The 44685-nt window shown below is 60.4% G+C and carries 35 protein-coding genes, 1 tRNA gene and 3 pseudogenes; 24 read left to right on the top strand and 15 right to left on the bottom strand.

From position 1 onward, the window contains the following. Nucleotides 1–258 (bottom strand): annotated as a pseudogene (locus E4Q08_RS20795) (hypothetical protein); the annotation flags it as partial. Nucleotides 259–521: 263 nt separating this feature from the next. On the opposite strand from E4Q08_RS20795, the gene E4Q08_RS20790 reads away from it, so the two are divergent. Beyond that, complete coding sequence (locus E4Q08_RS20790) at nucleotides 522–4412, top strand: Ig-like domain-containing protein (RefSeq protein ID WP_169071779.1); 3891 nt, start codon at nucleotides 522–524, stop codon at nucleotides 4410–4412. 8 nt (nucleotides 4413–4420) lie between these two features. Here the strand turns inward: E4Q08_RS20790 and E4Q08_RS20785 are convergent, their stop codons facing one another. After that, complete coding sequence (locus E4Q08_RS20785) at nucleotides 4421–6043, bottom strand: DNA recombination protein RmuC (protein WP_169071778.1); 1623 nt, start codon at nucleotides 6041–6043, stop codon at nucleotides 4421–4423. Nucleotides 6044–6240: 197 nt separating this feature from the next. Here E4Q08_RS20785 and E4Q08_RS20780 point away from each other — a divergent pair, with 197 nt between their 5' ends. Then, the gene (locus tag E4Q08_RS20780; protein ID WP_211203517.1) at nucleotides 6241–6453 is read left to right on the top strand and encodes a hypothetical protein; all 213 of its coding nucleotides are present in this window, start codon (nucleotides 6241–6243) and stop codon (nucleotides 6451–6453) included. Nucleotides 6454–6574: 121 nt separating this feature from the next. Here E4Q08_RS20780 and E4Q08_RS20775 read toward each other — a convergent pair whose 3' ends face one another. After that, nucleotides 6575–7129 (bottom strand): cache domain-containing protein, encoded by a 555-nt coding sequence (locus tag E4Q08_RS20775; RefSeq protein ID WP_169071777.1) that lies wholly within the window; start codon nucleotides 7127–7129, stop codon nucleotides 6575–6577. Nucleotides 7130–7215: 86 nt separating this feature from the next. Next, entirely contained in the window at nucleotides 7216–7776 is a 561-nt protein-coding gene (locus E4Q08_RS20770; protein ID WP_034917732.1) for an acetate uptake transporter, read from the bottom strand. Nucleotides 7777–7995: 219 nt separating this feature from the next. On the opposite strand from E4Q08_RS20770, the pseudogene E4Q08_RS20765 reads away from it, so the two are divergent. Further along, nucleotides 7996–10000: pseudogene (locus E4Q08_RS20765) on the top strand (UvrD-helicase domain-containing protein). 50 nt (nucleotides 10001–10050) lie between these two features. Here E4Q08_RS20765 and E4Q08_RS20760 read toward each other — a convergent pair. Continuing rightward, complete coding sequence (locus E4Q08_RS20760) at nucleotides 10051–10497, bottom strand: c-type cytochrome (RefSeq protein ID WP_169071776.1); 447 nt, start codon at nucleotides 10495–10497, stop codon at nucleotides 10051–10053. Nucleotides 10498–10612: 115 nt separating this feature from the next. Between E4Q08_RS20760 and E4Q08_RS20755 the strand changes: the two genes are divergently transcribed. From E4Q08_RS20755 to rpiA, 3 genes are all read left to right on the top strand, one after another. After that, nucleotides 10613–10689 (top strand) — tRNA-Arg (locus E4Q08_RS20755). A gap of 76 nt (nucleotides 10690–10765) precedes the next feature. Continuing rightward, on the top strand, nucleotides 10766–12736 hold the full coding sequence (locus E4Q08_RS20750; protein ID WP_169071775.1) for an acyltransferase family protein: 1971 nt from the start codon (nucleotides 10766–10768) through the stop codon (nucleotides 12734–12736). 144 nt (nucleotides 12737–12880) lie between these two features. Next, nucleotides 12881–13543: a ribose-5-phosphate isomerase RpiA gene (rpiA, locus tag E4Q08_RS20745; RefSeq protein WP_169071774.1), complete on the top strand. Its 663-nt coding sequence runs from the start codon at nucleotides 12881–12883 to the stop codon at nucleotides 13541–13543. A 193-nt stretch (nucleotides 13544–13736) separates the two neighbouring features. Here the strand turns inward: rpiA and E4Q08_RS20740 are convergent, their stop codons facing one another. The 4 genes from E4Q08_RS20740 to E4Q08_RS20725 form a co-directional block, all read right to left on the bottom strand. Further along, entirely contained in the window at nucleotides 13737–14009 is a 273-nt protein-coding gene (locus E4Q08_RS20740) for an oxidative damage protection protein (protein ID WP_169071773.1), read from the bottom strand. 87 nt (nucleotides 14010–14096) lie between these two features. After that, complete coding sequence (gene argA, locus E4Q08_RS20735) at nucleotides 14097–15416, bottom strand: amino-acid N-acetyltransferase (RefSeq protein ID WP_169071772.1); 1320 nt, start codon at nucleotides 15414–15416, stop codon at nucleotides 14097–14099. Nucleotide 15417: 1 nt separating this feature from the next. Beyond that, complete coding sequence (pap, locus tag E4Q08_RS20730; RefSeq protein WP_169071771.1) at nucleotides 15418–17127, bottom strand: polyphosphate:AMP phosphotransferase; 1710 nt, start codon at nucleotides 17125–17127, stop codon at nucleotides 15418–15420. Continuing rightward, the gene (locus tag E4Q08_RS20725) at nucleotides 17120–17881 is read right to left on the bottom strand and encodes a 16S rRNA (uracil(1498)-N(3))-methyltransferase (protein ID WP_034909941.1); all 762 of its coding nucleotides are present in this window, start codon (nucleotides 17879–17881) and stop codon (nucleotides 17120–17122) included. The genes pap and E4Q08_RS20725 overlap by 8 nt, the downstream gene beginning before the upstream one ends. 56 nt (nucleotides 17882–17937) lie before the next feature. On the opposite strand from E4Q08_RS20725, the gene E4Q08_RS20720 reads away from it, so the two are divergent. The 5 genes and pseudogenes from E4Q08_RS20720 (at nucleotide 17938) to E4Q08_RS20700 (ending at nucleotide 23858) form a co-directional block, all read left to right on the top strand. Continuing rightward, nucleotides 17938–18489, top strand: a complete 552-nt coding sequence (locus E4Q08_RS20720) for a thioredoxin family protein (RefSeq protein ID WP_169071770.1) — start codon at nucleotides 17938–17940, stop codon at nucleotides 18487–18489. Nucleotides 18490–18552: 63 nt separating this feature from the next. Further along, entirely contained in the window at nucleotides 18553–19362 is an 810-nt protein-coding gene (locus E4Q08_RS20715; RefSeq protein WP_034917593.1) for an inositol monophosphatase family protein, read from the top strand. A 166-nt stretch (nucleotides 19363–19528) separates the two neighbouring features. Continuing rightward, nucleotides 19529–20621, top strand: a pseudogene (gene apbC, locus E4Q08_RS20710) (iron-sulfur cluster carrier protein ApbC). A 323-nt stretch (nucleotides 20622–20944) separates the two neighbouring features. After that, nucleotides 20945–21511 carry a dCTP deaminase gene (gene dcd, locus E4Q08_RS20705; protein WP_169071769.1) on the top strand — a complete coding sequence of 189 codons (567 nt, stop codon included), beginning with the start codon at nucleotides 20945–20947 and terminating at the stop codon, nucleotides 21509–21511. Between the two features lie 109 nt (nucleotides 21512–21620). Continuing rightward, nucleotides 21621–23858 (top strand): arginine/lysine/ornithine decarboxylase, encoded by a 2238-nt coding sequence (locus E4Q08_RS20700; RefSeq protein WP_169071768.1) that lies wholly within the window; start codon nucleotides 21621–21623, stop codon nucleotides 23856–23858. Between the two features lie 47 nt (nucleotides 23859–23905). On the opposite strand, the gene E4Q08_RS20695 is transcribed toward E4Q08_RS20700, so the two are convergent. Continuing rightward, nucleotides 23906–25357 carry a hemolysin family protein gene (locus E4Q08_RS20695; RefSeq protein WP_034916285.1) on the bottom strand — a complete coding sequence of 484 codons (1452 nt, stop codon included), beginning with the start codon at nucleotides 25355–25357 and terminating at the stop codon, nucleotides 23906–23908. A gap of 330 nt (nucleotides 25358–25687) precedes the next feature. Between E4Q08_RS20695 and hisG the strand changes: the two genes are divergently transcribed. From hisG to E4Q08_RS20635, 12 genes are all read left to right on the top strand, one after another. Continuing rightward, nucleotides 25688–26344, top strand: coding sequence for an ATP phosphoribosyltransferase (hisG, locus tag E4Q08_RS20690; RefSeq protein ID WP_034916291.1), 657 nt, complete (start codon nucleotides 25688–25690; stop codon nucleotides 26342–26344). Then, complete coding sequence (gene hisD, locus E4Q08_RS20685; protein ID WP_169071767.1) at nucleotides 26337–27650, top strand: histidinol dehydrogenase; 1314 nt, start codon at nucleotides 26337–26339, stop codon at nucleotides 27648–27650. The genes hisG and hisD overlap by 8 nt, the downstream gene beginning before the upstream one ends. Nucleotides 27651–27861: 211 nt before the next feature. Then, complete coding sequence (locus E4Q08_RS25510; protein WP_256436019.1) at nucleotides 27862–27996, top strand: hypothetical protein; 135 nt, start codon at nucleotides 27862–27864, stop codon at nucleotides 27994–27996. A gap of 84 nt (nucleotides 27997–28080) precedes the next feature. Further along, entirely contained in the window at nucleotides 28081–28413 is a 333-nt protein-coding gene (locus E4Q08_RS20680) for a DUF3024 domain-containing protein (protein WP_169071766.1), read from the top strand. Between the two features lie 197 nt (nucleotides 28414–28610). Beyond that, nucleotides 28611–30143 carry a mechanosensitive ion channel family protein gene (locus E4Q08_RS20675; RefSeq protein ID WP_169071765.1) on the top strand — a complete coding sequence of 511 codons (1533 nt, stop codon included), beginning with the start codon at nucleotides 28611–28613 and terminating at the stop codon, nucleotides 30141–30143. 423 nt (nucleotides 30144–30566) lie between these two features. Beyond that, nucleotides 30567–32186, top strand: coding sequence for a carboxyl transferase domain-containing protein (locus tag E4Q08_RS20665; protein ID WP_169071764.1), 1620 nt, complete (start codon nucleotides 30567–30569; stop codon nucleotides 32184–32186). A 9-nt stretch (nucleotides 32187–32195) separates the two neighbouring features. Further along, nucleotides 32196–32990 (top strand): enoyl-CoA hydratase/isomerase family protein, encoded by a 795-nt coding sequence (locus tag E4Q08_RS20660; protein WP_169071781.1) that lies wholly within the window; start codon nucleotides 32196–32198, stop codon nucleotides 32988–32990. A gap of 57 nt (nucleotides 32991–33047) precedes the next feature. Further along, nucleotides 33048–35078, top strand: a complete 2031-nt coding sequence (locus E4Q08_RS20655; RefSeq protein ID WP_169071763.1) for an acetyl/propionyl/methylcrotonyl-CoA carboxylase subunit alpha — start codon at nucleotides 33048–33050, stop codon at nucleotides 35076–35078. Then, nucleotides 35075–35998, top strand: a complete 924-nt coding sequence (locus E4Q08_RS20650; protein WP_169071762.1) for a hydroxymethylglutaryl-CoA lyase — start codon at nucleotides 35075–35077, stop codon at nucleotides 35996–35998. Before E4Q08_RS20655 ends, E4Q08_RS20650 begins: the two co-directional genes overlap by 4 nt. Further along, nucleotides 35995–36243, top strand: a complete 249-nt coding sequence (locus tag E4Q08_RS20645) for a DUF1289 domain-containing protein (protein WP_169071761.1) — start codon at nucleotides 35995–35997, stop codon at nucleotides 36241–36243. Before E4Q08_RS20650 ends, E4Q08_RS20645 begins: the two co-directional genes overlap by 4 nt. A 2-nt stretch (nucleotides 36244–36245) precedes the next feature. Further along, a complete protein-coding gene (locus E4Q08_RS20640; RefSeq protein WP_169071760.1) occupies nucleotides 36246–36437 on the top strand; it encodes a DUF1289 domain-containing protein in 192 nt (63 codons plus the stop codon). After that, nucleotides 36437–37351 carry an MBL fold metallo-hydrolase gene (locus E4Q08_RS20635; protein WP_169071759.1) on the top strand — a complete coding sequence of 305 codons (915 nt, stop codon included), beginning with the start codon at nucleotides 36437–36439 and terminating at the stop codon, nucleotides 37349–37351. The genes E4Q08_RS20640 and E4Q08_RS20635 overlap by 1 nt, the downstream gene beginning before the upstream one ends. Before the next feature lie 493 nt (nucleotides 37352–37844). Here E4Q08_RS20635 and E4Q08_RS20630 read toward each other — a convergent pair whose 3' ends face one another. The 5 genes from E4Q08_RS20630 to E4Q08_RS20610 form a co-directional block, all read right to left on the bottom strand. Next, nucleotides 37845–38312 carry a hypothetical protein gene (locus tag E4Q08_RS20630; RefSeq protein ID WP_169071758.1) on the bottom strand — a complete coding sequence of 156 codons (468 nt, stop codon included), beginning with the start codon at nucleotides 38310–38312 and terminating at the stop codon, nucleotides 37845–37847. 20 nt (nucleotides 38313–38332) lie between these two features. After that, a complete protein-coding gene (locus E4Q08_RS20625) occupies nucleotides 38333–39145 on the bottom strand; it encodes a DUF2092 domain-containing protein (protein WP_169071757.1) in 813 nt (270 codons plus the stop codon). A gap of 182 nt (nucleotides 39146–39327) precedes the next feature. Next, the gene (locus tag E4Q08_RS20620; RefSeq protein WP_169071756.1) at nucleotides 39328–39951 is read right to left on the bottom strand and encodes a lipid-binding SYLF domain-containing protein; all 624 of its coding nucleotides are present in this window, start codon (nucleotides 39949–39951) and stop codon (nucleotides 39328–39330) included. Between the two features lie 179 nt (nucleotides 39952–40130). Further along, a complete protein-coding gene (locus E4Q08_RS20615) occupies nucleotides 40131–40457 on the bottom strand; it encodes a hypothetical protein (RefSeq protein ID WP_169071780.1) in 327 nt (108 codons plus the stop codon). Nucleotides 40458–40520: 63 nt separating this feature from the next. Further along, nucleotides 40521–42968, bottom strand: a complete 2448-nt coding sequence (locus tag E4Q08_RS20610) for an arylsulfatase (RefSeq protein ID WP_248595045.1) — start codon at nucleotides 42966–42968, stop codon at nucleotides 40521–40523. Nucleotides 42969–43157: 189 nt separating this feature from the next. Between E4Q08_RS20610 and E4Q08_RS20605 the strand changes: the two genes are divergently transcribed. Continuing rightward, complete coding sequence (locus E4Q08_RS20605; RefSeq protein WP_169071754.1) at nucleotides 43158–44204, top strand: AraC family transcriptional regulator; 1047 nt, start codon at nucleotides 43158–43160, stop codon at nucleotides 44202–44204. Nucleotides 44205–44685 lie beyond the last annotated feature (481 nt).

The following is a 44685-nucleotide window of genomic DNA, read 5'->3' as shown; positions in this document are numbered from 1 at the left end:
GACCGGCTCAGCGGCCCGCACCTCGGCTGTCACCGCCTCAGCAACCTGCTCGGCCCATCCCGTCAGAATCTCCTGGCCCGTCCCGCGGAGAATTTCTATCACGCGGCGCTCGGCTTCATCGGCCCGACGCAGATCCCCTTCGGCGTTCTCCACCAACTCCAGCATCTCTAGCACTTTCGCCAGTATCTTTGGATTAGCCTCCAAACGGGCCACCAAGTCTCTGGAATCGCAAGGTTCGATGTGGGAAATCTTAGGCATGGCTTCTCTCCGTGGATGGGTTCCCTACTCTATCGCAACTCTCCGCTAATTTCCTTACGTTTGCTCACGTCGCTGACAATTATCAGAGCGGGACTCGCCCAACACTTTCGTTCGCACCCCGTAATGATTGTCATCATGACAACTCCCCAACGGGTCAGTAAAATGGAATAGCGCGACCCGGACTGGATGTCGCGCCTCACCAGAAGAGCAGGCGGAGAAGGCGCTGCTTGTTGGTTTTCCATAACTCAGCAAAGGGGCTCATCATGGCCACTGCGAACTGGACCCTGACCGAGGTACTGAACCAGCTCAACTCGGGCCAGAAGTGGGCTGGCAGCAGCATCAGCTACGCATTCCCGGCTACCGCCACGGGCATGTACTCGCAGGGGGAGGCGGCCGCTTTCCGCTCATTCAACGGTAGCCAGCAGTCGATGATGACCCTGGCGCTGCTTACCTGGGATGATCTGATCACCCCGAATTTCGTGCAGGGTACGCCGGGCGCCACCCACATCGAGTTTGGCTACACCACCGCCAACATCGGCTTCGCCCACGCCTACTACCCAACAACCGGCAGCGCCTGGTTCAACAGCACCGAAGCGGACCTGATCACGCCGGTGATCGGCGGCTATGGCTTCGATACCTTCATCCACGAACTCGGGCATGCCCTGGGTCTGAACCACATGGGTGACTACAACGGCGATGGCAACTGGGCGCCCTCGTCGTACCAGGACAGCGTGGTACTGTCGGTGATGTCCTACTTCGGCCCGCGCTACGCGGCGCCCTACTACTCGTCCGAGGTGATGCAGGCTGACTGGACGGGCAGCGATGGACAGACCTACTCGGCACAGACGCCGATGCTCAACGACATCATGGCGATCCAGACGATCTATGGTGTCTCCAGCAGCACGCGCCTGGACAATACCATCTACGGCTTCGGCAGCACCATCATCGACAGCACCAGTGCGATCTATGATTTCGCGCGCAATGCGCACCCGATCCTGAGCATCTACGACTCGGGTGGCCTGGACACGCTGAACCTGAGCGGCTGGTCCACGCCCAGCCGCATCGACCTGCACGCGGGCGCCTTCTCGTCAAGCAACGACATGAGCAACAACATTGCGATCGCGTACAACACGACGATCGAGAACGCCGAGGGGGGTGGCGGCAACGATGTGATCACCGGCAATGACGTAGCCAACCTGTTGCGAGGCGATGCCGGCAATGACGAACTGTATGGCGGTACCGAAGACGACACGCTGGTTGGCGGCACCGGCAACGACCAGCTCTATGGCGGCGACGGTACCGACACCGCGGTGTTCGAGGGCAGCTTCGCCAGCTACACCATCAGCAGCGGCGGCGGCGTGCTGACCATCAGCGGCACGGCCAGTGGCAGCGACCGGATCAGCGAAGTAGAACGTTTCCAGTTCGCCGATAGCACGCGTACGCTCGACCAGTTGTCACCCGACAGCGACACCACCGCGCCACAACTCGTGGGCCTGAATCCGTCGGACAACGGCAACAATGTCGCCGTCGGTACGAATCTGGTGCTCAGCTTCAACGAGGCCATCAAGGCCGGCAACGGCACGATCAGTATCTACAACAGCGACGGCAGCCTGGCGCGCAGCATCAACGCCGGGGATACTGCGCAAGTGCGCATCAACGGCAGCAGTGTCACCGTCGATCCTGGCAGCGATCTGCTGGCCAGTCACGCTTACTACATCACCCTGTCGGCCGGCGCGTTCACCGACCTCGCGGACAACGCTTTTGCCGGCATCAGCGGATCGACCCGCTGGAACTTCAGCACCGGCAGTACCGATACCTCCGCCCCGCAGATCGTATCGCTCACACCGGCTGACGACAGCGGCAACGTGTCTCGCGGCGCCAACCTGGTGATCGTGTTCAATGAAACCGTGCGCACCGGCAGCGGCAACCTCCACATCCGCGATGCACAAGGCCAACTGCGAACGATCGCAGTAACCGACACCAGCCAGGTCACGATCGACAACAGCACGGTGACGATCAATCCAACGGCCGACCTGGCCGTCGGCGCCAACTACACCGTCACCATCGAGGCAGGCGCCTTCCGCGACCTGGCCGGGAACAACCACCCTGGCATGCTGGCGGCCACCGCCTGGAACTTCAGCACCGGCACCACCACGGTGACCGACGACTATCCCTACAGCACCGACACGCCAGGTCTGGTCGTCGTCAATGGCGCAAGTGCATCGGGGGTGATCGAAGTGCCTGACGACCAGGACCTGTTCCGGGTGGAGTTGCTGGCTGGCGTCAATTACACTTTCGAGCTGCAGCGCAGAGCTGGGGGACTGGCCGATCCATTCCTCGCGCTGTTCAGCCCGGCCATCACGCAGGTGGCCTTCGACGACGACAGCGGCGGCTCCGGCAACGCGCGCATCAGCTACACCGCGTTGACGACCGGCTCGTACTATCTGGCAGTTCTCGACTACGAGATCGGTACCGGCGGCTACACCCTGCGGGCCACGACCGCTGATTCGGTGGCGCCCACCCTGGTCAACCGGACGCCGGCGGACGATACGCAGGCTGTCAGCATCAGTGCCGATCTCGTGCTCGACTTCAGCGAAACAGTGCTGGCCGATAGCGGCAGCATCCGGATCTACAACAGCAACGGCACCTTGGTACGCGAGATCCATGCCGACGACAGTGCGGCAGTCCGTATTTCGGGCAATCGCGTCACCATCAACCCGGGCGAGAACCTGCCAGCAGGCAGCAGCTTCTACGTCAATGTCGATGTCAACGCCTTCCACGATGCCTCGGGCAACCCCTACGCCGGCCTTCGCGACACAAGTTCATGGAACTTCTCTACCGCAGCTGCGCCATCGACCGACGATTATCCATTGAGCGTGAATACCACGGGGGTAGTCACGATCGACGGTTCGGCACTGAATGCCTACATCGACAACAGCAGCGACGGCGATCTGTTCAAGGTGAATCTGAGCGCCGGGGTCACCTACCGCTTCGACATGGTCAGCCCGCTCACCAGTGCGGTTGATCCGTATCTGCTGCTCTACGGCCTACTGCCCGACGCGACACTGATCACCTACGATGACGACGGTGGTCCGCTGCCGCTGGATTCACGAATCTACTACACCCCATCCGTCCCGGGCACCTACTATCTGGCGGCCTATGACTATGCCGAGGCCACCGGCACCTACAGCATTTCCGCCACCGTGCCGGCCGACGATTACCTGGGCTCGACGGCAAGCGCCGGCCGCCTGGTGAGCGGTGGCGCAGGGGTCAGCGGCAGCATCGGCGTACCCAGCGACATCGACCTATTTGGTCTGTCCACGGTTGCTGGCGTGCAGTATTCGGTAGACCTGAAGAGCACCGGTCTGGCCGATCCCTACCTCGTGCTGCTTGACGCGAATGGCACGGCAATAGCCTACGACGACGACAGCCTGGGCTCCCTCAATTCCGAAATCACCTTTACCGCGCAGAGCAGCGGCATGGTCTACCTCGCCGTGTCCGATTTTGATTCCGGCACGGGCGCCTACAGTATCAACGCCTTCCCGCGGATCGTGAGCAGCGGCACCTCCGGCGACGACAAGTTTGCCAGTGGTTCAGGCAACGATTCGTTCGATGGCCGCGACGGCATCGACACTGCCTTCTACAGCGGCTCTGCCAAGCGCTATGACCTGGGCGTGGTGAACGGTGGCTGGGCGGTACGCGACACTTCCGGCAGCGATGGCAGTGACCTCCTGTACAACGTCGAACGTCTGCATTTTGCCGACCACAACGTGGCTCTCGATATCGCTGGACATGCCGGCACCACTGCCAAGATCCTGGGGGCGGTATTCGGCGCAGCCGCGGTCAATAACCAGGCCTATGTCGGCATCGGGCTCGGCCTGCTCGATCGTGGCATGTCCTACCAAGACCTGATGCAGCTGGCGCTGGACGTCCGGCTCGGCGCAGGCGCCAGCCACCAGGCGGTGGTGCAGTTGCTCTATACCAATGTGGTCGGCAGCGCACCTCCTGCCGATGCCTTGGCATCCCTTACCGGCCTGCTCGACAGCGGTGCCTATACACCGTCCAGCCTGGGTGTGCTGGCTGCCGAAACCTCGCTAAACGCGACCAAAATCAATCTCGTGGGTTTGTACCAATCGGGTATCGAGTTTGTCTGATCTCGCTGCTAGCTCGCAATCGCCACTACCGCCGCTGCTTCGCCGGGGACTTCCCCGGCGATTTCGACCAATCCCGCCGGCAGCGTCTTGCTCGGCTTGACGCCCAACTGCTTGAGCATTTCGGCCTGACGGATGAGGTTGCCGCGTCCGCCGGTGAGTTTGCCGTGCGCTGCGTCATAATCCCTTTGCGCCTGCTTGAGGCGATTTCCGAGAGATTCCAGGTCTTCGACAAAACCGACCAGTTTGTCATAAAGCTCCGCACCGCGCTTGGCGATTTCCTGTGCGTTGCGGCTTTGCGCTTCCTGCCGCCAGAGGTGCGCAACCGTGCGAACGACGAACAACAGCGTCGAAGGACTGACCAGCAGCACGTTTTTCTGCCAGGCATCCATGAACAACTCGCGATCATGAGTGATGGCGAGCATGAAAGCGGGCTCGATGGGGACGAACATCAATACGAAGTCGAGCGATTTCAGGCCGTAGAGCACTTGGTAGTTCCTGTCCGAGAGGCCTTTGATATGCGCGCGGACGGAATCGAGGTGACGCTTGATGGCGGCCTGGCGCTCGCTCTCGTCTTCGGCTGTGGCGTAGTCTTCGTAGGCGGTCAGCGATGCCTTGGCATCGACCACGAGGTGGCGATCCTCGGGCAGATGCACGACGACGTCAGGCTGCGCGCGCGTGCCGTCGTCGCGCTGATGGCTCTCCTGTACGTCGTATTCCTCGCCCTTGCGCAAGCCGGAGGCTTCGAGGACACGCTCGAGCACCAGTTCGCCCCAGTTGCCCTGCACCTTTCCTGAACCCTTGAGCGCCCGCGTCAGGTTTCTGGCATCCTGACTCAGCGAGTGATTGAGTTCCATGAGTTGCCGCACCTGCTCGGCGAGGGCGGTACGGTCCTTGCCTTCCTGCACGTAGACCTCTTCGACCTTGCCCTGGAACTCCTGCAATTTTGTTTTCAGCGGCTCCAGCAACTGGCCGATGTTGAGCTGGTTCTGCTCGGTGAAGCGCTTGGCCTTTTCTTCGAGGATGTCGTTGGCCAGGCTCTTGAACTGGTTGGCAAGGGCTTCCCTGGCCTGCAGGAGCAGGTTGAGTTTTTCTTCGCCCTGACTGCGCTCGGTGTCGAGGCGGGTAGTAAGTTCGGCAAGTTCGCTCGCAAGACGACTGGCGCGCAGCTCAGCCGCTGCACGTTGTGTCTTTTCGCTTTGCAACTCGCTGCGTAGCGAGGCAACGGTCGCCCGTTCGGCCTTGATCTCTGCATTGACGCGGCCGAAGTCCTCGCGCAGGTCGGCGGCCTGCCGGTGCGTTTCCGCCAGCACCCGTTCGACTTCCGCGAGCTTTTCCTCAAGCACCCGCACACGCAAGGCACGCTCGCTGAGCTGGGCACGCTCGTTGCATGCGTCATCGAGTGCATCCCGCAACTCGACGGCCTGTGCCTTCAACTCTTCCTGCGCACTGATCAGTTGCAGGCGATCGGCGTCGAGCGCACGAAGTCTTTCTCTCGAGGTGGCGAGTTCGACAGCAAGCCCTCCCTGACCTTGATCGCTGGCGCCGGACGTGCGGCTGCGGGTGCCCAGCCAGACCATTAGCACGCCGACCAGCAGGCCGATCACCGCCGTTAGCCAGGGGAGACTATCCATACAGGGTTCCTTTTCTTGAGCTAATGGCGAGATCTGCCTTCTTGATCCATGTTGCAGCCGCTGTGCCTGGGGTTGCGGCGACAGTGTAATCGGCTTCCAGGACTCAGGTGGTACTGAAAAAACTCAAGCATCCTGCAAGTTTGCCGTTATGATCAGTGGTGCACTTCGCACCAGCTTTGCCTCACCGGAGATAGCCTATGTCTGTCAGTTCAATCGGTTCGAGTAGTAGCGCTTCGTCGTATAGCCCGGCAGTCAAGCCTCAGGCGGAAGCTGCCGAGACGCAACGGGCAGGGCGTGATGTCAGGAATGATGGGGATGCGGACGATGGCGGCACTGCCGTCAAAGCACCGGCTCCAACGGTCAATCTCAACGGCCAAACCGTCGGGACCCGCATCAACACCTCTGCTTGAGTAGTCGTACCCCCTGCGGCCCGGATGTTCGAATGAACACCTGGGCCGCAGTCTTGAAAGAGTGGATGTCGAGGGGTGAAGCAGAGACCCCGGCTCGCCGGGGTCTCTGCTGCTGCAACGACTACAGGGCCGGATACTTGGCAGGATCGGACATTTTTTCGAGAACCTTGGCGAGTTCAGGGAGGGTGATCCCCTCATCGTAAATACCGGCGCTGACCTGGATTCCGGTGGCGAACGAGATATCGGCGGTCGTGGCGTAAGATATTTTACGAGACAGTCGTCCGGCACCGGGTTTCGGCCAACTGTACTCTACCCAGCCACCGCGCGGTTCGCTGCCGGCCTTGCAGAGTTCCTTGAAGATGTACTTGCCGGCGTTGTCGGTAATCTGCAGGATCGGCTTGCCGACCAGGTCAGGGCGCATTGGATGCGCGATCATCCGGTCCTTGCGGCAGTCGAAGACGAACACATAACTATCCTTCCACACCCATTTGCCATCCTTCTGATTGAAATCGGCATAGGCCGACGAGCCCTTTTCGTGCAGGAGCCTGGCGGCTGCGCGCACTTTGTTGACCGTCTCTTCGGCACTGGCCACATCGGCTTCGGTCGGTGCCGCGGCGCGGGCAACGCCGCAGGCCAGCAGCATTCCCATCAATCCAATCGTTGTTGCGAACTTCATTTCACGCTTCTCCTTCTTCTGTTCAGAGGTATGGAACGTCAGCACGATGGTCACTCGATGGCGTCCATCGGAGGACTCCATCAGCCTTAAATCCAGGGCTTGCCAACCGGAAGGACGTCCCGGCCAAACAAATCGGCATAGATGATGTGCGCCATGATGTACCACGCCATCGCTGCGGTCACCATCAGTTCATAGCCGGCGACGACGGTCAGATCGGGATAGCCGAAGTGTGCCAGGTCGAGCAGAATGAAACCGATCAGCAACAGGGTGAAGGTCAGTGCCAGCGCGCTGCTGACGCGCATGGAACCAATCCACAGGATCGCCGTGAAGAGTGTCCAGGCCACCAGGAACCAGCCGACGTCAGTCTTGCTGGAAGTATAGATATTGTAGTGGTTACCGATCAGGAGCAGCACCAGAGCGATCCAGAAACAGCCATAACCCGTGAAGGCGCAATAGCCGAAATTGTTGCCGGTCTTCATCTCCTGCAGCCCGGCGATCATCTGCGCCAGGCCCCCAAAAATCAGCCCCAGCCAGACGACCGGACCCAATCCCATCCATCCCACGTTGTGAAACTGCAACACCATTGTCGTCAGGCCAAATCCTGCCAGACCTACAACGGCCGGATTACCCAGCTTCTGCTCAGCCATGCACTACCCCCTTGATACTCGTTTGCGAATGCGGTCGGGAAAGGCCCCGATCGCCCATATAACAGGCCTTCCTGATGATCCACGGTGCTAGCCGGGTGTTCTGGAGGCCGCCCGGATTTTACAGGCATCCCCCCCGCGATGGCAAACCCGTGCCAACGACGAAGGTTTTCAGAAATCGGCGCATGTTAGAATCGCGCCCCGCTTCAGTTCTTTTCCGCGATGTCCGCGATCTCCCCCATCTCCGTCCTCAACCCTCCGCAACGCGAAGCCATCCGCTACCTCGACGGTCCGCTGCTGGTCCTGGCCGGCGCCGGATCGGGAAAAAACGCGTGTGATCACCGAAAAGATCGTCTACCTGATCGAGTCCTGCGGCTTCAGTCCCGGCAACATCGCCGCGATCACTTTTACCAACAAGGCGGCACGGGAAATGCAGGAGCGGGTCAGCAAGCTGCTCGCCGACAAGCCTTCGCGGGGGCTGACGATTTCGACCTTCCATGCGCTCGGGGTGCGCATCCTGCGCGAAGAGGCTGCTGCTCTTGGTTACAAGCCGAGCTTCTCGATTCTCGATTCGACCGACTGCTTCGGTATCGTTTCAGAGCTTGCCGGCAGTGTCGACAAGGCCACCATCCGCAAGCTGCAGTCGCTCATTTCGAACTGGAAAAGCGCGCTGGTCTCGCCTGACCAGGCGCGCAAGAATGCCCGGAACGAGAGCGAATCTCTTGCCGCGAAAGCTTTCGCAAGCTATTCGGCAACCCTCCAGGCATACCAGGCCGTCGATTTCGATGACCTGATCGCTCTGCCCGTCGCGCTCTTCGAGAACCATTCGGCAGTACGCGACAAGTGGCAAAACCGCCTGCGTTATTTGCTGATCGATGAATACCAGGATACCAATGCCAGCCAGTATCAATTGCTGAGGCTACTGGCCGGAGCACGCGCCGCTTTTACGGCGGTCGGCGACGACGATCAGGCGATCTATGGCTGGCGTGGTGCCGACGTTGCCAATCTGCGCGGTCTGCCGCGCGACTACCCGAACCTCAGGCTGATCAAGCTCGAACAGAACTACCGCTCGACGGTACGTATCCTCAAGGCAGCAAACGCCCTGATCTCGCACAACGAGAAGCTGTTCGACAAGAAGCTGTGGTCCGAGCTTGGGCACGGCGATCCGATCACCGTCAACGCCTGCCAGGACACGGAAAGGGAAGCCGAGTCGGTGGTCATGAAACTGCAGGCGCACCGCTTTCAGCATCAGGGCGCATTCCGTGACTATGCGATCCTCTACCGCGGCAACTTCCAGGCACGTGCCGTCGAGAAATTCCTGCGTAATCAGCGCGTCCCCTATCTATTGTCTGGCGGCCAATCCTTCTTCGAAAAGGCCGAGATCAAGGACATCACTTCCTACCTGCGCCTGCTGGCCAACCATGACGACGACCCGGCCTTCCTCCGCGCCGTCAACACGCCCCGGCGTGGCGTCGGCAGCAGCACCCTGCAGGCGCTCGGCAGCTATGCCGGCGAACGCCGGATTTCACTCTTCGCTGCCGCTGTTGAACAAGGCTTTGTGCAACGCGTTCAGGCACGCCAGCTGGCGCCCCTGCTCGAGTTCTGCGAATTCATCCATCGCCTGCAGGCACGCGCCGAGCGAGAACCGGCAGGGCAGGTGATCACCGGTCTGCTCACCGCGATCGCTTATGAGGCCTGGCTGTACGATCAGGATGAAGCGCGCGCTGCGCAGATCAAATGGGGGAACGTTCAGGAGTTCTGCCAGTGGCTGGGCAGGAAGGGCGATGAGGAGCAGAAAACGCTACTGGACCTCACCCAGACCATCGCGCTGATCAACATGCTCGACAAAAAGGATGCCGGCGTCGACGCCGTGCAGCTGTCTACCTTGCATGCGGCCAAGGGTCTGGAGTTCAAGCATGTCTTCCTGATCGGTATCGAGGAAGGCGTTCTGCCGCACCGCGAAGCCGAGGCCGAAAACCGCGTCGAGGAAGAGCGTCGCCTGATGTACGTGGGAATCACGCGCGCCCAGCGATCGCTGCACCTGAGCTATGCCGAGAAGCGCCAGCAGGGTCGGGAAGTGATTGCCTGTCAAGCGTCGCGCTTCATCGCCGAGATGGGTAGCGAGGATCTGCGCTTTTCTGGTGGCAAGAGCGAAACCACGCCGGACAGGGCAGGCAACGCCGAGCGCTTTTCCGCGCTCAAGGCGATGCTGAACAAAGGCAAATAGTCCGGGGCAAGGGCGTACAGGCTGCCTGCGTGCCGCCGGACAGCCTGACTCTACTTGGCGAGACCGATCAGGTGCTCGACCGCAGCCTTGACCTCGGCTTCGCTCAGGTCGGGATTACCGCCCTTGGCCGGCATTGCATTCTTGCCGTTGATGGCGTTCTTGACCAGCGCCGCCGTGCCGGCTGCAAGCCGTGGCGCCCAGGCCGCCTTGTCGCCTGCTTTCGGAGCGCCGGCTGCGCCACTGGCATGGCAGGCCATGCATACCGAATTATAGACGGTGGCTCCATCGCGCGGCTTGCCGTCGCTCTTGACCGCAGCGGCTTTCGCCAGTTCCAGCTTTGCCACCGGCTGAATACGGACTTCCGGCTCATCGCCAGCAGCGGTCGTGACGCTGCCTTTGCCGATCATGGAAAGCGGCCAGATGACGATGATCAGAACGACGGCGACGATGATGGTGATGATCAGAATCGACCTGGAAGAGTGTTGTTGTTGGGCCATGCCAAATCCTTAATGGTCTGAGGGTTGGATGGCGAATTGTACCGCTGTTTGACACGGACCAACAGTGCCAGGGTGGACTAGCCCGAGCAAAGCGGTTAAGCTTTCACCTCTGCACGCGCCCGTAGCTCAGTTGGATAGAGTACTGCCCTCCGAAGGCAGGGGTCGGACGTTCGAATCGTCTCGGGCGTGCCAAGCTCTGGTCCGGAATTCCTGCATTGCCCCAGCTATCCGTGCCGCCTCGCAGCGGGCGGCATCTGCCGTCCACCCTTTGGCAAATACCACTACGCTGACCACACCATTCCACGCAATAGCGGCAACAACTCCCGCTCAACAGCTGGCACATCCCGCATATCGTCCCGACATTGACGGGTTACGTGCCTTGGGGGTGCTTCTGGTGGTTGCATTTCATGCCTTCCCGAGAACCCTTCCCGGCGGTTTCGCTGGCGTTGATATCTTCTTCGTTGTTTCCGGTTATCTGATCAGCACGATCATCTTCGGCAACCTGGAAAGAGACACTTTCAGTTTCGCCGAATTCTATTCGCGAAGAATTCGCAGGATATTTCCTGCCCTGGCTCTTGTATTAGCCACAGGCTGGATTCTCGGCTGGGTGGTTCTATTGGTGGACGAATACAAGCAACTGGGTCTGCACATTGTTTCTGGTGCGGGATTCGTCTCCAATTTTGTTCTTTGGCATGAGGCGGGCTACTTTGACGGTGACGCCTATACCAAGCCATTTCTACATTTGTGGTCCCTGGGCATTGAAGAGCAGTTCTATATTGTTTGGCCACTTCTGCTCGCTGTGGTCTGGAGACAAAGACATAATTTCCTGGGAATCACCATCCTGGTTGCCGTTGGATCGTTCGCAGCCAACATCCTGATTGTCCGGGTTGACCCCGTCGCAGCGTTCTACTCGCCATGGTCACGGTTTTGGGAATTGATGGCCGGCGGAATCCTTGCTTATCTGGGGCTGCATCGGTCGAAATATCTGGTAGCAAGGTCCAATTGGCCGTCAGCCGTCGGGCTGGTATTGATCGTTCTTGGTGTGGCGCTTCTGAACAAGAAAGCCACATTCCCAGGTTGGTGGGCTTTACTTCCCACGATGGGAACCTTTCTCGTGATCGCAGCCGGGCCAAATGCCTGGTTGAATCGAAAATTCCTGAGCAGTCGCGGCATGGTATGGATCGGGCTGATCAGTTATCCATTGTATTTGTGGCATTGGCTGCTCCTCTCGCTGGCCTGGATAGTCAAAGGACGAATGCCACCCAGTGGAACGAGAATGCTGCTCGTTGTCCTCAGTTTCGTGCTTTCCTATCTGACGTATCGCTTCATAGAAAAGCAGGCCAGAGCTGGGGGAAGAGTGACTACGATTGTGTTGGTCGCGATCATGGTGATCCTGATGTTGGCTGGATTCGCCACCTACTCTGAACTGCTGCGTCCGCGGCACGATAACCGGGCCATCGAACTGATTCTGGAAGCTCTGGACGACTGGGAATATCCTGCAGGTCTCAACAAGACAAGCCTTGCCGGGGTGCCAGTAAAAGCCAGGGAAGCGGGTGAAAAGAAGGTATTGTTCGTTGGTGACTCGCATATCGAGCAGTATTCACCGCGAGTCGTCCGCTTGCTGGATGGCGATTCGAGAAAGTACAGCTCGGTTGTATTCCTGACTAGTCCAGGGTGTGCGCCGGTTCCTGGCAGTGCCCAGGTCAATAGCTATCATGTCGAAAGGTGCCAGGATTTCAGGGAGCGAGTGGGAAAACTTGTCCTGAATCCGGAAATCAGTTCGGTGGTTATCGGCGCGGCCTGGAATCTCTACCTGCTCAAATCCGGAGCAAATTACTCCGAAGATATTGACATCGACAAGGAAATCGGCAAGCTGGAAAATTTGATCAAGTCGATATCGACTCGCAAGCGAGTGTATTTCATTCTGGATAATGCCAGCGGCGGGCAATTCGAGCCACGGAATTTCTTCGAAGGCAGCCGCCTGACTGACCTGAAGGTCAAGCCATTGCCAGAACGAGTGCCGCTTGCCAGTGATCAGGAACAATTGCGAATACGGCTCTCGAAAATCGCTACGGAGGCCGGAGCGATATTGATTGATCCAGTTGCCCATCTTTGTCCAAAGCTCGATTGCCGGGCCTTTGCTGCGGACGGCAAACCCGCCTACAGAGACTTCAATCACTTCAGAGCCTCTTATGTCCGGGAGTCTGCCAATTTCATCGATGTTGCCTTGGAAAAATGACCTTCCCGCAACGGTCCTCGAGCAATATTTCGGCAGGTGTGCCGCTCACAGGGAAGATCTCCGGCTTTGGCTGCATCGACCCACTGGCGCAAATTTGCTATCGTTACAATGTCGTCATTCAATTCCCGGAAGCCGAAACCCGCCATGATCCAGGATGAACTCAAGAAAGCGGTCGCCCGCGCGGCGATCGCGCATGTGGTCGAGGGAGAAATCGTCGGCGTCGGGACGGGCTCGACCGCCAACTGCTTCATCGATGAGCTGGCCGCGATCAGAGACCGAATCCGGGGGGCAGTGGCGAGTTCCGTGGCGACGAGGAAGCGACTCGAGGGCTACGGCATTGTCGTTTTCGAACTCAACGACGTGGAGTACCTGCCGGTTTATGTGGACGGTGCCGACGAGATCAATACATCGATGCAGATGATCAAGGGTGGTGGTGGCGCGCTGACGCGAGAGAAGATCGTCGCCGCCGTCGCACAAAAATTTGTCTGCATTGCCGATGCATCGAAACTGGTGCCGAAGCTCGGCACTTTCCCGCTGCCTGTCGAGGTCATTCCGATGGCCCTGGGCCACGTCCGACGCGAACTTGCGCGGATCGGCGGCAAACCGCTTTGGCGCGAAGGTTTCGTCACTGACAACGGCAACCTGATTGTCGACCTCGGCGGACTCGCGATTGTCGACGCGGTCGAGCTGGAGACCCGCATCAACCAGATCGTCGGCGTGGTCAGCAACGGCCTTTTCGCCTGCCGTCCGGCGGATGTCTGCCTGCTTGGTACGGCTGCCGGGGTGAAGACGCTGACCGCCGACTGAACGGCCAAACGGTCATGACCTTGCAAGACACCCCCGATGTTGAAAGTCATGACCGTTTCCCCTCTCCCCCAACCCCTCCCCCCGCGAGGGGGGAGGGGAGATTCGAGAGTCGCTCGCGACTTTCATAGTAACCCGAACAGCAGAAGCCAGCGGTTCAGTCGCTGTCCGAAGACCGGACTGCACCGGTCAATACTCAGGCACCGGGCGGCACGTAGCCCTGTACCTTGTCGGCACCGCTACCGAAGAAGTGCCTCTCCATCTGCTCGGCCAGATACTTGCGATGTGCGGCATCGGCCAGGTTGAGTCGGTTCTCGTTGATGATCATGGTCTGCATGCGCACCCATTGCTGCCATGCTTCCTTGGATACCGATTCAAAAATCCGCTTGCCCAGATCTCCGGGGGATGGAGGAAAGTCAAGACCTTCAGCCTCGCGACCGAGCTTGACACAATTGACCATTCTTGCCATTCAAACCACTCCTTATAAACCTTGTGGAATTTCGCCGAGACGAACTTTCGGCGCTGTGGCGCGTGCAAGGGCAGCCCTTGCCACGCTTTACAGCTCCTTCATCAACACCATGGAACGCCGTTGCAGGTTGTAGACCAGCCTTTTCTCGGCTGGCAACTCATCAATCTGGCGGACGGTGAAACCACGTTCCTTGAACCACTGCGAGGTCGCCGTGGTGAGAACAAACAGACGATTGACACCAGCCACGCGTGCTTGCGCCTCGATCCGCTTCATCAGCAGGGCACCATAACCCCAGCGACGATAGTGAGGATGCACGGCCAGGCAGGCCAGCTCGGCCTGTCCTTCGCCGTAGGGGTAAAGCGCGGCACAGCCAACAATCACTCCATCGTGTTCAACCACCGAGAAACGCGTGATCTCCCTTTCGAGCAACTCGCGCGAGCGACGCACCAGCGTGCCATCGGCTTCGAGCGGCTCGATCAGCGCCACCAGACCGCCGATGTCGTCTGGCCCGGCATCATGCAACTGTTCAAGTGACTCCTGGGTGATCACCGTGCCCACCCCGTCGTGCGTGAAGAGTTCGCGCAGCAGGGTACCGTCTTCGTCGTAGCCGAGCAGGTGCACACGCCCGACGCCTGCCCGGCTGGCCCGCACCGCGCAGGGAAGGTAGCGCTTGAGGTCGGTCGACAACCAGTCGCCGAGCTTGATCAGCCGCTCGGCGGCCTCGACGGTCAGTTCATCGAGCAAGGCGCCATCGATGTCGGTGGCACCTCGGCTATCGCTCAGAAAAATCAGCTTGTCGGCCAGCAGCGAGGTGGCGACCGCCTCGGCCACCTCCTCCATCGCCAGGTTGAAGATCTCCCCGGTCGGGCTTGACCCGATGCATGACAGGAGGACGATGTTGCCGAGGCTGAGTTGCGCACGGATACCCTCGGCGTCGATCTTGCGTACCTGCCCAGAGTACTGCAGATCGACGCCATCGACGACCCCGACCGGCTTGGCGGTAATGAAATTGCCGCCAACGACCCGAATCGTGCTGTTGGCCATCGGTGTGTCGGCGAGACCCTGCGAAAGCAGAGCCTCGATTTCAACGTAGATGCTGCCCACCGCGTCAATCACGCAATTGATTGCTTTGGTGTCGGTAACACGATAATTGCCATGGTAGACCGACTGCAGGCCTCTCTCGCGCATCAATTTTTCGATCTGCGGCCGCGCGCCATGCACCAGCACCAGGCGCACGCCGAGCGCGGCCAGCAGATTCACATCATAGGCCAGCGTACGCGCCAGTTGTCCGGCGATCGCCTTGCCGCCAAAAGCGATCAGAAAGGTCTTGCCGCGAAAGAGATTGACGTACGGCGCAACCGACCGAAACCAGGCGACGAACTGGCCAGCGCTCAAGTCCTTGGACATCTCAAGCGACGGGTCTCGCCTTCTCTCCGGCCTCCACGGCTTTCGCCTCTTTCGCCTCTTTCGCCGCTCTCGCTTTCTCGGCCCTCAACGCATTCGCCCGCTGGGTTTTCGTCTGCTTGGCATGCTCGACCTTCGATTCGTGTTCCTCCTTGACATCCTTGGCTTCTGCCTCCTTCGCCACCTCGGCCTTGGGCGCTCTTGCAATCAAAACCCTCGGCTCTTTCATCGGCTCGACTTTGAGTTCCTTTTCCAGACGTTCGCAGATCGTTCGCAGAACCTTGATCCGGGCAAACAACTTGTCGTTGGACTCGACGATCGTCCACGGCGCGGTGCCGGAACTGGTCCGGTCGATCATGTCGCAGACCGCTTCATGATAGGCAGCGGCCTTCTCGCGGTTGCGCCAGTCTTCCTCGGTAATCTTGAAGCGCTTGTGTTCGATCTTGGCGCGTTCCTCGAAGCGCTTGAGTTGCTCCTCGTCGCTGATCTGCAGCCAGAATTTGACGACGATGCCGCCGGCATGCCAGAGGTCGTGCTCGAAATCATTGATCTCCGAATAGGCACGCAACCAGTCCGCCTCGCTGCAGAATCCTTCGACCCGCTCGACGAGCACGCGCCCATACCAGGTGCGGTCGAAAATGGCCACTCGTCCGAGCCGCGGCATATGCCGCCAAAATCGCCACAGATAGGGTTGTGCACGCTCCTCTTCGGTCGGTGCGGCGACCGGGATGATCTGATACTGGCGCGCATCCATCGCCGACATCACCCGCCGGATGGCACCGCCCTTGCCGGCCGCGTCCGAACCTTCAAAAGCGAGAATCAGGGCCCGCTTCTTGAACTCTGGGTGGCGCATCAGTTCCGCCAGACGCCCCTGCCAGGTCGAAAGCTCGGTTTCGTACACCTTTTTCGTCAGGCTTTGCGTCATGTCCAGTGAACTCAGCACGTCGAGACGGTCGATACGTGGCGAGAAGGGTGGAGCTACCGGAGAATTCTGGTCGCGCTTGTCGGCCAGCCGCTTCTGTAGCGAGTCGAGAATCGTTTTGCCGACGGTCAGCGAGCGATAACGGTCGTCGGTTCCCTCGACGATGATCCACGGTGCCCAGGGCGTATTCGTCGTACGCAACAGGTGGCCGGCAACTTCCTGCATCTTGTCGTAGGTCTTCAGGCGATCCCAACTGGTCTTGGTGACCCGCCAGCGGGTCAGCGGGTTTGCCTCGATCGCTTTCAGGCGCTCGCGCTGCGCATCCTTGGAAAGATGTATCCAGAACTTGAGCACCAGCGCACCCTCATTGACCAACATCGCCTCGAAGCGATTGAGCTGATCCATGCGCTGATCGAAATCGGATCGTGAGAGGCTGTTGCCAATCCGCTCGGCGATCGGATGTGAATACCATGAACCGGCGAAAATCCCGATCCGCCCTTTCGGTGGCAGCGCCCGCCAGTAACGCCACATCGAGGGGTGAGCGCGCTCTTCGGCTGTCGGCGCATAAAAGGCATGCGTCGAGAGGTAACGTGGATCCATCCATTCGTAGAGGACATTGATGGTTTCACCTTTACCCGAACCATCTACGCCGCTGATCAGAATGATCACGGGGAAGCTGCCGTTCTCGCGCAACTGGAACTGCGTTTCGAGCAGCGCAGCGCGCAGCTTGGGCTCCTCTACCTTGAATGTTTCCTTGTCGATCTTGTGTCCCAGTTCTGCTGATTCAAACATCAGTCGTCTCCTCCTTCAAGTCACCCCACAAATACTGGATTGCTGCCAAGGCAGCCAGGCCAGCGGTTTCGGTGCGCAGGATACGCGGCCCGAAGCGCACCGGCTGAAAGCCGGACAACGCTGCAAGGTACGTTTCCTCAGGTGCCAGGCCACCCTCGGCGCCGATCAACAGTTCAACGGAGTTGCCCGATGGCGGCTCCGAAAGTTTCGCAAATGACTGTCCACCTTCCGGCACCAGCATCAGGCGCAGGGAACCTGGCTCGGGCTTGCGCGCCAGCCAGTATTCGAGGCTCTCCGGCATGGCCACTTCGGGCAACCGGTTGCGGCCGCACTGTTCACAGGCTGCTGCGACCACCCCGCGCCAATGCGCTACTCGGCGCAGCGCGCGCTCACCTTCGAGACGTAGCACACTGCGCCGTGAAATCACCGGGACGATTCGGCCGACGCCGAGTTCGACGGCCTTCTGTATCGTCAAGTCCATTTTTTCGCCAGCCTGCAGCGCCTGCACCAGCGTGATCGATAGCGGTGATTCTCGTTCCGTCGCCATCCAGCCCTGCACATCGACGCTGACCCTGGTTTGCTCGATGCCAACAATCCGGGCCGGATATTCGCCACCGGCCCCGTTGAAGAGCATGACCGCATCGCCGCGACGCAGACGCAGCACCTTGACCGCATGATGCGCAACCCGTTCGGGCAAATCTACGCGCTCGCCGGCCGCAAGCGGCATCGGGCAATGAAAGCGGGGACCATTCACCGTGGTATTATAAGAGTTTCGCTGTTCGATGGTCGTTGTTTGGAGGCATCTTCTTTATGGCGCTCACCCCCCCGGTTTGTGACTTTGGCTGGCAGGCCGTTGACTTCGAACTCGAGGATACCCATGGTTCCCGGCAAACCCTCGCCAGCCTGCGTGGTCCGAACGGGTTGCTACTGATGTTCATCTGCAACCACTGCCCCTATGTCCAGGCGATCATCGACCGCATTTGCCGCGACGCGCGCGCGCTACAGGCTCTGGGTATCGGCGTCGCAGCCATCATGAGCAATGATCCGGCCGAATACCCGGAAGACTCCTTTGAAAACATGCAACGGGTGGCCAGGGATCTGCATTTCCCCTTTCCCTATCTGCTTGACGCCACCCAGGATGTGGCTCGCAGCTACAAAGCGGTGTGCACGCCGGACTTCTTCGGCTTCAACCGCCATCTGCAATTACAGTATCGTGGACGTCTGGACGCCAGCGGCCGTCTGCCGGCCCCTCCCGATGCCCGACGCGAACTGGTCGAGGCAATGCGCCTGGTTGCCGAAACCGGTCGCGGCCCACACGAGCAGACCGCCAGCATGGGTTGCTCGATCAAGTGGCGCAACTGATTCAGCATGTGCGATGAAGAAGGCGCAGGCACGCCGGCGATCACTGACGCCAAGCTGAAGCGCATGCTCGACGCCAGCGTCGCGGTGGTCCGCGAGGTGGCGCAACGCGAGATCATTCCGCGTTTCCTGCGCGTCAGTCATGGACAACGCAAGGACGATGGTTCGCTGTGCTCGGAAGCCGACCTCGCTGCGCAGCATTTTCTCATGGGGCGTCTGACCGAGATCCACGCCTGCCCGATCATTGGCGAAGAAATGACACCGGCGGTGCAACGAGCCGGTTGGCAAGACGGCAGCACCGACGAGCACGGGCTGTGGTGTATCGACCCGATTGACGGCACCACCAATTTCATCAACGGGCTGCCCTGCTTTGCCGTTTCCATCGCCTGGATGAGTGCGCGGCGCGCACGCCTGGCGGTGACCTACAATCCGATCACCGACGAAATGTTCTATGCCCGTGAAGGCAATGGCGCCTACCTCAATGGCCGCCGCCTGCCCTTGCGCCAGGTGACCGCGGATATCCGTCGCGCCGTCGGGGGAGTAGACTTCAAACGGATCCCGAAGCCACTGGCTGACCGAATCGCAGTCAGCCCGCCTTTTTACTCACAGCGCAATTTCGGCAGCTCGACACTCGACTGGTGCAACCTCGCCGCGGGTCGGCTCGATCTCTATCTGCATGGCGGCCAGATGCTCTGGGACTACGCCGCCGGCAGCCTGATCCTGCGCGAAGCCGGCGGCCAGATGTGTACCCTTGCACAGGATGACTACAACGCGGATGATGTCTGGCGACGCCCGGTAATCGCTGCACTCGATCCGACGGTATTCGCCACATGGCGAGACTGGGTTCGCTACCACAGCCAGCCCGCGATCTTCTGATCAAGCGCCGCTGGTCTGCTTCCGGCGCTAGTCGATCCATAGTTTCCCTCCGGTCTGCCAACTGCCGAACTACTGCACCCGGCATCGCGGGCTTGCGTGTGCTTTGCCGATATTTCGGTTAAACTTTACTAAATTACTCTGGTATCCACCACAGGAGCTTTGACCAATGGCTGTAACGACTGAAGCCGTACAGGCGGCACTCAAGGAGTTGATCGATCCCAATACCCAAAAGGATTTTGTCTCCACACGTTCCGCCAGGAACATCAGGATCGACGGCGCCGACCTCGCGCTCGATATCGAATTGGGTTATCCGGCAAAAACCCAGCTGGACGACATTCGGCGCGCGGTGCTCACAAAGCTCAGGAGCATCCCCGGAGTCGGCAATGTCAGTGTCAATGTCACGGTCAAGATCGTCGCGCACACCGTTCAGCGTGGCCTGAAGCCGCTGCCCGGCGTCAAGAACATCATCGCCATCGCCTCCGGCAAGGGGGGGCGTCGGCAAGAGCACGACGGCGGTGAATCTGGCATTGGCGCTGGCCCAGGAAGGGGCCAGCGTGGGTCTGCTCGACGCCGACATCTACGGTCCTTCACAGCCGCAGATGCTCGGCCTGGCCGGACAGAAACCGGAATCACAGGATGGTACGTCGATGGATCCACTATGGGCGCATGGCCTGCAGGCGATGTCGATCGGGTTCATGATCGACGTCGATTCACCGATGGTCTGGCGCGGGCCGATGGTCACCCAGGCGCTCGAACAATTGCTCAAGCAGACCAACTGGCAGGATGTCGATTATCTGGTGGTTGACCTGCCGCCAGGAACCGGCGACACGCAGCTGACGCTGGCACAGAAGGTCCCGGTCACCGGTGCGGTCATCGTCACCACCCCACAGGACATCGCCCTGATCGACGCGCGCAAGGGACTAAAGATGTTCGAGAAGGTCGGCATCCCGATTCTCGGCCTGGTGGAAAACATGAGCATCCACATCTGCACGCAGTGTGGACACGAGGAATACATTTTCGGTCAGGGCGGCGGCGAGCAGATGTGCCGGGACTACGACACCGAGTTCCTCGGCGCCCTGCCACTGGAACTCTCGATTCGCGAACTGACCGACTCCGGCAAGCCGACAGTGGTCGGTGCACCGGAATCGCGCGCTGCCGAGATTTATCGGACGATTGCGCGCCGCCTGGCGGTCAAGGTTGCCGAGCGCGCCAGGGACATGAGTGCAAAGTTTCCGAGTATCGTCGTACAGAACACTTGAACGGCCTTCCTCCGGCAGCGACGGGGCCGGGCCGTCCTGCATTTGAGCCATCTGAGCCTTGCCACACGCCTGCCGGCAAGGGCAGCTAACGGTCATGACTTTTCCAGGCACCCCCGATCATGAAAGTCATAGTGGGGAGGGGAGCCCTTCGACAAGGCTCAGGGCTGGATTCGTGAGTCGCTGACGCGACTTTCACATCAAACAGCGTGCACGAGACCGCAAGTACGAGAACTGCAGCGCTCTCGACAGCAGTTCCTTCTGTTGCCTGGACACCGTAGAATGAGAGCCTTTCCTGGATCAGCGGTGTGTTGGGGTAAGCGGCAATGTCAATCAAATCGGATAGGTGGATCCGCCGCATGGCGGCAGAGCACGGCATGATCGAACCTTTCGAGCCGAATCAGGTGCGCGAGATCGATGGTCGCCGCATCGTTTCCTACGGCACCTCCAGCTACGGCTACGACATTCGCTGTTCGAACGAATTCAAGCTGTTCACCAATCTGAATTCGACGATCGTTGACCCGAAGAACTTCGATCCGAATTCGTTCGTCGAGGTCAAGAACGATTTCTGCATCATCCCGCCGAACTCCTTTGCCCTGGCGCGGACCATCGAGTATTTCCGCATTCCGCGCAGCGTCCTGACAGTCTGCCTCGGGAAGAGTACCTATGCACGTTGCGGCATCATCGTAAACGTCACGCCTTTTGAACCCGAGTGGGAAGGCCATGTAACGCTCGAGTTCTCGAATACGACGCCACTGCCCGCCAAGATTTACGCCAATGAAGGCATCGCGCAGGTTCTGTTCTTCGAATCCGACGAGGAATGTGAAATATCGTACAAGGATCGTGGCGGCAAGTATCAGGGCCAGATGGGCGTGACCTTGCCGAAGATCTGATGGGCATGCGACGCCACACACCGCAAGGTACCGAGGCATGCAGGCAAATCAACTGTGCTGCGCTTGTCGCCGCCCCCCAGCCAACCGACTCCTGATACTGGATCCCTGAATGCATTTCAATTTCCCGGTCATCGTCATCGACAAAGACTACCGTTCGGAAAACACCGGCGGGCTCGGGATTCGCGCGCTGGCCAAGGCGATCGAGAAGAAGGGCTTTGAAGTCTTCGGCGTGACCAGTTATGGTGACCTGACTTCGTTTGCCCAGCAACAAAGCCGCGCCTCGGCCTTCATTCTGTCCATCGACGATGAAGACTTCAGACACGGCAAGGCCGACCAGACCGTCGGCAGTCTGCGTGCCTTCGTCAAGGAGATTCGCTGCCGCAACGAGGACATCCCGATCTTCCTGTACGGCGAAACGCGCACCTCCCGGCACATCCCGAACGACGTGCTGCGCGAGTTGCATGGCTTCATTCACATGTTCGAGGATACTTCCGAGTTCATCGGCCGCCACGTGGTCCGCGAGGCCAAGGCCTACCTGGAGAGCCTGGCGCCACCCTTCTTCCGCGCCTTGACGCACTATGCCGAGGACGGATCGTATTCCTGGCACTGCCCCGGTCACTCGGGCGGTGTCGCTTTCCTGAAAAGTCCGGTCGGGCGGATGTTCCACCAGTTCTTCGGCGAGAACATGCTGCGCGCCGATGTCTGCAACGCCGTCGAGGAACTCGGTCAGTTACTCGACCACACCGGTCCGGTCGCCGCCTCGGAGCGCAATGCGGCGCGAATCTTCAATGCCGACCACCTGTTTTTCGTCACCAACGGCACCTCGACCTCGAACAAGATCGTCTGGCATTCGACCGTCGCGCCAGGCGACGTCGTCGTCGTCGATCGCAACTGCCACAAATCGATTCTTCATTCGATCATCATGACCGGTGCCATCCCGGTCTTCCTGATGCCGACCCGCAACCACTACGGGATCATCGGACCGATACCGAAAGAAGAGTTCCGCTGGGAGAACATCCAGAAGAAGATCGCGGCGCATCCCTTCGCGCGCGCGGTCGCCGCCAAACCGCGCGTACTCACCATCACCCAGAGCACCTACGACGGCATCCTCTACAATGTCGAAGAAATCAAGGAAATGCTCGATGGCGTGATCGATACCCTGCACTTCGACGAAGCCTGGCTGCCGCACGCGGCTTTCCATGATTTCTACGGCGATTACCATGCCATCGGCGCTGATCGCCCGCGCTGCAAGGATGCGATGATCTTTTCGACGCAGTCGACGCACAAGCTGCTGGCCGGTCTCTCGCAAGCCTCGCAGATTCTCGTCCAGGATTCCGAAGGGCGCAAACTCGACCGCGATGTCTTCAACGAAGCGTACCTGATGCACACCTCGACCTCGCCGCAGTACGCGATCATCGCCTCCTGCGACGTCGCGGCAGCGATGATGGAAGCCCCCGGCGGCACCGCACTGGTGGACGAATCAATAGCCGAAGCGCTCAACTTCCGCAGCACGATGCGCAAGGTCGAAAAGGAATGGGGTGCCGACTGGTGGTTCAAGGTCTGGGGCCCGGAAGACCTGTCGGAAGAAGGCCTCGAAGACCGCTCGGCGTGGATCCTCAAGCCCGGCGAACGTTGGCACGGCTTCGGCATGCTCGCCGAAGGCTTCAACATGCTCGACCCGATCAAGGCAACGGTCATTACGCCGGGACTCGATGTCGATGGAGACTTCGCCGATTGGGGAATTCCGGCGGCGATCGTCACCAAGTACCTGGCCGAGCACGGCATCATTGTCGAGAAATGTGGTCTCTATTCCTTCTTCATCATGTTCACCATCGGCATCACCAAGGGTCGCTGGAACACGCTGGTCACCGAACTGCAGCAGTTCAAGGATGGTTACGACCAGAACATGCCCTTGTGGAAGGTGATGCCGGAGTTCCTGGCCAAGAATCCGCGCTACGAGAAATGCGGGCTGAAAGACCTCTGCAAGCAGATCCACGGCATCTACGCGGCCAACGATGTCGCGCATCTGACCACTCGCATGTACCTCTCGGACATGGAGCCGGCAATGAAGCCGACCGATGCTTTTGCCCGTATGGCACATCGCGAGATTGACCGCGTTCCGATCGACGATCTGGAGGGAAGGATCACCAGCACCCTGCTGACTCCCTACCCACCGGGAATTCCCCTGTTGATCCCGGGCGAGCGCTTCAACGCCACGATCGTTCGCTACCTGCAATTCGCGCGCGATTTCAACGAGCGTTTCCCTGGCTTCGAGACCGACGTCCATGGCCTGGTCAAGGCAATCGTCGACGGCAAGCCGGTCTACTCGGTCGATTGCGTTCGCTAGCAACCGCGGGAATCGCTGCGACGAGCCCGGCAAGCCGTCGTCACTGGCTAGCGGTCATTCGTTGCGTGCGACTCGTCCGTGGATGGCAAACTGGCATCTGCTGCCGAAGAGTTTTCGACCAGACGGACGACCCCATCGTCTCCAACGGCGGTATCTTCGAACTTCAACAGGGTGATCCGATGGTTGTCCATCTCGAGCACCGTCAGTTGGCCGCCTTCCAGCTGGACGGTATCGCCGACTTTCGGCACGCTGCCGTGCCTCTTGTAGAACAATCCCGCGAGGGTGACGTAGTCGTCATCAGTCGGGAACGGGAAATCAAGCAGGACGTCGAGATCGGAAACCCGCATCGAGGCGTCGATTTCATACTGACTGCCAATCAGTTTCCTGACTCGCCTCGCCTGGCGAGTGAATTCATCCTCGTAGTCGCCGACGATTTCCTCGAGGATGTCTTCGAGCGTGATGATGCCCTCGGTGCCGCCATACTCGTCGATCACCACCGCCATCTGCTGCCGGGTGCGCTTGAAGTCCTTGAGCAGGTCGCTCAGCAACTTGCTGTTGGGAACGACGTACGGCGCCTGCACAAAGTCACCGACTGGACGGTGACTGACTTCTTCGAGCGTCTGGCCGGTACTCTCGGCCATCACCGTCAGCAATTCCTTGATGGCGACCACGCCAGTGATCCGGTCCAGGCTCTTGTCGTACACCGGGAAGCGTGCGTGTGGCACGTCGCGGAAGACACGCAGGGCGTCGGCCAAGGTATCTTCCTGCGCCAGGGCCCGGATGCGCGTGCGCGGGATCATGGCCTCGCGCACCGTGTGCTCGTCGAGTTTGAACACCCCGCGGATCATCTCCGTTTCCTCCGGCGCCAGTGTCCCATCCTTCTCGCTCGCCGAGAGAATCATGCGGATTTCCTCGACCGACATCGTGAAGTGGCTATGGCCTTCGCCTTCGAGATTCCGCTGCCCGAAAAGCCGCAGCAACGCGTCTGAAGACAGCTTCATGATGTAGATCAGCGGCCGGAAGGTGAGGTAAAGAATGTTGATGATGCCGCCAACCGCCATGCTCATCTGCTCGGCCTTGTGAAAGGCCAGCACCTTGGGCGCCAGCTCGCCGGCGACCACATGCAGAAACGAAATGACGATAAAGGCGAAGACGTACGAGACCGTGTGTGCTGCCTTGACGAGGGCTTCGCTGTCGCCGAACAGGGCAAAGGTCGAGACGAAGGTCGAATCGGTCAGCGTGCTGATCGTCTCCATACCGACGGCGCCAAGGCCCAGGGAAACCAGGGTGATGCCGACCTGGGTCACCGAGTAGAAACGTTCCGGCTCATTGTGCAGCATCTCGACCCGTGCTGCGCGCCGATCGCCCTCCTCTGACAATTGCCTGATGCGGCTGCGGCGGGCCGAGGAAATGGCGATCTCCGAACCGACAAAAAAGGCATTGCCGGCGACGAAGGCCAGAATCAGTCCAAGGTTGATGTAAAGATGCAGTTGGTCCATCTGAGTGCTCCTCCGGTGTTTGCGGCAGCTGAATACCCCGGTTGCCCCCTGGGAACTCTCCAAAGGAACGACCAGATCCAGCGCCATCGTGACCGCGTGCGCTGCATAACTCTTGCTTTTCTGCAGGCTTTCCCCCTGCTTGCGCCACGGCGCCCGAATAATACGCCATTTATGCCTAAACTCTAACCCTTCAGGGCAATACTGCCCGCTTCAGGAAAGCAGCGAAGGGCACCTCGCCTCGTTCCTTCCCTTGCCGACTGACTCTCGCGTGTGCCGCTCCGGCCGCTGCATTGCGGTAGAATGCGGGCTTTGTCGCGCAGGGAAAAGGCCGTGGACGGCATCACCATTGCTCTATCGAAGGGCCGGATTTTTGACGAGACTCTGCCCCTGCTGGCAGCCGCCGGGATCGAGCCGCTCGAGGATCCAGAGACCTCGCGCCGCTTGATCATCCCGACCAATCGGGAAAATGTCCGCGTGGTCATCGTCCGCGCCACCGATACCCCGACCTATGTGCAATACGGTGCCGCCGACCTCGGCGTCGCCGGCAAGGACGTTTTGCTCGAGCACGGCAGTGAAGGTCTCTACCAGCCGATCGACCTGAAGATCGCCAGGTGCCGGATGATGGTCGCCGTACCCGCCGGTTTCGACTACGCGCACGCCGTGCGCCAGGGCGCGCGCCTCAAGGTGGCGACCAAGTACGTCAATATTGCCCGCGAACACTTCGCGGCCAAGGGCGTACATGTCGACCTGATCAAGCTCTACGGGTCGATGGAACTGGCACCGCTGGCCGGACTTGCCGATGCCATCGTCGACCTGGTGTCCACCGGCAATACGCTGAAAGCCAACAATCTGCTCGCCTGCGAGCACATCATGGACATCTCGTCGCGGCTGATCGTCAATCAGGCCGCACTCAAGCTGAAACGCGAAATGCTGGCGCCGATTCTCGAAGCCATCGCCGAAGTCACGGAGTCATCGACCAATGATTGAGATCAAGCGCCTATCCAGCACGGACGCCGACTTCCAGGCCCGCCTCGATGCGCTGCTGGCCTTCGAGGCGGCGCAGGATGCCTGCGTCGAACAGACGGTCGCCGGCATCCTCTCCGAGGTGAAAGCACACGGCGACGCCGCAGTGATCGAGTACACCCGGCGTTTCGATGCCCTGAGGGTCCATTCGATGGCCGAACTCGAACTCTCTCAGAACAAACTGCAGCAGGCACTCTCCAGCCTGCCACCAGCACAGCGCCAGGCGCTCGAAGCCGCTGCCGAGCGCGTGCGCAGCTACCACCTGCGGCAGCCTCTGCAGAGCTGGCAATACGAAGACGAAAGCGAGGAAACGCGCGGCACGATGCTGGGCCAGAAGGTGACGCCGCTCGACCGCGTCGGCCTCTACGTCCCCGGCGGCAAGGCCTCGTACCCCTCTTCCGTGCTGATGAACGCGATTCCGGCGCGTGTCGCCGGGGTCAGGGAACTGATCATGGTCGTGCCGACGCCGGCTGGCGAGAACAACCCGCTGGTTCTCGCCGCTGCGGCATTGGCCGGCGTCGATCGCGTCTTCACCATCGGCGGCGCGCAGGCGGTCGCCGCTCTCGCCTACGGTACAGAGACCATTCCCCAGGTAGACAAGATCGTCGGCCCCGGCAACGCCTATGTCGCCGCCGCCAAGCGCCGTGTCTTTGGCGTCGTCGGCATCGACATGGTCGCCGGTCCGTCGGAAATACTCGTCATTTGCGATGGGCAGACCGACCCCGACTGGGTAGCCATGGACCTTTTCTCGCAAGCCGAACACGACGAACTCGCGCAGTCGATCCTGATCTGTCCGGATGCCGATTACCTCGACCGCGTTGCCGCTTCGCTCGACGCACTACTGCCAACGATGCCGCGTCAGCGGGTCATTCGTGCAGCACTCGAAAATCGCGGCGCGCTGATCCAGGTGCGCGATCTCGACGAAGCCTGCCGCATCGCCAACCGCATCGCACCCGAACACCTCGAACTCTCGCTGGTCGATGCCGAAGCCTGGGTGAACAAGATTCAGCATGCCGGTGCGATCTTCATCGGCCCTTACACTTCGGAGGCTCTCGGCGACTACTGTGCCGGCCCCAACCACGTCCTGCCGACGTCCGGCAGCGCCCGCTTCTCGTCACCGCTGGGGGTGTACGACTTCCAGAAACGGACCAGCCTGATCCGGGTGTCACAGGCCGGTTCGAAAACCCTGGGCCGCATCGCGGCAACGCTGGCGTATGGGGAGGGCCTGCCGGCGCACGCGCGGTCGGCGGAGTATCGGGTCGAGAGCTGAAGCGCTGGGGTGAAACCCGAAGCCGCGCTGCTGCGGAATCGCTCCGCGGTAGCCTGTGCATCCCGTCTGTGATCCCGGAAAATCGCCAGAACCCTGGGGGATGAAAGAGATTCAGACTTCGATCACGGCATTTGAATCCACACTTTATTATTCACATGCAGGAAAAATTCCCAGAAGCACAGAAGTTCAGGATTGAGATGCAGGAGGAGATATGGCTAATATTCGAAAAGCGTGGGTTTTCAGCCCGCCCAAACCTGTCGCACCCAAGGTGTCAGCGCAGGTAAAGGCCGATTTGCAACAAAAAGCGGACGAACTCGTCGAGACAGCAATTCCCGGCCTGATTTAACATGTTGATTTATATTGACAATTAACGCACCAAACCTGTGCATGCAATTTGGGAACTATTTGTAATCAATGGCTTGGGCAACTTATGCCGGGAATTGCTGTCGTCGAGACGGTTCTGAAGCCGAAGTATATCCAGTCTCCGCCTGCGCCAGACCAATTTCAGCACAACTATATCGCCGATATTTATACCAAGTGGTATCGCCATTATTTTTACTTTTGTGCGAAGTATTGCGTCCCACACCCGGATGCAATGGTGCCGTTTTTTGAAGCGAAATTCTCCCGACTGGAATATACCGGAAGAGAGCGATTCAATATGTCATACATGCGCCATACCGGCGAGTGGGTGAATATTTATTCCGACTTGGCCATCGAAGAATGTTTGGTAGCCATCACGGAAGATTCACTATTTGAACCGTAACCCCCCCAAGTTCGACGGATGGCAGATAAGTTATTGAACTTTAAGGCTTTAAATGCGCCACTACATAACAATCTAACCTATCATAATCAATTACTTAGGCGCAAAATCGTCGAACTCGGGTAACCCGATTCCCGCGCCGTCTGCTGCGGCGGGAACTGGCAAGCAGACCGGAACGAAACCCTCTCGGAGAAATACTGATGCTGCAGCTATGGGAAACCGCGGTCGGCTATTTCTGGCGCCCGGAACTGCCCTGGGCGCTTGGTTTTACTTTTGGGTTGGGGCTCCTTCTTCTGCGTTTCCTGCGCGCCGATCGGCGGGTGATCATCAACTCGCTGGAACTGTACGTATTTTGCCTTCTTGGCAAGTTCGTCTCGGCCGTGCTCGAAGCCTTCGGTCTACACAGCGGGGCAGAGATCGTCCACGAGATCTTCGTCCTGGGTTCCGGTCTGATCATGATCCATTTGACCGGGTTGCTGCTGTTCCGCCTGACCTTCCCGTTGATCCGCCTGCGCACGCCAAGAATCATCGAGGACCTGTTGATTTTTGTCGGATACATCGCCTGGGTTCTGGTGCGATTGCGTCTTGCCGGCATGGATCTGGCGAGCCTGGTCACGACCTCGGCGCTGATCACGGCGGTCGTTGCCTTCTCGATGCAGGATACGCTGGGCAACACCATGGGAGGGCTGCTGCTGCAGTTGGAAAGTTCGCTCAAGATCGGCGACTGGATCAGCATCGGCAGCGTCTCGGGTCGAATCTCCGAAATCCGCTGGCGTTACACGGCGGTGGAGACACGCGACGGCGAAACCGTGGTCTTTCCCAACAGCGTCTTGATGAAAAACCCGTTTACCGTCATTTCGAGTCCTGGCCAAAGGCAACCGGAGTGGCGGCGCTGGCTGTGGTTCAACGTGCATTGCTCGATCCCGCCGGGACGTGTGATCGAGATCGCCGTAGCGGCGGTGACGGCGGCTGACATCGCGAATGTCGCCAAAGAGCCCGAGCCGGGTTGTGTGCTGATGGAGTTCGGTTCTGGATTCGGCCGTTATGCGCTACGCTATTGGTTGGTGGACCCTGGCCCCGATTCCCCTACCGATTCCGCGGTCAGGATGTGCCTGTTCGCTGCTTTGCAGCGCGCCGAGATCGAGTTCGCGATCACCGAGCACAGCGTGCATATGGTCATCGATTCGCAACAGCGCCGCGAGCAGAGCCAGGCACGCGACCGGCAACGTCGCCAGGCAGTTCTCCGCTCTGTCGATCTGTTCAGCGGGCTGACCGAGGGCGAGCTTGCGATCCTGGCCGAAGGTCTGACCTACACTCCGTTTGCCAACGGGGAGGTGATCATTCGTCAGGGCGTGGCAGGGGATTCGCTCTACCTGCTGGCCGAAGGGGAAGTCGATGTCTGGATCGAAGGTCCCGCGCAAAGCCGCCGCCATGTCGCCACTCTGGAGCCGGGCGAGGTGTTCGGCGAGATCGGGATGATGACTGGAGAGCCACGCCGCGCCACATTGATCGCCAGGAGTTACGCGCAATGCTACCGATTGGACCAGGCAAACTTCGAGCAGGTGATCCGTTCACGCCCCGAAATTGCCGAGGAAATCGCGCGCATTGTCGCCACCCGCGAACGGGAATTGGCCCGGTTTCAAGAGGACCATCTGGGGCGCGCGAGCACCGAGGTTTCGCTGCGTGCCCAGAGCATCCTGGGCAAGATGCGCGCGTTTTTCGGGTTTCGCTAACGGTCATGACTTTTCCAGGCACCCCCGATCATGAAAGTCATGACCGTTTCCCTCTCCCTCGACCCCTTCCACGGCCCGCGCTGCATCGCGGGCCGGCTGCGGCGGCGCGGAGCGGTGCTCCGCGAAACCCCGCCTGCGCCCCCGCGAGGGGGGAGGGGAGATTCGTGAGTCGCATACGCGACTTTCACATTAAAAACCCGCGATCCAGATGGAGCGATTTGACACATCGCTGCAGTCCTGATCGCTGTCAGGCGCTATGATCCTCATCTGAGCGGAACAGGCAAGGGATCACCGACATTCACCCAAAGCAGGAGAAGCATTCATGTCGCAGCCAATCGAGTTCTATTTCGACTTCACCTCCCCCTATGGCGACCTGGCTTCGGAGAAACCAGTCGAGCGCTGGCTGGCCAGCGGAGGTTTCTGATGCCAGTTCTGCAAACGCAGCTCAATCCTCGCAGCGACGACTTCCAGGCCAACGTCGAAGCGATGCGCAGCGTCGTCGCCGACTTGCGTACGACGGTCGACCGAATCGCTCTCGGCGGTCCGGAAGCGGCACGCCAGAAGCACCTGGCACGCGGCAAGCTGCTGCCGCGTGAGCGGGTCAATGCGCTGATCGATCCCGGTTCGGCTTTCCTGGAGCTGTCACAACTCGCTGCCTATGGCATGTATGGCGAGGCCCATCCTTTCGAGGTGCCGGCGGCCTCGCTGATCACCGGCATCGGCCGCGTCCATGGCGTCGAGTGCATGATCGTTGCCAACGATGCGACGGTGAAGGGCGGCACCTATTACCCGCTGACGGTCAAGAAACACCTGCGCGCGCAGGAGATCGCCGGCGAGAACCGCCTGCCGTGCATCTATCTGGTCGATTCGGGAGGCGCTTTCCTGCCGATGCAGGACGAGGTCTTTCCCGACAAGGAACATTTCGGCCGCATCTTCTACAATCAGGCCAATCTTTCGGCGGCCGGCATCCCGCAGATCGCCGCCGTGCTGGGTTCGTGTACCGCTGGCGGTGCCTACGTGCCGGCGATGTCCGACGAGTCGATCATCGTCAAGGACCAGGGAACGATCTTTCTCGGCGGGCCGCCGCTGGTCAAGGCAGCGACCGGCGAGGTGGTGACTGCCGAGGATCTCGGCGGCGCCGATGTACATACGCGCATTTCCGGCGTCGTCGATCACTACGCGGAAAACGACGCGCATGCGCTGGCGATCGCCCGCCGCATCGTCGGCAACCTCAACTGGCGCAAGCATCCGCCATTGAGCCTCGCCGAACCGCGTGAGCCGGTCTACGTGGCCGAAGAACTGTATGGCGTGATCCCTACCGACGCCAGGAAGCCCTTCGACGTTCGCGAGATCATCGCCCGCATCGTCGATGGCTCCGACTTCGACGAATTCAAGGCACGCTACGGGACGACGATCGTCTGCGGTTTCGCACGCCTCTGGGGCTATCCGCTAGGCATCGTCGCCAACAACGGCATCCTGTTCTCGGAATCTTCGCTGAAGGCTGCGCATTTCATCGAACTCTGCGCGCAGCGCGGCATCCCGCTGCTCTTCCTGCAGAACATCACCGGCTTCATGGTCGGCCGCAAGTACGAAAACGGCGGCATCGCCCGCGATGGTGCCAAGATGGTGACCGCCGTCGCCTGCGCCAGGGTGCCGAAGTTCACGGTGGTCATCGGCGGTTCCTTTGGTGCCGGCAACTATGGCATGTGTGGTCGGGCGTACTCGCCGCGTTTCCTGTGGATGTGGCCGAATGCACGCATTTCGGTGATGGGCGGCGAGCAGGCGGCGAAGGTGCTGGCAACCGTCAGGCGCGATGGCCTCGAAGCCGCCGGCAAAGCCTGGAGTGCTGACGACGAAGAGGCCTTCATGGCGCCGATCCGCGAACAGTACGAATTGCAGGGTCATCCCTACTACGCCAGCGCCCGCCTCTGGGACGACGGCGTGATCGACCCGGCCGATACCCGGCGGGTGATCGGACTCGGTCTGTCGGCGGCGCTGAACGCCGACGCCGAAGCGACAAAGTTCGGCATTTTCCGCATGTAAGGGGTCATGATGAGCGAGTATCAATCGATTCTCACCGAAATCGACGGCAACGTCGGCATCCTGACGCTGAACAAGGCGCAGCGGCACAACGCTTTCGATGAGCAACTGATCGCCGAGATCACCGAAGGCCTGCGCGAACTCGAGGCGGACGCGCGTGTTCGCGCCGTCGTGCTGTCGTCGACCGGAAAAAGCTTCTGCGCCGGCGCCGATCTGAACTGGATGAAGCGTGTCGCCGACTGCACTCCCGAGGAAAACCTGCTCGACGCGAAAAGGCTGGCGGAGTTGTTGTCGACGCTCAACGAACTCTCGAAGCCGACGCTGGCGCGCGTGCAGGGCCCGGCATACGGCGGTGGCGTCGGGCTGATCGCCGCCTGCGACATTGCGATCGGAACCTACGATGCGGTGTTTGCGCTCAGCGAAGTGAAGCTGGGAATCGTGCCGGCAGTGATCAGCCCGTACGTGCTGGCGGCGATCGGCGAGCGCTACAGCCGTCGCTACATGCTGACTGCCGAGCGCTTTTCGGCTGCCGAGGCCTACCGGATTGGCCTGTTGCACGAACTCGTTCCCGGTGAGGAGCAACTCGACGATGCGATCGCCGAGATCCTCGACAGTCTGCTCGCCAACGGCCCGCGCGCGCAAGCCGAGTGCAAGGCGCTGATTCGCATCGTTGCCGGCCAGCCGATCGACGAAGAGACCATCGAAGAGACGGCACAGCGGATTACGAGCGTTCGTGCCAGCCCCGAAGGCAGGGAAGGTCTGGCGGCGTTTCTCGAAAAGCGGCAGCCCAACTGGGTGGCCGACTGAAATGGCGGCCACCCGGATACGGTCCGCATGCTTGCAGCGAGCGAAAGGTTTTGTGCAATGTTTACCAAGATTCTGATTGCCAATCGCGGCGAGATTGCCTGTCGCGTGATCCGTACCGCCCGCCGCATGGGGGTGCGCAGCGTCGCCGTTTTTTCCGAAGCCGATGCCAACGCCCGGCACGTGCGCCTCGCCGACGAGGCGGTGTGCATCGGTCCGGCTGCGGTTCGCGAATCCTATCTGCGCACCGATCGGATACTCGACGCCGCCAGGCGTACCGGCGCACAGGCGGTGCATCCGGGCTATGGCTTTCTCTCCGAGAATGACCGCTTCGCCGATGCCTGTGCGGCCGCCGGGGTCGTTTTCATCGGCCCGCCAGCCGCGGCAATTCGCGCCATGGGTTCGAAGTCCGCCGCCAAGACGCTGATGGCCGCTGCCGGCGTTCCCCTGACTCCGGGTTACCACGGTGATGAGCAGGAACCCGTTTTCCTGCACGCTCAGGCCGACGCCATCGGCTATCCGGTGCTGATCAAGGCGGCTGCCGGCGGGGGCGGCAAGGGCATGCGTCTGGTCGAAAGGAGCGACGATTTCGCCGCCGCGCTGGCCTCGTGCCAGCGCGAAGCGATTTCGTCATTCGGCTCCGAGCAGGTGCTGATCGAAAAATACCTGCGCCGTTCGCGGCACATCGAGATCCAGATTTTTGCCGATACGCAGGGCAATTGCCTGCATCTCTTCGAACGCGACTGCTCGGTGCAGCGCCGCCACCAGAAAGTGCTCGAAGAGGCGCCGGCACCAGGAATGACGCCGGCGCGCCGCGCCGCCATGGGCCAGGCCGCCGTTGACGCTGCCCTGGCGGTCGGTTACGTCGGCGCCGGTACCGTCGAGTTCATCGCCAGCGATACCTTCGCGCAGGACGGCAGCTTCTATTTCATGGAGATGAACACCCGCCTGCAGGTCGAGCATCCGGTGACCGAGATGATCACCGGGCAGGATCTCGTCGAGTGGCAGTTGCGCGTCGCCAGCGGCGAGCCCCTGCCGCTGCGCCAGGCACAGCTCGACATTCGCGGGCACGCGCTGGAAGCGCGCATCTACGCCGAGAATCCTGACCAGGAATTCCTGCCATCGACGGGCCGCCTGCTGCATCTGGCGCGGCCTGCCGAGAGCCTCAACGTCCGCGTCGATACCGGAATCGAACAGGGTGACGAGATCACGCCTTACTACGACCCGATGATTGCCAAGCTGATCGTCTGGGACGTCGACCGGCATGCAGCGCTGGCGCGCATGCGGCAGGCGCTGGCCGATTACCGCATCGTCGGGGTCAGTACCAACATCGACTTCCTTTCACGGCTGGTGGCCTGCCCGGCTTTTGCCAACGCCGATCTCGATACCGCTCTGATCGAGCGCAGCCGCGACTTCCTCTTTCCGGCACAAAGCGATCCTCCGAGCAGCGTCTTCTTCGTCGCCGCCGTCGCCGGTTTGCTGCGCGAATACGCGGCAGCGCTCGCCAGGGCCAGCCACTCGGGCGACCCCTGGTCGCCGTGGAGTCTGCACGACGGTTGGCGTCTGAACATCCAGCCGCGACGCACGCTCACCTACCGTAGCGGGGATACCCGGCATGAAGTCATCGTCGCCTACGCCGCCGATGGCTGGCGCTTGACTCTCGGCAACGAGTCGGTCCTCGCGCGCGGCCGCATCCTCGACAGCGGCCAGTTTGCCGGGCAACTGGCGGTCGAACTCGACGATCGACGCCTGGTGGCGAGTGTCGTCGCGGTCACCGAAAAGCAGGAACGCCACGTTTTTCTCAATGGCACCAATTACGTCATCCTGCGCGACGATCCGTTGCACCTCGTCGAAGCAGGAGGGGCGCATGGCGGTGGTCTGACCGCACCGATGCCGGGCAAGGTCATCGCTTTGCTGGCCGCGGTCGGACAGCGGGTGGACAAGGGCGCGCCGCTCCTGATTCTCGAAGCAATGAAGATGGAACACACGATTACCGCGCCGAAGAACGGCCGCGTCCAGGCCTTCCACTACGCCGCCGGCGACCAGGTCGCCGATGCTGCCGAACTGGTCGATTTCGAGGTCGAGCCATGACCCTGCCACAGCGAGTGAAACTGGTCGAGGTCGGGCCACGCGACGGCTTGCAGAATGAGCAAGCGATCGTTCCGACGGCGATCAAGGTCGAACTGATCGAACGTCTTGCCGATGCCGGACTGTCGGCCATCGAGGCCACCTCTTTCGTCTCGCCGCAGTGGGTGCCGCAGATGGCCGACAGCGCCGAGGTGCTGCGCGCCTTGCTGGCGAGCCCGCGACGTTGGCCGCAGCCCTCCTACCCGGTGTTGACCCCCAACCTCAAGGGTTTCGACGCGGCCGTCGAAGCCGGCGCGCAGGAAGTCGCGATTTTCGCTGCGGCCTCGGAGACCTTCTCGCGGAAGAACATCAACTGCAGCATCGCCGAGAGCCTGAAGCGCTTCGCTGCCGTCGTCGATGCCGCCAGCGCACTCGAGGTCAAGGTACGCGGCTATGTATCGTGCGTCGTCGCCTGCCCCTACGAAGGCGCCGTCGATCCGGTGAAAAGCGCGTGGGTCGCCGAGCGACTCCTCGAAATGGGTTGCTACGAAGTCTCTCTCGGCGATACCATCGGTGCCGGCACGCCGGCATCGATCCAGCGAATGATCCAGGCCTGCGCGGCGGTGGTGCCGATCGAGAAGCTGGCGGGGCATTACCATGACACCTACGGGATGGCCATTGCCAACATCTACGCCTCGCTCGAACTCGGCATGGCGGTGTTTGACAGTTCGATCGCCGGACTCGGCGGCTGCCCTTATGCCGTCGGCGCCAGCGGCAACGTCGCCAGCGAGGATGTCGTCCATTTACTGCAGGGCCTGGGCATTGAATGCGGAGTCGATATGGAAAAATTGCTGGTCGCCAGCCAGTTCATTGCGCATCACCTGGGCCGCGAACCGGCGTCGAAAGTGGCGCGCGCCTTGCTCGCCAGGCAGAACACCCGATGAGCGCTGCTGCAGCTACGGTCGTGACGCAAACGCTTGCCTCGCCGTGCATCAATGTCTGCCGGATGGACGAGCAAACCGGCTGCTGTCTGGGTTGCTTCCGGACGATCGAGGAAATTGCCGTCTGGAGCCGCGCCTCCGATGACCAGCGCCTGCGGATTCTACTGGCCGTCGAGCATCGGCGGTTCGAACACGACCCGGAAGGCTGTGCGTCGGGTGGTGATTTCCGCGCGGATTGCGATCGTTGATCATGAACGAATCTGAAGAAGAATATTTCTGCGTCGGCATCTGCATGCCCGACCCGGATTCCGGTTACTGCCTTGGCTGCGGTCGTCCGCCGCTGCCGGTCTCGCTGATCACGCAAGGAATCGTCGTCGAGGAACTGCGCCGCGAGCCAATCTATGACGCCTTTCCGAACAACGACTCGCCAGATCCAGACTGATGCTTCCCGATAGCCTGCTGGTTCTTGAACGCGGCTGGCTGTCGTCGAACAACATCGTCTTCCTCGAAGGAGAGCAGGCGGCGCTGATCGACAGTGGCTACGTGACGCATGCCGCACAGACGGTCGCTCTGCTCGAACACGCGCTGGCCGGTCGCCGCCTGACGCGACTGCTGAATACCCACTCGCATTCCGACCATATCGGGGGCAATGCGGCAGTGACCCGCGCCTTCGGCTGCCAGGTCATCGTTCCCCAGGGTATCGACGCGACGATTGCCGAGTGGGACGAAGAGGCCTTGCTGCTCTCGCCGCTCGGCCAGTCGGGCGCGCGCTTTTGCCATGATGCAACGATCGCTGCCGGCGATGAAGTCGAACTCGGCGGGCTCAACTGGCGTGCGATTGCGGTTCCCGGCCATGACATGGATGCGCTGGCCTTTCACAACCCGGAGCGGCGCCTGCTGATCTCCGGTGATGCCCTGTGGCGCAACGGCTTCGGGGTGATTTTCTCGGAACTGCTGGGCCATCCGGAGGATGCGGGGGGTCTGAAGGCCGCGCGTGAAACGCTCGACGTACTGGCGCGCCTGCCGATCGATGGGGTGATCCCCGGCCACGGTGCGCCTTTCGTCGAGGTGGCCGATGCCTTCGAGCGCGCCTACCAGCGGCTGGCCACCTTCGAACAGAATGTCGAGCTGCTGGCCAGACATGCCCTCCGGGTCATTCTTGCTTTTGCCTTGCTGGAGAGACGGCAACTGCTGCGCGCCGATCTCCCGGACTTCCTCGCCAGCCTCAGCTTCTGCCAGAGTGTCAACGCACGTTATCTGAACCACAGCAACGAGGTGCTGGCGCAATGGCTGGTCCGCGACCTGATCCGAGTCGGAACGCTGAAAGACGTCGGTGGCATGCTGCTGGCCGTCTAAGCACAGACATCCGGATGTTCGTGTCCGCATACCGCATACGAAAAGTCGAGCGAGTGCAAGGAGAATGCATTCGCGCACAATTTTTTGCGCCGCTGAACGCCCCCGACTGTCCAAGAAACGGCTTGTTCTGCCAGACACTATTTACTGGCACGCCCAGCATATCGCTCCTACGCCGCGTAAAAGGTGCGCTTCGCCAGGCTGCATAAGGCCGCAGCCTGCCCTTGACTCGGCTACAAAGCGCTTCTTCGGTGCAGCGCGAAAGCATTTTTCGGGCCTGGAAAAAACGCTGCGCCAGAATTACGCGCTTTTTGACCGCCATTCACAGCGAGTCGTCGAGCAGCAAGGGATGCTTCTGCCGCGGTGTGCCGTCATCGTTGAATACGCCGACGTTCTCGAGACCGTGACGGCCTTCGCCACGATAGCTGATCCACCACACGACAGTTTCCCTTCCTGACAAGAAATCCCCAGCCGCTGTGCGGCCGGGAGTTGTATGTCACGGTGCCGGTACCACCTCGTAGTAGACACCGCTTGATCCGAAATACGGCTTGTACCAGGTCGGTCCGCTCTGGTAATAGTTCACGCCATTTATCACCATGCTCTGCGCTCCGGACGGCAACGCCGCGTATTGGGTGCCGATCGGCACATTGCCCTGGGCGACATAAACCGGCTGCGTAGCCACGTAAGCGGGTTGGGCGACGACGACCGTGGTGGGTCGCGCCGCGCTGGCAACCGCGGCGCCAATCGCCATCCCGGCGACGGCACCGGCCGCCGCGCCGCAGCCGTAGCATCCGGCAGGGTGGTAAGCGGGATGGTAATAGGCGCCGTGGTAGCCACCAGCCGCAACAAATCCGCGGCCGCCATAACCACGACCTGCTGCAACCCAGGCGTTGGCATCGGCCAGGGGAACGAGTGCGCCGGCAGTGGCGGCGATTCCCAGGGCGAGTATCTTGATCTGTTTCATCGCATTGCTCCTTTGGCCGCTCATTTGGATTGCTGAAGGATGGGAAGCTTGAAGTCGATCTTCACCGCATCCTTCGGGATGTTGGCGTTGAAAGTCTGGGCCGCGATCGGCGCACCAAGTTTCCAGTCCGAGAATGTCGTCGTGAAGGTTGGCTGACGTTCCCCGCCCCGATAATGCACGACCATCAGGCGCGGCAGCTTGTCCTTGGTGCCGATCCAGATTTCCCAGTCGACCCCGGCACCGGAAAATGCCAAATGATCAGTGTTGACCGCATCAAGGGTCGATTGACCAACCAGCAGCGCACTCGAAAGATCCTGGGTGAGTCGGGTGAAGGGGTCGGCAACGAGCAGATCGACGAAAGGCGCCAGCGCATCCGAACCTGGGTGTTCCTTCTCGAGCAACGCCTCAACCGTGCTCGCCGCTGCTGGCTGCTGCGCATAGAACCGCTTTTCGATGCCGATGGCCGTCACCGTCTTGCCATTGAAATAGAGGTTGTGCGGGAAGAGCTCGCCACGGGACTCGACGAACAACTTGTCGGGCCGTTGCATCGCCACGCGCGAAGCCCCGAACAGACTGATCTGCTGCCCGGAGGGAGTGGCAAAGGGAATCAGGCTGCGCACCTTGACGTTCAGGGTTTGCGCTTTGGCCAGCGTATCGCTCATGCCTTTCAGCAGGTTGAGTGCGCGTTCGTCCTTGAACTGCTGCACGGGTGCAGTCGCTGGCGCTTCGGCGGGCTTTTCCTGGCCCACGGCAGCGCCGCCGAAGAGGACTGTGGCGGCAAGCACGGCACCGCCGAACAAACGTGCAAATGGATTTGGCTTTCTTTTTGGCATGTCTATCTTCCAGTTAGCCCGAGGCGACATTGCCACGGATGTACGCTGCATTCTTGCATTGCGGTCGACGCCGCTGGAGCACGTATTTTCATCTCGATTGATTCTCCTGCGATTGGTTCATGAAGACGGTTGGCAATTCATGACACCCGCCATGCACTGAACTTCGGAAACGCTCCCGAAACTCAATTGAGAGTGGAATCCTTGAAGAACTTGGTACCCGACACGGTGAGCGTGGCGGAGAGACCGGTTTCGGTCAACTGGTAGAGATAGACGCCGGGGGCGACTGAGGCGGCTCCGGAGAACATGCCGCCCTGACCGTCGGCCATCATCGAGACGTTGGCCTGGGCACCGAACTCCCAGCCTTGGTTGATGAAGTTCCGCAAGGCCTGTTCGGTGGCGAAAACGAAGATCAGGCGATTCTTGTTGACGCCGAATCCCAGCCCGCCCTGCACCTGCGCCATCTGCATGAAGGTCTGGCGGCTGGTGCGCTGGTTGACGACCATGCCCTTGCCTGTCGTGCCGCCGGCAAAGAAGAGCTTGATCCCGAAGGTGCTGAACACCGCGTAGCCTGCGGCATTCGCTATGGCGCGCTGTGCGCCGGGTTGAATTTCGTACAGCGTGGCCAGCGCATCCTGAGCCATTTCCCGGACCTGGTGCCGGGCCTGGATGATCTTGCCTTCGTTGGGCACCCCCGCGGGCAGGACGTTCTCGACATCCTGCAGCGGATCCCAGGAGAACTCGGCGGCAGTGGCCAGCGGCGCGGTGAGACAAAGGGCGATTGCAAGCGGTGACAAGCGATTTTTCATGGTACTTTCTCCAATAAAGTCTGTGGATGGACCCCGTCCGTCCTTGAACAGACGTCGATGTTTCAACATGGCCCCCCCAATCAATCCGGTCGTCCCGCGAAGCCGGGCACCCAGCGGGAATCCGGATTCCCCGCATAAGCGGAAGTCATACATGGAACAAGCGATCAACGGCGGTTCAATTATCCCCAAATCAACAACGCCGTCAGGATGATGTGCAGAACGACCGCCGGCCACAGCAGCGGGCCGGTCGAACTGCCCGTGAAGCCGAGGTAGGCGAGATACAGTGTGACGGCTGCGCTGTAGGTCAACATGCCGGCGCGTGGGGTGCCTGGCCAGCAGGCCATCCCCAACCCGACCAGCGCGATGCCCGCCACCCGGGCGACCGGGATGGCGATGCCGGTCAACTCCTCGCCCAGCAAAAGCCGCCCGACCAGAGCCGGAACGATCAGCAACGCCAAGCCAGTTGATGCTTCACCGACTGCAGCGAAGATCATCGCCCCTTTCATGGCATGGCCGCGATAATACGTTGGCGCTCGTCCCGACGCCCCGGTTTGCATGACCGATAGCCGTTAGCGTTTTTGCGCATTCTTGGCCGTCCCTGACGCGGCCGCCGCGTGCTGCTCCGGTTCGAGCTTGAAGGTCAGCTTGTCGATCGTGCCGGTGAACTTGAACGGGGAATCGTAGCGATATTCGATCATCGCGACGCCGGTGCGTGTGTCGAGACCGACGTCGAAGGTCTCGTCCTCGGCAAAGGTGATCGGCGTGGAGTTGGGCATCGAGTTACGCGCCACTTCCTTGCCGTCCACGCTGAGCACGCCGGTGCCGCCCTTGCCCAGACCCGGCTCGGCGGACTTGAAGTCGAAGACGATGGTGTGTTTGCCCGGGCTCAGTTCCGGCCCCTCCCAGATGGTACGCTTCAGGTCGAGCAGGTTGTAGAGGAACACCACCTTGCCCCGGCCGATCCCGAGTTCGCCTTTGCTCAGGAACAGCCCGTAGCCACCGAAACGGCCACCCTGGGTGACGATCATGCCTTCGGCACCACCCGCAGGGATGGTGACCTGGGCGGTAATGGTGTACGACTTGTTCAGGATGTGCGGCGCCGTGCTGCCGGGCACGTTGGCCAGCGTGCCCGAGTAGGTGAACTCCGTGCGTCCGGCGGTCAGGCTCGGCTTCGGCGCGTTCCAGCGCGCCAGCGTCGTGTTGTCGAGCGGCAGAACGTTGTACTTTGCTGCCTCCAGATAAAAGATGTTCTGCATCTGCTTGAGCTTGTCAGGCATCTTCGCCGCGAGGTCGTTGTTCTGCGTGGGATCGTCCATCACGTTGTAGAGCTCCCACCTGTAGCCGGTGATCACATCCGGCGGCGGCTTGGTGGAGAGCTCCCAGGGCAGCGTTACCGGTGTCGTCGCCGCAACCCAGCCGTCATGGTAGATGGCGCGGTTGCCGAGCATCTCGAAGTACTGCGTCGTGTGCTTGGTTGGCGCGTTGGCGCTGGCCTTGTTCCAGGTGTAGGCCAGGCTCGTGCCTTCGATCGGCAGCTGCTTGACGCCGTTGATCGTCTGCGGCGCCGGGATACCAGTGGCTTCGAGGATGGTCGGCACGATGTCGATGACGTGGTGGAACTGGCGGCGGATGCCGCCTGGATCGCCGATGTGACCGGGCCACGAGATCGCCATGCCTTGTGCTGTGCCGCCGAAGTGCGACGGTACCTGCTTCATCCATTTGAACGGCGTGTCGAAGGCCCAGGCCCACGCCGCCGAATAGTGCGGGAAGGTGCGGTCGGACCCCCAGAACTCGTACCAGAGGAACTGGTCCTTGACCGGCACCGCGATGCCGTTGAAGGTCGTGAACTCGTTGGGCGTACCGTTCACCATGCCTTCGGCACTCGCCCCGTTGTCGCCACTGATGTAGATGATCAGCGTGTTGTCGAGCTGACCGATGTCCTCGACGGCCTGGATGACACGGCCGATCTCGTTGTCGGCGTAGGCCTGATAGGCCGCATAGACCTCCGCCTGCTTGATGAACAGCTTTTTCTCTTCCCAGCTCAGCGAGTCCCAGCGCGGCAGCTTGGCGCCGTTGTAGATGTCCTGTCCGTCAGGCCACGGCGTCAGCTGAGCGTTGGCGGGCATGATGCCGAGCCGCTTCTGGTTGGCAAAGATCGTCTCGCGCAGCTTCTCCCAGCCGTCGTCGAACAGGTGCATCGCGCTGATCTTGTCGATCCACTCCGGCGTCGGATGATGCGGTGCGTGCGTGGCGCCGGGCACGTAGTAGACGAAGAAGGGTTTCTCCGGTGCCAGCGCCTTCGACTGTCGCATGTACTGGATTGCCTCGTCGGCCATCGCCGTTTGCAGGTTCCAGCCAGGGTTGCCCTGGAACGGGAAGATCGGCGTCGTGTTGCGGAACAGGTTCGGCTGCCACTGGCTGGCGTCGCCGCCGACGAAGCCGTAGAAGTACTCGAAACCCATGCCGTTCGGCCATTGCTCGAACGGCCCGGCCTGGCTGTTCGCGAAGAAGGGCGTATTGTGATCCTTGCCGAACCATGAGGTTGCGTAGCCGTTGTCCCTCAGGATCGTGCCGATCGTGCCCTTCTCGATCGGGATGATCGAGTCATAGCCAGGGAAGCCGGTTGCGATCTCGCCCACCACGCCGAAGCCCACCGAGTGGTGGTTGCGCCCGGTAATCAGCGCCGCGCGCGTCGGCGAGCAGAGCGACGTGGAATGGAAGTTCGTGTAACGCAGGCCGCTCTTCGCGATGCGGTCCAGCGCCGGGGTCGGGATCACGCCGCCGAAGGTGCTGGGCGAGCCGAAGCCGTCGTCATCGGTCATGATGAGCAGCACGTTGGGTGCACGCTTCGGCGGAACGACGCGTGGCGGCCACCATGCTGTGGACTCCGAAGCCCTGTCCTTGATCACCCCGCCGAACTTCGGGTCGGGCGGCGGCAGCTGCTTGCCGCTGATGGTCGTGGTAGCGCTGGGCGAGCCCAGCACGCCGGTGACCTGTTGCGCCGAAGCAAGGCCCATGAGGCCGAGAGAAGCAATACAGGATACTGCCAACCCGAATAACTGCTTTTTCATCGCTTGCTCCAATAGCCGAATGTCGTGATACCGAAGGATTTAACCCAAGGTTCACAATAGACTGTAGTGTGGAATTTACCAAGTGGAATGCTGTTCCGGAATAGGTCTTCGGGATAGGACAATAGACGACATCGATTGGACATTCGACGACATTTCACTAATCATGCGCACATGAATACTTCTCTTCTGTTGGTGCGCGCTCGTGCGCTCACCGGTTTTACCGAACTCGTCAAGGAACTCGGTGGCGACGCCGAAGTATTGCTTCGTGACGTTGGGCTGACTACACAAATGCTCGCGCAACCGGAAGCGACGATCAGCATGTCCGCCACAGTGAGCCTGCTCGAGAACGCGGCAGCACAGCTCGGGGCGCCCGACTTTGGCATGCTCCTCGCACAACGCCAGGATTATTCGGCTCTCGGCCCCATCGCAATGGTCGCCCGTCGCGCTGACACCGTGGGCAGTGCTCTGATTGCGATCGCGCGCAATCTGCCTTACCACGTAGCACGCACCTCGCTTCGGATGGAAGCCGGGCCCGCCGAGGAACTCATATGGCTGCGTTACGAACTGCCTCCGGAAATTTGCGGAGCGCATCGGCAGTCTGTGGAAATGTGCTGTTTGTTACTGATCCAGACCCTACGCATGCTTAGAGGGGATATTGGCGCTGACTGGCAGGTGGTGTTTCAGCACCCTCCCAGCGTATCCCTTTCACGCTACCAAGAATTCTTTGAATGTGAAGTGGCGTGCCAGCAGTCTGGTAACGGCGTGATTGTTCCCCAAGCACTCCTCGAACAGGTGCTGGACAGCGGAAATCCACATGTTCGCGTTGCCGTCGAGCGTTTTGTGGCTAACCTGATTCGACGCAATCCACTTGATCTTGTCCAACAAATCGAAGAACTGATCGCACGCCAACTGGCCAATGGCGACTGCAGCCTGGATAGCATCGCCCAGCAACTGGCAATGAACGAGCGTACGCTGCAACGGCGTCTAGAGGAGCAACAAATCAGCTTCTCCGAAATCCTTGATCGCGTTCGACGGAGCCAGGCGCGCGAGTTCCTGGCTCAACCCGCCCTGCCCTTGTCGGAAGTGGCAATTCTGCTCGGTTACAGCGAACAGCGATCGCTAAGCCGGGCCTGTCTCCGCTGGTTCGGTACGACGCCGGCAGCGTTGCGTATGAAATTTTGAGCGGGGCGATGTTTCTACCCCCTGTTAATTGCAGTTTTCTGATGCCAGATAGGTCGTAATGCCCGGCGACCAGCTGGAAACAGATGCCTTCTGCTGTAAGTGAGAAGTCGTCAGCAGTTCCCGGCATAATAAATCACTTCGGATAACTCCTAAAATAAAATGCAAATTTGCATTTGCAGATTACGTTTTTTGCAGAAGTAATGCTTCCGACTTTTTTTCACGGAAATAAAAATTTATATTAACAATCACACTAAGTAATAAACCGGGTACAAAAAAAACACCATACGAACGAGCAAAGATCTACGACGTGTCTATCTCTAGCGTACCGGCCGAGTAACCCTTTGCAATTGCCTTCCACAACACCTCCCAAGAAGGGATGAGATAACTTGTAAACAGCTCGATCATCCGATGCCACAAAGAGATTAGAGTACGCCGTGACTGGCGTGCACTTTTAAATAGCTCACATCCCCACGCTTGGAGC

Origin of the sequence: Candidatus Accumulibacter contiguus (assembly GCF_012940005.1) — a bacterium.
Taxonomy (GTDB): domain Bacteria; phylum Pseudomonadota; class Gammaproteobacteria; order Burkholderiales; family Rhodocyclaceae; genus Accumulibacter; species Accumulibacter contiguus.
This window is presented reverse-complemented; position numbering and strand designations above follow the sequence as displayed.

Excerpts from the sequence above, each read along its gene's own strand:
- E4Q08_RS20650 (WP_169071762.1), top strand. The coding sequence starts at position 35,075 with ATGACCCTGCCACAGCGAGTGAAACTGGTCGAGGTCGGGCCACGCGAC.
- E4Q08_RS20655 (WP_169071763.1), top strand. The coding sequence starts at position 33,048 with ATGTTTACCAAGATTCTGATTGCCAATCGCGGCGAGATTGCCTGTCGC.
- pap (WP_169071771.1), bottom strand. The coding sequence starts at position 17,127 with ATGTTTGAATCAGCAGAACTGGGACACAAGATCGACAAGGAAACATTC.
- rpiA (WP_169071774.1), top strand. The coding sequence starts at position 12,881 with ATGATCCAGGATGAACTCAAGAAAGCGGTCGCCCGCGCGGCGATCGCG.
- E4Q08_RS20625 (WP_169071757.1), bottom strand. The coding sequence starts at position 39,145 with ATGCCAAAAAGAAAGCCAAATCCATTTGCACGTTTGTTCGGCGGTGCC.
- argA (WP_169071772.1), bottom strand. The coding sequence starts at position 15,416 with ATGTCCAAGGACTTGAGCGCTGGCCAGTTCGTCGCCTGGTTTCGGTCG.
- E4Q08_RS20695 (WP_034916285.1), bottom strand. The coding sequence starts at position 25,357 with ATGGACCAACTGCATCTTTACATCAACCTTGGACTGATTCTGGCCTTC.
- E4Q08_RS20770 (WP_034917732.1), bottom strand. The coding sequence starts at position 7,776 with ATGGCTGAGCAGAAGCTGGGTAATCCGGCCGTTGTAGGTCTGGCAGGA.
- E4Q08_RS20720 (WP_169071770.1), top strand. The coding sequence starts at position 17,938 with ATGGCGCTCACCCCCCCGGTTTGTGACTTTGGCTGGCAGGCCGTTGAC.
- E4Q08_RS20645 (WP_169071761.1), top strand. The coding sequence starts at position 35,995 with ATGAGCGCTGCTGCAGCTACGGTCGTGACGCAAACGCTTGCCTCGCCG.
- E4Q08_RS20715 (WP_034917593.1), top strand. The coding sequence starts at position 18,553 with ATGCTCGACGCCAGCGTCGCGGTGGTCCGCGAGGTGGCGCAACGCGAG.
- E4Q08_RS20635 (WP_169071759.1), top strand. The coding sequence starts at position 36,437 with ATGCTTCCCGATAGCCTGCTGGTTCTTGAACGCGGCTGGCTGTCGTCG.
- hisD (WP_169071767.1), top strand. The coding sequence starts at position 26,337 with ATGATTGAGATCAAGCGCCTATCCAGCACGGACGCCGACTTCCAGGCC.
- E4Q08_RS20675 (WP_169071765.1), top strand. The coding sequence starts at position 28,611 with ATGCTGCAGCTATGGGAAACCGCGGTCGGCTATTTCTGGCGCCCGGAA.
- E4Q08_RS20620 (WP_169071756.1), bottom strand. The coding sequence starts at position 39,951 with ATGAAAAATCGCTTGTCACCGCTTGCAATCGCCCTTTGTCTCACCGCG.
- E4Q08_RS20700 (WP_169071768.1), top strand. The coding sequence starts at position 21,621 with ATGCATTTCAATTTCCCGGTCATCGTCATCGACAAAGACTACCGTTCG.
- E4Q08_RS20780 (WP_211203517.1), top strand. The coding sequence starts at position 6,241 with ATGTCTGTCAGTTCAATCGGTTCGAGTAGTAGCGCTTCGTCGTATAGC.
- E4Q08_RS20740 (WP_169071773.1), bottom strand. The coding sequence starts at position 14,009 with ATGGCAAGAATGGTCAATTGTGTCAAGCTCGGTCGCGAGGCTGAAGGT.
- E4Q08_RS20790 (WP_169071779.1), top strand. The coding sequence starts at position 522 with ATGGCCACTGCGAACTGGACCCTGACCGAGGTACTGAACCAGCTCAAC.
- E4Q08_RS20665 (WP_169071764.1), top strand. The coding sequence starts at position 30,567 with ATGCCAGTTCTGCAAACGCAGCTCAATCCTCGCAGCGACGACTTCCAG.
- E4Q08_RS20630 (WP_169071758.1), bottom strand. The coding sequence starts at position 38,312 with ATGAAACAGATCAAGATACTCGCCCTGGGAATCGCCGCCACTGCCGGC.
- E4Q08_RS20615 (WP_169071780.1), bottom strand. The coding sequence starts at position 40,457 with ATGAAAGGGGCGATGATCTTCGCTGCAGTCGGTGAAGCATCAACTGGC.
- E4Q08_RS20680 (WP_169071766.1), top strand. The coding sequence starts at position 28,081 with ATGCCGGGAATTGCTGTCGTCGAGACGGTTCTGAAGCCGAAGTATATC.
- E4Q08_RS20785 (WP_169071778.1), bottom strand. The coding sequence starts at position 6,043 with ATGGATAGTCTCCCCTGGCTAACGGCGGTGATCGGCCTGCTGGTCGGC.
- E4Q08_RS20760 (WP_169071776.1), bottom strand. The coding sequence starts at position 10,497 with ATGGCCCAACAACAACACTCTTCCAGGTCGATTCTGATCATCACCATC.
- E4Q08_RS20660 (WP_169071781.1), top strand. The coding sequence starts at position 32,196 with ATGAGCGAGTATCAATCGATTCTCACCGAAATCGACGGCAACGTCGGC.
- E4Q08_RS20775 (WP_169071777.1), bottom strand. The coding sequence starts at position 7,129 with ATGAAGTTCGCAACAACGATTGGATTGATGGGAATGCTGCTGGCCTGC.
- dcd (WP_169071769.1), top strand. The coding sequence starts at position 20,945 with ATGTCAATCAAATCGGATAGGTGGATCCGCCGCATGGCGGCAGAGCAC.
- E4Q08_RS25510 (WP_256436019.1), top strand. The coding sequence starts at position 27,862 with ATGGCTAATATTCGAAAAGCGTGGGTTTTCAGCCCGCCCAAACCTGTC.
- E4Q08_RS20640 (WP_169071760.1), top strand. The coding sequence starts at position 36,246 with ATGAACGAATCTGAAGAAGAATATTTCTGCGTCGGCATCTGCATGCCC.
- E4Q08_RS20610 (WP_248595045.1), bottom strand. The coding sequence starts at position 42,968 with ATGGGCCTTGCTTCGGCGCAACAGGTCACCGGCGTGCTGGGCTCGCCC.